Origin of the sequence: Hymenobacter sp. BRD67 (assembly GCF_013256425.1) — a bacterium.
GTDB lineage: Bacteria > Bacteroidota > Bacteroidia > Cytophagales > Hymenobacteraceae > Hymenobacter.
This window is the reverse complement of the sequence record NZ_CP053904.1, coordinates 917,527-975,197: the sequence shown is the minus strand read 5'-3', so window position 1 is coordinate 975,197 and position 57,671 is coordinate 917,527. Positions and strand designations below refer to the sequence as shown.

At 59.9% G+C, this 57,671-nt stretch carries 50 protein-coding genes, 2 tRNA genes and 6 pseudogenes (2 of these 58 only partly in view); 24 read left to right on the top strand and 34 right to left on the bottom strand.

The window, feature by feature from the left end; genetic code table 11:
- The 4 genes from GKZ67_RS04435 to GKZ67_RS04420 all read left to right on the top strand — a co-directional run.
- Window positions 1-2,687, top strand: partial view of a PAS domain S-box protein gene (locus tag GKZ67_RS04435; RefSeq protein WP_173241318.1) — the 3' portion only. 904 nt of this gene lie to the left of the window's left edge; the window shows 2,687 of its 3,591 coding nt (coding positions 905-3,591); its start codon lies beyond the left edge, outside the window; its stop codon occupies window positions 2,685-2,687.
- 83 nt (window positions 2,688-2,770) lie between these two features.
- On the top strand, window positions 2,771-3,157 hold the full coding sequence (locus GKZ67_RS04430) for a response regulator (RefSeq protein WP_173241317.1): 387 nt from the start codon (window positions 2,771-2,773) through the stop codon (window positions 3,155-3,157).
- 98 nt (window positions 3,158-3,255) lie between these two features.
- Window positions 3,256-4,023: an MBL fold metallo-hydrolase gene (locus GKZ67_RS04425; RefSeq protein WP_173241316.1), complete on the top strand. Its 768-nt coding sequence runs from the start codon at window positions 3,256-3,258 to the stop codon at window positions 4,021-4,023.
- A gap of 26 nt (window positions 4,024-4,049) precedes the next feature.
- Window positions 4,050-5,630 carry an NFACT RNA binding domain-containing protein gene (locus GKZ67_RS04420; protein WP_173241315.1) on the top strand — a complete coding sequence of 527 codons (1,581 nt, stop codon included), beginning with the start codon at window positions 4,050-4,052 and terminating at the stop codon, window positions 5,628-5,630.
- A 43-nt stretch (window positions 5,631-5,673) separates the two neighbouring features.
- On the opposite strand, the gene GKZ67_RS04415 is transcribed toward GKZ67_RS04420, so the two are convergent.
- Window positions 5,674-5,755: transfer RNA gene (locus GKZ67_RS04415), tRNA-Leu, on the bottom strand.
- Between the two features lie 214 nt (window positions 5,756-5,969).
- Between GKZ67_RS04415 and GKZ67_RS04410 the strand changes: the two genes are divergently transcribed.
- A complete protein-coding gene (locus tag GKZ67_RS04410; RefSeq protein WP_173241314.1) occupies window positions 5,970-6,437 on the top strand; it encodes a low affinity iron permease family protein in 468 nt (155 codons plus the stop codon).
- 92 nt (window positions 6,438-6,529) lie between these two features.
- On the opposite strand, the gene GKZ67_RS04405 is transcribed toward GKZ67_RS04410, so the two are convergent.
- The gene (locus GKZ67_RS04405; protein WP_173241313.1) at window positions 6,530-7,183 is read right to left on the bottom strand and encodes a Dps family protein; all 654 of its coding nucleotides are present in this window, start codon (window positions 7,181-7,183) and stop codon (window positions 6,530-6,532) included.
- A gap of 173 nt (window positions 7,184-7,356) precedes the next feature.
- Between GKZ67_RS04405 and GKZ67_RS04400 the strand changes: the two genes are divergently transcribed.
- Together GKZ67_RS04400 and GKZ67_RS04395 are read left to right on the top strand one after the other, a co-directional pair.
- Window positions 7,357-7,806: a hypothetical protein gene (locus tag GKZ67_RS04400; protein ID WP_173241312.1), complete on the top strand. Its 450-nt coding sequence runs from the start codon at window positions 7,357-7,359 to the stop codon at window positions 7,804-7,806.
- A 63-nt stretch (window positions 7,807-7,869) separates the two neighbouring features.
- Entirely contained in the window at window positions 7,870-8,361 is a 492-nt protein-coding gene (locus tag GKZ67_RS04395; protein WP_317172235.1) for an MOSC domain-containing protein, read from the top strand.
- Window positions 8,362-8,528: 167 nt separating this feature from the next.
- On the opposite strand, the gene GKZ67_RS04390 is transcribed toward GKZ67_RS04395, so the two are convergent.
- Complete coding sequence (locus tag GKZ67_RS04390; protein WP_173241311.1) at window positions 8,529-9,929, bottom strand: RtcB family protein; 1,401 nt, start codon at window positions 9,927-9,929, stop codon at window positions 8,529-8,531.
- A 1,131-nt stretch (window positions 9,930-11,060) separates the two neighbouring features.
- Between GKZ67_RS04390 and GKZ67_RS04385 the strand changes: the two genes are divergently transcribed.
- On the top strand, window positions 11,061-12,062 hold the full coding sequence (locus tag GKZ67_RS04385; RefSeq protein WP_173241310.1) for a J domain-containing protein: 1,002 nt from the start codon (window positions 11,061-11,063) through the stop codon (window positions 12,060-12,062).
- 126 nt (window positions 12,063-12,188) lie between these two features.
- Here GKZ67_RS04385 and GKZ67_RS04380 read toward each other — a convergent pair whose 3' ends face one another.
- From GKZ67_RS04380 to GKZ67_RS04360, 5 genes are all read right to left on the bottom strand, one after another.
- On the bottom strand, window positions 12,189-12,896 hold the full coding sequence (locus GKZ67_RS04380) for a PD-(D/E)XK nuclease-like domain-containing protein (protein WP_173241309.1): 708 nt from the start codon (window positions 12,894-12,896) through the stop codon (window positions 12,189-12,191).
- 158 nt (window positions 12,897-13,054) lie between these two features.
- Window positions 13,055-13,414, bottom strand: a complete 360-nt coding sequence (locus tag GKZ67_RS04375) for a hypothetical protein (protein ID WP_173241308.1) — start codon at window positions 13,412-13,414, stop codon at window positions 13,055-13,057.
- Between the two features lie 32 nt (window positions 13,415-13,446).
- A complete protein-coding gene (locus GKZ67_RS04370; protein WP_254245208.1) occupies window positions 13,447-14,448 on the bottom strand; it encodes a DUF4270 family protein in 1,002 nt (333 codons plus the stop codon).
- Complete coding sequence (locus tag GKZ67_RS04365; RefSeq protein WP_173241306.1) at window positions 14,432-15,535, bottom strand: Kelch repeat-containing protein; 1,104 nt, start codon at window positions 15,533-15,535, stop codon at window positions 14,432-14,434. The genes GKZ67_RS04370 and GKZ67_RS04365 overlap by 17 nt, the downstream gene beginning before the upstream one ends.
- 184 nt (window positions 15,536-15,719) lie before the next feature.
- Complete coding sequence (locus GKZ67_RS04360) at window positions 15,720-16,934, bottom strand: ABC transporter permease (protein ID WP_254245054.1); 1,215 nt, start codon at window positions 16,932-16,934, stop codon at window positions 15,720-15,722.
- A 207-nt stretch (window positions 16,935-17,141) separates the two neighbouring features.
- Here GKZ67_RS04360 and GKZ67_RS24990 point away from each other — a divergent pair.
- From GKZ67_RS24990 to GKZ67_RS04345, 5 genes and pseudogenes are all read left to right on the top strand, one after another.
- A pseudogene (locus GKZ67_RS24990) lies at window positions 17,142-17,701 on the top strand (exo-beta-N-acetylmuramidase NamZ domain-containing protein); the annotation flags it as partial.
- Window positions 17,677-17,847: pseudogene (locus GKZ67_RS23005) on the top strand (hypothetical protein); the annotation flags it as partial. The pseudogenes GKZ67_RS24990 and GKZ67_RS23005, both read left to right, overlap by 25 nt.
- 113 nt (window positions 17,848-17,960) lie before the next feature.
- Window positions 17,961-18,233: pseudogene (locus GKZ67_RS23000) on the top strand (DUF1343 domain-containing protein); the annotation flags it as partial.
- A gap of 19 nt (window positions 18,234-18,252) precedes the next feature.
- A pseudogene (gene fmt, locus GKZ67_RS04350) lies at window positions 18,253-19,186 on the top strand (methionyl-tRNA formyltransferase).
- A gap of 64 nt (window positions 19,187-19,250) precedes the next feature.
- Entirely contained in the window at window positions 19,251-19,748 is a 498-nt protein-coding gene (locus GKZ67_RS04345) for a dihydrofolate reductase (protein ID WP_173241305.1), read from the top strand.
- Here GKZ67_RS04345 and GKZ67_RS04340 read toward each other — a convergent pair.
- From GKZ67_RS04340 to GKZ67_RS04315, 6 genes are all read right to left on the bottom strand, one after another.
- Window positions 19,745-20,977, bottom strand: coding sequence for an acyltransferase family protein (locus tag GKZ67_RS04340; RefSeq protein WP_173241304.1), 1,233 nt, complete (start codon window positions 20,975-20,977; stop codon window positions 19,745-19,747). The two genes, GKZ67_RS04345 and GKZ67_RS04340, sit on opposite strands and share 4 nt — an antisense overlap.
- Window positions 20,978-21,124: 147 nt before the next feature.
- The gene (locus GKZ67_RS04335; RefSeq protein ID WP_173241303.1) at window positions 21,125-23,056 is read right to left on the bottom strand and encodes an interleukin-like EMT inducer domain-containing protein; all 1,932 of its coding nucleotides are present in this window, start codon (window positions 23,054-23,056) and stop codon (window positions 21,125-21,127) included.
- Window positions 22,963-23,376, bottom strand: coding sequence for a hypothetical protein (locus tag GKZ67_RS04330; RefSeq protein ID WP_173241302.1), 414 nt, complete (start codon window positions 23,374-23,376; stop codon window positions 22,963-22,965). Before GKZ67_RS04330 ends, GKZ67_RS04335 begins: the two co-directional genes overlap by 94 nt.
- A gap of 38 nt (window positions 23,377-23,414) precedes the next feature.
- Window positions 23,415-25,631 carry a C25 family cysteine peptidase gene (locus GKZ67_RS04325; RefSeq protein WP_173241301.1) on the bottom strand — a complete coding sequence of 739 codons (2,217 nt, stop codon included), beginning with the start codon at window positions 25,629-25,631 and terminating at the stop codon, window positions 23,415-23,417.
- 35 nt (window positions 25,632-25,666) lie between these two features.
- Complete coding sequence (locus GKZ67_RS04320; protein ID WP_173241300.1) at window positions 25,667-26,329, bottom strand: hypothetical protein; 663 nt, start codon at window positions 26,327-26,329, stop codon at window positions 25,667-25,669.
- A 23-nt stretch (window positions 26,330-26,352) separates the two neighbouring features.
- Complete coding sequence (locus GKZ67_RS04315) at window positions 26,353-27,489, bottom strand: PorV/PorQ family protein (protein ID WP_173241299.1); 1,137 nt, start codon at window positions 27,487-27,489, stop codon at window positions 26,353-26,355.
- Window positions 27,490-27,782: 293 nt separating this feature from the next.
- Here GKZ67_RS04315 and GKZ67_RS04310 point away from each other — a divergent pair, with 293 nt between their 5' ends.
- The 3 genes and pseudogenes from GKZ67_RS04310 (at window position 27,783) to GKZ67_RS24985 (ending at window position 30,869) form a co-directional block, all read left to right on the top strand.
- Window positions 27,783-28,121: a PadR family transcriptional regulator gene (locus tag GKZ67_RS04310; RefSeq protein WP_151087977.1), complete on the top strand. Its 339-nt coding sequence runs from the start codon at window positions 27,783-27,785 to the stop codon at window positions 28,119-28,121.
- 71 nt (window positions 28,122-28,192) lie between these two features.
- Complete coding sequence (locus GKZ67_RS04305; RefSeq protein WP_173241298.1) at window positions 28,193-30,295, top strand: PspC domain-containing protein; 2,103 nt, start codon at window positions 28,193-28,195, stop codon at window positions 30,293-30,295.
- Window positions 30,295-30,869: pseudogene (locus GKZ67_RS24985) on the top strand (head GIN domain-containing protein). Before GKZ67_RS04305 ends, GKZ67_RS24985 begins: the two are co-directional and overlap by 1 nt.
- Before the next feature lie 33 nt (window positions 30,870-30,902).
- Here the strand turns inward: GKZ67_RS24985 and GKZ67_RS04290 are convergent.
- The 5 genes and pseudogenes from GKZ67_RS04290 to gap all read right to left on the bottom strand — a co-directional run bounded on the left by GKZ67_RS04290 (window position 30,903) and on the right by gap (window position 34,248).
- A pseudogene (locus GKZ67_RS04290) lies at window positions 30,903-31,246 on the bottom strand (translation initiation factor).
- 102 nt (window positions 31,247-31,348) lie between these two features.
- Window positions 31,349-32,065, bottom strand: coding sequence for a DUF3050 domain-containing protein (locus tag GKZ67_RS04285; RefSeq protein ID WP_254245051.1), 717 nt, complete (start codon window positions 32,063-32,065; stop codon window positions 31,349-31,351).
- A 183-nt stretch (window positions 32,066-32,248) separates the two neighbouring features.
- A complete protein-coding gene (locus GKZ67_RS04280) occupies window positions 32,249-32,659 on the bottom strand; it encodes a diacylglycerol/lipid kinase family protein (RefSeq protein ID WP_173241296.1) in 411 nt (136 codons plus the stop codon).
- Complete coding sequence (locus GKZ67_RS04275) at window positions 32,656-33,123, bottom strand: diacylglycerol/lipid kinase family protein (protein ID WP_173241295.1); 468 nt, start codon at window positions 33,121-33,123, stop codon at window positions 32,656-32,658. Before GKZ67_RS04275 ends, GKZ67_RS04280 begins: the two co-directional genes overlap by 4 nt.
- A 117-nt stretch (window positions 33,124-33,240) precedes the next feature.
- On the bottom strand, window positions 33,241-34,248 hold the full coding sequence (gene gap / locus GKZ67_RS04270; RefSeq protein WP_173241294.1) for a type I glyceraldehyde-3-phosphate dehydrogenase: 1,008 nt from the start codon (window positions 34,246-34,248) through the stop codon (window positions 33,241-33,243).
- A gap of 254 nt (window positions 34,249-34,502) precedes the next feature.
- Between gap and GKZ67_RS04265 the strand changes: the two genes are divergently transcribed.
- Window positions 34,503-34,577, top strand: a tRNA-Glu gene (locus GKZ67_RS04265).
- Window positions 34,578-35,061: 484 nt separating this feature from the next.
- On the opposite strand, the gene GKZ67_RS04260 is transcribed toward GKZ67_RS04265, so the two are convergent.
- The 14 genes from GKZ67_RS04260 to GKZ67_RS04195 all read right to left on the bottom strand — a co-directional run bounded on the left by GKZ67_RS04260 (window position 35,062) and on the right by GKZ67_RS04195 (window position 47,466).
- The gene (locus tag GKZ67_RS04260; protein WP_173241293.1) at window positions 35,062-35,241 is read right to left on the bottom strand and encodes a hypothetical protein; all 180 of its coding nucleotides are present in this window, start codon (window positions 35,239-35,241) and stop codon (window positions 35,062-35,064) included.
- A gap of 285 nt (window positions 35,242-35,526) precedes the next feature.
- Window positions 35,527-36,759, bottom strand: coding sequence for a YCF48-related protein (locus GKZ67_RS04255; protein ID WP_173241292.1), 1,233 nt, complete (start codon window positions 36,757-36,759; stop codon window positions 35,527-35,529).
- Window positions 36,760-37,025: 266 nt separating this feature from the next.
- Complete coding sequence (locus GKZ67_RS04250) at window positions 37,026-38,054, bottom strand: WD40/YVTN/BNR-like repeat-containing protein (protein WP_173241291.1); 1,029 nt, start codon at window positions 38,052-38,054, stop codon at window positions 37,026-37,028.
- Window positions 38,055-38,357, bottom strand: coding sequence for a hypothetical protein (locus GKZ67_RS04245; protein ID WP_173241290.1), 303 nt, complete (start codon window positions 38,355-38,357; stop codon window positions 38,055-38,057). It lies immediately after the preceding gene.
- Window positions 38,358-38,361: 4 nt separating this feature from the next.
- On the bottom strand, window positions 38,362-38,859 hold the full coding sequence (locus GKZ67_RS04240; RefSeq protein WP_173241289.1) for a hypothetical protein: 498 nt from the start codon (window positions 38,857-38,859) through the stop codon (window positions 38,362-38,364).
- A gap of 380 nt (window positions 38,860-39,239) precedes the next feature.
- Entirely contained in the window at window positions 39,240-39,410 is a 171-nt protein-coding gene (locus tag GKZ67_RS04235) for a hypothetical protein (protein ID WP_173241288.1), read from the bottom strand.
- Window positions 39,411-39,733: 323 nt separating this feature from the next.
- Window positions 39,734-41,308: a hypothetical protein gene (locus tag GKZ67_RS04230; RefSeq protein ID WP_173241287.1), complete on the bottom strand. Its 1,575-nt coding sequence runs from the start codon at window positions 41,306-41,308 to the stop codon at window positions 39,734-39,736.
- Window positions 41,309-41,311: 3 nt separating this feature from the next.
- Entirely contained in the window at window positions 41,312-42,049 is a 738-nt protein-coding gene (locus GKZ67_RS04225; RefSeq protein WP_173241286.1) for a hypothetical protein, read from the bottom strand.
- Between the two features lie 181 nt (window positions 42,050-42,230).
- A complete protein-coding gene (locus GKZ67_RS04220; protein ID WP_173241285.1) occupies window positions 42,231-43,343 on the bottom strand; it encodes a hypothetical protein in 1,113 nt (370 codons plus the stop codon).
- Window positions 43,247-44,554, bottom strand: a complete 1,308-nt coding sequence (locus tag GKZ67_RS04215) for a hypothetical protein (RefSeq protein ID WP_173241284.1) — start codon at window positions 44,552-44,554, stop codon at window positions 43,247-43,249. Before GKZ67_RS04215 ends, GKZ67_RS04220 begins: the two co-directional genes overlap by 97 nt.
- Window positions 44,506-45,903 (bottom strand): hypothetical protein, encoded by a 1,398-nt coding sequence (locus GKZ67_RS04210; RefSeq protein ID WP_173241283.1) that lies wholly within the window; start codon window positions 45,901-45,903, stop codon window positions 44,506-44,508. The genes GKZ67_RS04215 and GKZ67_RS04210 overlap by 49 nt, the downstream gene beginning before the upstream one ends.
- 62 nt (window positions 45,904-45,965) lie before the next feature.
- Window positions 45,966-46,379, bottom strand: coding sequence for a T9SS type A sorting domain-containing protein (locus tag GKZ67_RS04205; protein WP_173241282.1), 414 nt, complete (start codon window positions 46,377-46,379; stop codon window positions 45,966-45,968).
- On the bottom strand, window positions 46,376-47,116 hold the full coding sequence (locus tag GKZ67_RS04200; RefSeq protein ID WP_173241281.1) for a hypothetical protein: 741 nt from the start codon (window positions 47,114-47,116) through the stop codon (window positions 46,376-46,378). The genes GKZ67_RS04205 and GKZ67_RS04200 overlap by 4 nt, the downstream gene beginning before the upstream one ends.
- Entirely contained in the window at window positions 47,116-47,466 is a 351-nt protein-coding gene (locus GKZ67_RS04195) for a hypothetical protein (RefSeq protein WP_173241280.1), read from the bottom strand. The genes GKZ67_RS04200 and GKZ67_RS04195 overlap by 1 nt, the downstream gene beginning before the upstream one ends.
- A 221-nt stretch (window positions 47,467-47,687) precedes the next feature.
- Between GKZ67_RS04195 and GKZ67_RS24980 the strand changes: the two genes are divergently transcribed.
- The 6 genes from GKZ67_RS24980 (at window position 47,688) to GKZ67_RS04165 (ending at window position 54,003) form a co-directional block, all read left to right on the top strand.
- Window positions 47,688-47,984, top strand: a complete 297-nt coding sequence (locus GKZ67_RS24980) for a transposase (protein ID WP_173246434.1) — start codon at window positions 47,688-47,690, stop codon at window positions 47,982-47,984.
- Window positions 47,981-48,274, top strand: coding sequence for a hypothetical protein (locus GKZ67_RS04185; protein ID WP_173241279.1), 294 nt, complete (start codon window positions 47,981-47,983; stop codon window positions 48,272-48,274). The genes GKZ67_RS24980 and GKZ67_RS04185 overlap by 4 nt, the downstream gene beginning before the upstream one ends.
- A gap of 411 nt (window positions 48,275-48,685) precedes the next feature.
- Entirely contained in the window at window positions 48,686-49,999 is a 1,314-nt protein-coding gene (locus GKZ67_RS04180) for a S41 family peptidase (RefSeq protein ID WP_173241278.1), read from the top strand.
- Window positions 50,000-50,001: 2 nt separating this feature from the next.
- Window positions 50,002-50,202 carry a hypothetical protein gene (locus tag GKZ67_RS04175; protein WP_173241277.1) on the top strand — a complete coding sequence of 67 codons (201 nt, stop codon included), beginning with the start codon at window positions 50,002-50,004 and terminating at the stop codon, window positions 50,200-50,202.
- A gap of 970 nt (window positions 50,203-51,172) precedes the next feature.
- Window positions 51,173-53,467, top strand: a complete 2,295-nt coding sequence (locus GKZ67_RS04170; RefSeq protein WP_173241276.1) for a PAS domain-containing sensor histidine kinase — start codon at window positions 51,173-51,175, stop codon at window positions 53,465-53,467.
- A 197-nt stretch (window positions 53,468-53,664) separates the two neighbouring features.
- Complete coding sequence (locus GKZ67_RS04165) at window positions 53,665-54,003, top strand: hypothetical protein (protein ID WP_173241275.1); 339 nt, start codon at window positions 53,665-53,667, stop codon at window positions 54,001-54,003.
- A 783-nt stretch (window positions 54,004-54,786) separates the two neighbouring features.
- On the opposite strand, the gene GKZ67_RS04160 is transcribed toward GKZ67_RS04165, so the two are convergent.
- Window positions 54,787-55,029: a hypothetical protein gene (locus GKZ67_RS04160; RefSeq protein WP_173241274.1), complete on the bottom strand. Its 243-nt coding sequence runs from the start codon at window positions 55,027-55,029 to the stop codon at window positions 54,787-54,789.
- Between the two features lie 528 nt (window positions 55,030-55,557).
- Here GKZ67_RS04160 and GKZ67_RS04155 point away from each other — a divergent pair.
- Window positions 55,558-57,671: the 5' portion of a TonB-dependent receptor domain-containing protein gene (locus GKZ67_RS04155; protein WP_410505041.1), read on the top strand. The gene runs 199 nt beyond the window's last position; the window shows 2,114 of its 2,313 coding nt (coding positions 1-2,114); it begins with the start codon at window positions 55,558-55,560; its stop codon lies off the right edge, out of view.

Genomic DNA, 57,671 nt, shown 5'->3' with positions numbered 1-57,671 from the left:
TTGCCTTATGCGATGATGCCCACACCGAGCTGCAGTTCGTGTATTACGTCGACCATCACTCGTATTTTGAGCAGGGCGACGGGCGGCCGTTCTCGATGGGCATTACGGAGTATGTGATTGAGCAGGGGCAGCCCATGTTCTTTACCCAGGCCGACCTGCTGCGCCTCATGCGCACCGGCGAGATGACGGCCTTTGGGCGGCTGCCGGCCGTGCTGCTGGCCTCGCCGCTAAGCGTGGGCGACCGGATTATCGGCGTACTAACCGTACAGGAATACGACCGCGCCGACCTCTACACGCCCGCCGACCTTGATATTCTGCATTTTATCTCGGGGCAGGTAGCGCTGGCTATTGACCGCAAGCGCCAGGAAGAGCACCTGGCCCGCCAAAATGCCCGCCTGAACGCCATATTTGAGAGTGGCAGTCGTATGATGTGGAATATCGACCGGCAGGGCTACCTGGTGTCGTTTAACCACAATTATGCGGCCTTTTACAAGCAGCACAATGGCACTGTGCCCATGCAGGGCCTCAACCTGATTGACAACGACGCCATTCAGGGCGACGAGCCCACCCGCGTGCTGTTCAGAGAGGGGTACCAGGCCGCCGCGCGGGGCGAGTCGCGCCATTTTGAAGTGCCCATCCCCATGCCCAAGGGCGCCGCTGTCTGGCTGAGCGTGGCGCTGTCGCCCATTTACCTGCCCGACGGCTCATTTGAAGAGATTACGGCCCAGGCGCAGGACATTACGGCCGATAAGAACTCGCAGCTCGTCCTGGCCGCCCAGGAAGAAAAATTCCGCTCCATCTTCGAGTCGTTCCAGGATATCTACTACCGCACTGACCGCGAAGGGCATTTTACTATTCTGAGCCCGTCGGTGCGCGAAGTAATGGGCTACAACCCAACCGATGTGCTGCGCGGCCGCATTGAGGATTTTTACTGGCAGCCCGACCAGCACCCGCTGCTGCTGCGGGCGCTGGCTACCAACAACGAGCTGCGCAACTTCGAAACCCAGCTGCGCCACCACGATGGCTACCCGGTAAGTGTGCTCATTAATGCCCGGCGCACGCCTTTCGGCACGGAAGGCATTGCCCGCGATATCACCGAAATCCGCCGTATTCAGGATGACCTGCGGCTGGCGAAGGAAGAAGCAGAGGCCGCCTCAGCCGCCAAAACGCAGTTTCTGGCGAATATGAGCCACGAGCTGCGCACGCCCATGAACGGCATTATCGGCATGATTGACCTGCTGAGCCAGACGCCGCTCAATGCTGAGCAGGCCGACTATGTCGATACGCTGGGCACCAGCTCGGAGGCCCTGCTGACTATTCTGAACGATATTCTGGATTTGTCGAAAATTCAGGCGGGTAAGATGCGCCTCCAGGAAGCGCCGCTGGCACTGGCACCGATGCTCGACCGCCTGAGTGCCCTGTTTTCGTACCGGGCCAGCCAGAAGAATATCCGGTTTACTTACCTGCTCACGCCCGATATGCCGGCTTTTGTCGTCACCGACGAAACCCGCTTGCTTCAGATTCTGGCCAACCTGGTGGCCAATGCCATCAAGTTTACGCCCCAGGGCACAGTAACGGTGGTGGGGTCGGTGGTGCGTACCGAGGGCGAGTTCTGCACGCTGCGCTTTGCGGTGCAGGACTCGGGTATTGGCATTTCGCCCAACGATGCGGCCCGACTCTTTACCAGCTTCACCCAGCTCGACACCACTCCCAGCAAGGCCTATGGCGGCACGGGCCTGGGGCTGGCTATCAGCAAGGAGCTGGCCGAGCTGCTGGGAGGCACTATCGGGGTGCTTTCAAATACCGGCGAAGGCAGTATTTTCTGGTTTACTATCCGCTGCCAGATATCGGCTATGGCTCCGGTGCCCGAGCCGGCGCCGGAGCTACCCGCTATTGCGGAGCCTGGTGCCAGCCAGCGGCCTCATATTCTGCTGGTTGATGACAATGCCATTAACCAGAAGGTAGCCGCCCGCCTGTTGGCTAAGCTGCACTGCGAGGTTGATGTAGCCAGCGATGGCTACGAAGCCATTGCCCGCGCCACGGCCCCCGGAGCGACCTATCAGCTTATTTTGATGGATATTCAGATGCCGGGCCTCGATGGCATTGCCGCTACCCGCGCTATAAAGGCCCAATTGGGCGAGAGCAGCCCGCCCATTGTGGCCATGACGGCCTACTCGATGGCCGATGATGCGGCCCGCTTTGTACAAGCCGGCCTCGACGACTACCTGGCCAAGCCCGTCAAACACCAGCAGCTGGCCCAGACGCTGGCGCGCTGGACTTCGGCCACCGTTTCCCCGGCTGCGCCGGCGGCCCCGCCGGTCGTCGCTTCGATTATCGACCCTGAAGTGCTCAGCCAACTGCACCAGCTTGGCGGGGAAGGATTTGCCGCCGAGCTGTATGCTGAGTTTGTAACTGAAACTACTGCGCTGCTGACCGAGGCCGATGCCCGCTGGCAGGCGCTCGACCTGCAGGGCCTGCACCCGCTGCTGCACCAGCTGAAAGGCACCGCCGGCACCCTCGGGCTCACCAGTCTGGCCGCCCAGGCCCTGCTGCTGGAGCAGACAATTAAGCGCCACGAAACCCGTAGCCTAACGGAAGGACTAGCAAAGCTTAACCAGCTTTTTCAACATTTTGTGACTCATTACCCCGCCGTGCTTACCGCTAAGGCTTCTACCTCAATCAGGTAATTACTGGCTCTAATTATTTTATCACTTATTATTGCTTGCGTCCAACTATCTTTTTCCCTCCTCTCTACCTTTTCTTCTTTCAAATGGCTCCTGACCCTCAACCGAAAACTATCCTGATTGCCGAAGACAGCTCGGTTATTATCAGCCTTACCCGTAAAATTCTGGAGCAGCAGAAGTATCGCGTGGTACTGGCCAAGAATGGTGGCGAAGTGCTACGCCAACTGGAAAATAATGCTATCGATGGAGTATTAATGGATATTAATATACCAATAAAAAACGGCATAGAATGCACCCACGAAATTCGCAGCCATGCTGACCCCCATATCCAGGGGCTACCCATTATCGCCATTACGGGCAATGCCAATAACTATTCCCTTGAGCAGTTTCGGGAAGCGGGCATAACCGACTACCTTCCCAAGCCGCTCGACTTTGATGCCCTTGTTCGTATGGTGCGGCAATACATCGGCTAGCTGGCTGCCAGCCGCCGGTGGCGCCTGGCGGTTAGCTTTGTGCCTTTCTTCGCCGCCGAAAAGCTGGTGGCCGGCGGCTACCCGACACTTATCGCAGCATGAGACTAACCTTTCTGGGAACGGGCACCTCGTCGGGGGTGCCGATGATTGGCTGTTCCTGCCCCGTCTGCCGCTCGCTCGACTACCGCGACCAGCGCCTGCGCGTGGCGGCACACCTGACCGTGGAAGGCCGCAGCCTGGTCATCGATACCGGGCCTGACTTCCGGCAGCAAATGCTGCGGGCGCACATCAGCCACCTCGACGGTATTCTGTACACGCACGAGCACAAGGACCACACCGCCGGCCTCGATGATGTGCGGGCGTTCAATTTTCGGCAACAGCAGGAAATGCCCCTCTTCGCCGAGGCGCGGGTACTTGAGCAGCTCAAGCGCGAGTTTGCCTACGTGTTTGCCGAGCATAAGTACCCCGGCGTGCCGCAGGTGAGCCTGCACCCAATTACCGACGACCAGCAGCCATTTGACGTATTGGGGCTGGCCGTGCAGCCGCTGCGGGCCCTACACCACAAGCTGCCGGTGCTAGGCTTCCGGCTGGGCGGCCTGGCGTATCTCACCGATGCCAACCACCTGCCCGCCAGCACCCTGGAGCAGCTGCGCGGGGCCGACACCATCGTGCTCAATGCCCTGCGCCACGAGCCGCACATCTCGCACTTCACGCTCGGCGAGGCCGTGGCTATTCTGGAAGAGCTGAAGCCACGCCGGGCCTATCTTACCCATATCAGCCACCAGCTGGGCCGCCACCGCGAAGTAGAAGCCACCCTGCCACCGTGGGTGCGCCTGGCCTACGATGGGCTGCAAGTGGAGGTATAAGCAATTTCGGCGCTGCTGCTTACCTTATGCATACCAACTACTACTTCCTGCGGCAGCTAGCCCCGGCCCTCACCGAGCGGCTGCGTGGCTGCCGCGTGGCCAGCTGCTTTTCTCAGGAAAAAGATGAGCTGGTACTTGGCCTGCTAAGCGAAGCCGGTACCGAGTACTGGCTGAAGGCGCAGCTCGGGGCCGGCTTCCCCGCCCTGGCCCTACCCGAAGCCTTCCACCGCGCCCGCCAGAATTCGGTCGATTTGCTGCCCGAGCTGCTAGGCCGCACCGTGGCCAGCGTTGAGGCCTGGCCGCAGGACCGGGTACTACAAGTCAACTTTGAAGAAGAGGCGGCCACGCTGGTTTTCAAGCTCTACGGGCCACGCCCGAACGCTATATTCCGAGCCGGTCCGACAGCAACGCCGCAGCTGTTTCATCAGCGCTATGCCACCGATGCCGAGTTGCGGCCCGCTGCCCCCAGTAGCAGCGCAGGCTTGCTGGCTGGCAATGCGATGGGCAAGCTGCCACCGGCCCTGGCCGACCTGCCGGCTCGTTTTCTGCGCGAGCTGCGCGGCTACGAAGCGGCGCCGCCCGAGCGAAAACTGCGGCTGGCCGCCGAATTGCTGGCCGAGCTGGAAAATCCGGCGGCCTATTATTTTATCTACCTCGATGGCCGCACGCGCCTGAGCCTGGTGCCGCTGGGCGAAATCCTGGAAACGCTGCCCGGCCCCGACCCGGTGGCTGCCCTGCGGCGCTTTATCCCGCTGGCGCTGGCCCGCCGCGCGCTCGAAGCCGAGCGCCGGCAGCTGCGGCAGCTGCTTACGCGCCGGGCCGAGGAAGCCGGCACCAGCGCCCACCTGGCCAGCCTGCGGTTGCGGGCGCTGGCCCACGAGGCCGGTTATCGCCATCGTGCCGACCTTATTATGGCCAACCTGCACGCCATTGCGCCGGGTGCCGCCCAGCTCGAGGCCATTGACTTTTATACTAATGAGGCAGTGGTAGTCAAGCTAAAGCCCCTCGAAAAGCCCCAGCGGACGGCCGAAAACCTTTACCGCAAAGCCAAGAACCAGCAAATCGAAGAGCGGCAGCTGCAAGCCCGCATCAGCAGCCGCGAGGCCGAGGCGATGCAGGCCCTGGAGCTGCTCGAAGAGCTGGACGCCCGGCCGGCCCTGCACGAGCTGCGCAACCTGCGGGCCTGGCGCAAGCTACACGCCCTCGACCCGGCTCCAGCGGCTGGCAAGGCCGGAGCCGAGCTACCGTTCAAGGTGTTTGAGTATATGCAATTTACCATATTAGTAGGTCGCAATGCGCAGAATAACGACCTGCTTACCCAGAAATATGCCCATAAAGACGACCTGTGGCTGCACGCTAAGGACGTGAGCGGCTCTCACGTTGTTATCCGGCATCGGTCGGGCCAGGCTATACCGGAGCCGGTAATAGCGCGCGCCGCGCAGCTGGCCGGCTGGTACTCGCGCCGCCAGCACGACTCACTGTGCCCGGTTACGGTAACTCCCAAAAAATTTGTGCGCAAGCCCAAAGGTGCTTTGCCCGGCCAGGTGCTGGTAGAGCGCGAGCGGGTGATATTGGTAGTCCCCGGCAACCCTTTTGAAAATAACTAGGCATAAAAAAGCCCGCTTGGCAGCGGGCTTTTTTACTATTGCGTGCGCGCGGGGAGATTCGAACTCCCACACCCGAAGGCACCACCCCCTCAAGATGGCGTGTCTACCAGTTTCACCACGTGCGCAAAAAGCAATCGGCAACTTTGTAGTTGGCTCAGGGCCGGCTTCGCTGAGGCGGCGAAGCGGGTGCAAATGTACTACGCCCGCTTGCTTTTGCAAATTACCCCGAGCATTTTATGCCCAGAAATGTGTGGGCTCAGGGACTACTCATGGCTTTATTGCTTACTTGGCAGGATATTAGCTCCTGCTTGCAGCTTACATTTTTTTCTACTATTTCGAATGGCCGGCTCTCCCCAGGTTGCGAACAGGACTTCTTTCTTCGGCCGTTTTGCGGAACAAACTACCCGGTACTCGGGCACTACTACCGTGTTTGTGAGCGCCGTCGGTATTGTGCTGGTGTGGGCGCTGTCGGGGCCGCTTTTTCACTATTCCGAAACCTGGCAGCTGGTGATTAATACCGGCACTACCATCATCACCTTTCTGATGGTGTTTCTGATTCAGCGAGCGCAAAATAAAGACTCGCTGGTATTGCACCTTAAGCTAAACGAGCTGCTGGCCGCTACCAAAGGGGCCAGCAACCGCCTTATCAATGCCCAGGACTTTTCGGAAGAAGAAATCCGGCTTATCCACCAGTTTTATTGCCTGCTGGCCGACAAAGCCAAGGCCGACAACGACTTGGGTGAAACGCACTCGGTGGAAGAAGCCGAGGATAACCACCATGAAAAACTAGCCGCTCACCGGCAATAGCGCCAGCACCTTACCAACAAGCGGGGCCCAGTCATAAACAATAGTATATATTATTTATGACTGGGCCCCGCTTGTTGGTACTCTTTTTCTTTTTACTCGGCCCGCGTGAGCGGCGACTCCACAATGTGCTCCGACACGAACCATACCTGTAGCTCGTTGGTACGCATCACGTTGCTCACAATCAGGTCGTTGGTGCCGTCGTCGCCGGCATCATCGGCTTTTTTAGCATAGTCGTGGCAGTTCTTCAGAATAATCTGGTGGGCTTCCAGCAGGCGCGACACCTGCACGGGAGCCTCCTCACGGTCGCGTGGCGGGCGCGGAATGCTGGTAGTTTCAGCTACGTCGGCAGCCATTGCCACGGCTACGCCACCCAGAATCTGGATACGTTCGGCAATCGTATCGACCAGTTCGGCCTGCTCCTCGTAGTGCTTATCGTAGAGCAGGTGCAGCTGGTAGAACGTAGGGCCTACTACCTGCCAATGGTGCTTTTTATACAAGTCGCGCAGCGAGATAGTATCGGCCAGCAGTTGGTTGAGCATGTTTACACTGGCCAGGCGCACCTCGTCGGTGAGGCCGATGGGCAGGCGCTGGCTCACCGTGCCAAAGCGCTGCGTAGGCGAGGGTGCCTTCAGCTGCTGGTTGAGCAGGGGCTGAATGTTGACGGCAGGGTTGGACTGAGGCTGGCCGGCACCCTTAAGATTAGTGACGCCTTTAGCAGCGGCTTTTGCTGGGGCTTTCGTAGCCATAAGGTAAAACTAAAAAGTTTACGAATTCAGAACCGGGGTGGGAATCGTGACCCGGCATATTCTACCAGTCAGTACGCAAGGGCTGCCCTGGGGTTGGTGCTTGTACCTTTAACCTTTAAACACTAGCCGGGGCTAATGCCTGGGCTTTCCCTCTGTTTTATGAACCAGGCACATTGGCACCTGCTTTTCAATCACGCCCCGATTTTTGGAGCTTTGGGGGCTTGCTGCTGCTGCTGGCGGGCTTAGGCTGGCGGCAGGATGCCGTATTGCGGGCTGGTCTTTGGGCGCTGGTGCTGGCAGTGGCGGCCGGCTTGCCTGCGCAGCTAACGGGGCCAGGCGCCGCCCAGGTAATCAAAGACATGCCCCGCGTGAGCCAGGCCCTGATTCAGCACCACGCCCAGGCGGCCCGCCTGGGCTACTGGGTGCTGGCTGCTACCAGCACGCTGGCGCTGCTGGCGCTGCTTCAGCTTCAGCAGCAGGCTAGCCGGGCCCGGCAGCTGGTGTGGCTTACGGCGCTGGGCGCTACGCTTAGCCTGGGGCTGCTGGCGCGGGCCGGCAACCTGGGCGGCCAGATTAGCCACCCCGAAATACGCGAGGGCTTTGGCACGCCCGATGAGCTGTAGCCCACGCTAAAGAACAGCTCCTAATCCCTCCCGCTCTCACGCCCACACATTACTTTTTACCCAATGGCTTTTCCCTTTTTTGGCGATGATAAATCGACGGTTGCACGGCTGCTGGCTACGCTGCCCCAGCAGGGGCGGCTCGAATGGATAGGGCTACGCCCGGCCCGCCGCGCCGCGCTGGAGGCGGTAGCCGAGGCCGAGGTAATTACCGACCGGCACCTGGCGGGCGACCACGCCAGCCCGAAGGCGGGCGGCAAGCGGCAGATTACTCTTATTCAGCACGAGCACCTGGCGGCCGTAGCGGGCTTTCTGGGCTTGCCCGGCCCGCTAGCGCCCGGCCGACTCCGCCGAAATCTCGTTATCAGCGGTCTTAACCTGCTCGCCCTCAAAGGCCGGCAGCTTCAGCTCGGCAACGAGGTTATTCTTGATATTACCGGCGAATGCCATCCCTGCTCGCGCATGGAGGAAGAGCTGGGGCGGGCGGCTACAACGCGATGCGCGGCCACGGCGGCCTCACGGCGCACATTGCGCAGGGGGCCGCTTGCAGGTAGGTGATGCGGTGCTTGTGCTGCCGGCCGCCGAGCCGGGTGCTGCCAGCCCAGACAATAAAAAACCCGCAGCCAAAGGCAGCGGGCTTTCCTGAGCTATGAAAACACGGCTCTGGCGAGCCTATACTTCTTACGAAATGGTTCCCCGAACCGGATTTAGCGCGCTCATCTTTTTTATGCGCCATCCATGCGCACAATCTTTGGGGTAAAGGAGCCGAGCACCTCCACCAGCTCGCGCTGGCTGGCCATTACGGTGTGAATATCCTTGTAAGCCTGCGGCGCTTCGTCGAGGCCGCCCCCAATCAGCTCGATGCCATGAGCAGCCAGGTACTTGCGCACCGCGCCTTCGCTCAGCTCAGCCTTGGCCCGGGTGCGCGATAGCAGCCGGCCCGCCCCGTGCGAAGCCGACGCCAAAGACGCCGCGTGGCCTAATCCCCGCACAATGAAGCCGGGGGCCGTCATGGAGCCGGGGATGATACCGAGCACGCCCGCGCCGGCCGGCGTGGCGCCCTTGCGGTGCGTAATAACATCCCAGCCATCGGCCAGCTGCTCTTTCCAGGCAAAGTTGTGGTGGTTTTCAACCTTAGCCAATGGCTTCTCACCCAATGCCTTAGCCAGCCGCCGGTGAATCTGCTCGTGGCAAGCCGAGGCGTACTTACCGGCCAGGGTCATCGCGGCCCAGTATTCCTGCCCGGCCTCGGTGTCGAGCCCCAGCCAGGCGAGGTGCTGCGCCTCGGCGGGTAGCTGGCATCCGTCTTTAGCCAGGCGCGTGTAGTGCTCGGCCACGGCCGCGCCCAGCCCACGCGAGCCGGAGTGCGAAAGTATGCCCAGGTACTGCCCCACCGGCAAGCCCATTTCATTGGATGGGTCGGTAATTTCAACCAGCCCAAACTCTACGAAGTGGTTGCCCGAGCCCGAGGTGCCTAGCTGCTCGGCCGCTTTATCCAGTTTGTTTTTCAGAAACGGTACGGCCCGGAACTCATCGCTGCTGAGCACCGCGTGGTCGAGGCGCTGGCCCCGCTCCCAGCCGCGGCCACTGCCAAAGCGGGTGTTATCGAGTAGCACCTTACGCAGCTCCTGGGTGCGCTGGCTCAGGTACTTAGCCGGCAAATCGAACACCGACAAGGCCATCCGGCAGCCAATGTCAACCCCCACGGCGTAGGGAATAACGGCGTTGTCGGTGGCCAGCACCCCGCCAATGGGCAGCCCATAGCCGTGGTGGGCATCGGGCATCAGCGCTCCGGCTACCGTAACCGGCAGTTTCATAGCCGTTTCCATTTGCTGAATGGCGCCGGCGTCGATATGCGCGGCCCCAAAAATAGCGTACTCCTTGCGTGCAACCAGTTCGATGTGGCGGCTGGGCGGGGGCAGCAGGGCCCCGGCCACCTGGCTCCAGGCCAGGTCGGTTAAGTAGGCGGTCGGGTTAGCCAGGATGGCGGCCAGTAGCGCCAACTGCCCGGTTTGCGGAAGCCGCTTAAATTCTTTGCGCTGCAATTGTGCCAGCGCCAACCCGATGGCGCGGCCCTCGGGAAAACCGAGCTGCCGCAAGTCGTTGCCTCGTAAGACAGAAGCCATGTTCGTAAATTCAGAAGTTAAAAATTTATATAGAAAAATTATCTCCGAATCGGCAGAGCGGGCTTATTTTTCGCCTGTTTGTCTCCGGCAATTCATTTAGCTGAAACTACCGGCGCCCCCCGGCGCGCGTCGGGCCAACATGCGACGTGACAGGTGGAAGGAGCGCGCACCTACGGCAGCCAGTCAAAACCAGTCAAGAGAAAGCCTGGGCAACAAGCGGTCGGCGGCATCTCCAAAGCCGAAGCTTCGCAACGGGACTAGAACCCAACCTGCTTAGCGGCAGGCCTCAACCAGAACGAAGTAGCGCCAGCCTACGGCACCTGGCTAGCAGAAGCGCAGGGTTGAGTTGGAACGGGCCGCCGAAGTAGCAAGCCTCCGGAGGGTAGCCATTCCGGCCAGTAGCTGCCAGTAACGTGCCGGCCCGGCGCTACTGCAAAAATTAAAATTGAAACGCATGAAAATTGGCAGTAGAAGTGAGGAATACGCAAAAGAATTAATTACTCTTTCAATACTTGTATTAAAAATGGCGCACGCTTCCACGCAAATAAAAATTACGTTTTATTTGAAGCATAAAAGCCAAAAAACCATTTAAGGGCTAATCTTTTTCCATTGCGTACTTATAACTGGCGATTACCAGCGCTTATAACCCAATGAAAAAGCACGACTATCTCGTTTCAGCTTCGCCAGGCCATACTGCGGCCAGGAAAGCTCGGGCAGGTAGCCGGGACGGACCGGAAGCATGAGGAGAAATGCTAACTAGCTGTAAAACGGCTAATAACAAAAAACCCGAGCTTCAAGGGCTCGGGCGGCGATGGTTTTAGCGAGAGCTAAAATCAGGCAAACGTACCGAGCTGAGGCAGCCTTTCTGGCTGCTTCTTATCCAAACTGCGGAGGCTTATCAGGTGGCGGTACATGGGAGGGCTGCTTTAGTTTGACAAAGGTGTGGCATTTATTTTAATTGCGCAAGTATTCAGCAAAAAATTAATTATTTTTTTTCTGACAGCCATTTTGTTTTGCTGATATACTGGCAATAGCTGCTCCATTGCAATTTATTTGAAACAGGCATAGCTGGGCAGCACGCAAATGAAAACAAAGTACCACCCTCGCTAAAACTGTTATTTTTGCTATTACGTGTCCGATTCCTCTGCTCTTCGCCGCCAGCTTTTACCCGACCATGCTGCCCCGCAGGGGGTGACTTCGGTAGCTCAGCAGGCCTTTCGCCTAGCCATTGAGGCCATAAATGCGCTACGCGAGCAGTTGCGGGTGCTACTGGCCTCGCAGGCTGCTGCCCGCCAAACGTACTGGCAGCAGGTAGGGCCAGTGGCCGTAGCGGCGGTGGCGGCCCGGCGGAGCTTATATACGCCGCTGGAAGTAGCCCTTACCAGCGGCTATCTCACGCGCGCCGAAGAAGTGCAGGTAACGGAACTATTGGTACACAATGCGTTAAGCTTACAGGAACGATTTGGAGAAGATGAAGCTGAGCTGCTGGCCCGCTACGCTCCGGCCCCTGTCCCACCCTCCCAGCCACCGCTCCCTACCGTGTCGGCCGCCCCACCCGAGCTGCCCCACGAGCAGGCGGCAGCCCTGGCCCGCGCCCGCCGTCAGCAGCGTGCCCGCGTCAAGGCTGAGGAGCAGCTAAAAACCCGTGCGAATGAAAGCCACGACCTGCTACAGAATACCAAAGCGGCTTATCGGCAGCTGGCCCGCCTGCACCATCCAGACCGTACCGTTCGGGCCGATGCTGACACCCAGCAAGCCCAAACTGAGCTAATGCAACGAATTACGGCAGCTTATGCCGCTGCCGACCTGGCCGCGCTGCTTGCCTTACTGGCCGAGTCGGAGGCAGTTGGGGAGCCCGGTACGGAAGCAACAGTGCTGCTGGAGCGCTATACGGCCGCCCTTAATCAGCAGCAAAGCCAACTGGCTCAGGCATTGGCCACCGCCCAGCGGCCAGTAGAAAACGCGCCGTGGAGCGGCACCGAAAAGCAGCAGCGCACTCGCCTGCGCCAGCTAAAGCGCAACCTACGCGCCGAAACCGACTACCTGCACCTACTGGTGCGGCAGCTCCACGAGCCAGCAGCTTTGCGGCAGCTACTGCGCGAACTATCGGCCAGGCGGCAAAATATACTATAATAATATATTTATTTATTTATTTATATATTATATTATTGACAAGCCTCTTATCTGGTACTCCTCCCTTTGGACAGGGGCAGGGGTGAGCGCGGCTACACCATGTACCGAGCCTGAAGGCTGCGCTAGCTACAAACCCAGTGCCGTCACGGCTGCCTGCACTGCCTCAGCACGGTAGGCAGGGGCCGTACCGGGAGCGCGCAGCAGCTGCAGCAGGTGCTTATACTTGCGGCGTCCTTCGGCCAGCATAGCGGGAGGTACTTCGAGGGGAAATACGCCAAAAGGCTCTACTTTCTGCACGCCTACCAATAAAAATCGCTCGGCCTGCAGGGCATCGGTGTAAAAGGCAGCCTGCCGGTCGTAGTCGTAGGCTGAGCATTGCCACCGAAAGTGTTCGGCATCGCGCGCCATTGTGGTTTTAAAATCTACTACAGTATAAGGCAGGCCGGGCTGGTCGAGCACCAGGTCGGCGCGCAGCTTGCAAAGCGTACCGGTTTCGGGCTCACTGAACACGGCACTGCGCTCAGTTACGCCATTTTCGAGCAGGCGGCGCAGCTCCGTATTCAGCTTGACCCCCTCTACCAGCCACCAGACGAGCGTATCGTTGAGGCCCGGCTGGCCAGCCTGATACTCAGCAGGCTCCAGCAGGGCCGTATGAAATGCAGTGCCAAAGCTCAGTGCGCCCGAGCCAGAATCGAGTCGCGGCGGGCGGCCATCAAGAGCATCGCGCAGGCGCGAGAGGTCGGAGTTAGCAATGGCAGGTAAGGCGCGGTAGTCGTCGTACGACACGCGCAGCAGGTCGGGGCGGGCAGCGGAAGGGGAAAGTTGTTCAGACACGTTCCTTTAACAGGAAGTAGGTAGGAGTTAGTTGTCTTTTTTTGACGGGCGCTTATTAACTTCTGGTTATCAGCCTGCTCAAAAAATATTGCCGGCTGGCCGGGCTACGCCGATACGTAGCCCGGCCAGCCGGCAATCGCAGCTAACTGCGGTAAGCTTTACTTCACGGTTATAAAGTAGAGCTGAAGCTGAAGCTTGCTATCTTTATTCTGAGCGCTCCCCAGCACTACGCGGTCGGGCAGCGCAGAGGTGACCGACCCCAGCAACAGGCCGTTATTAGGTACCGCGCGGTTAAGGACTTGCTGCACATAAGTAGCTATCGACCATTGGTAATAGCCCTGCTGCAAGCCGGTGAGCGAAGAAATGCCTGATGTGTACGGCACGTTTGCCAGGTAAGTAGCCTGCACGCGGTTACTGGCATCGGCAACGGTAACAATAAGCGGGGGCGGAGCGGGCACAAAGGGCGACTGCAGAACGCTAAAGGCCGGCACCGGCGCAATTAGCTGCGCGCTGGTCACGGTAATATTAGCCCCGTACTGCTGAATGTCGGTCAGATACGGGAAATCGAGCCGGGTTTGTAAGCCCAGCGCCCTTCAACGAAGGTTTGCTGCCCGGTACGCGCGGCGGCAACTGCCTGCAGCGACATTTGCGGGAAATTACTGCTGCTGGTGGCGCCAGCCGTACTGCGGTCGGCTGTTACCTGGTAAAAGTGGCGGTTGCCGGCTGCAAACGAGAAAAAGGTGCTAAGCACCGTCGTAGGGTCGGTAGGCAGGTGATAGTAGAGTGTCATACCCGCACCATTCGAGGTAGCACTCAGTCGGATGATAGTGGCGTCGTCGGTAGGTGCTGGCGTGAGCGCAATACCCGGCAGGTAGCTATCCAACGCATCCTGCGTACTTAGCTGGCCACGCTGGCCAGCGGCGAGCAGCTGGCGCCCCAGGTTATTGTCGAGATGCAGGCGCAGCGAAGTCAGCATAGGCCGGGCACGAGCAATCGGCGCTACATTCTTATGCTGGATAGTATCGTAGTTGAGCAGCGTGGGGCTGTAAGTCGGCGGGGGCGTAAGGCGGGGCGAGGCAAACGACACCTTTGTCGCCGAAATGGCATTGTTGGGGTCGGTAAGCCGATGCACCTCTACCAGCGACTGCGTTTTGGTTGTGTCGCCATACCGGTAATTGTCGAGGGTAAGTACCAGCGTCAGCGAGTCGTACACCGCGGTAGGGTCCGGGATAAAGGAACTCGTTAATCCCAGGCGCACAAAGCTCTTGGCCGTGATGGCACCCAGTTGCGGGTCGGTATAGCGGCCCACGAGTAGCGAGTTCGTATTAGAAGTAACCACCGAGTCGCGCAGCACGGTAGAGCTCCGGATAGTGAGCGTATCCACGAGGTAGGCCCCCGTGTTGCTATTGGCGGTAGGCAGGCCCACCCCAATGTTGCTCACATCTTGCGAGCAGCCGGTAGCCAGCAGCCCCAGGGCCAGCAACAGCACCCAGGGCCACTGGTACCAGCGCCTTGGCTGGCACGAGCCAGCACTACTACTGCTGCGCTGCACTTGGGTCAAACTGCCAGAAATCATCAAAGCGCGAGCTACCCGAGGCACCGGTGCCTACGTAGCCGTAATTGCCAATACTAAACGACACAGCCGAGTTGCGACCTGCCCCACCACCCGTAGTATAGAAAAAGGGGTTGGTTGCCGTCCAGGTATCCATGGTGGGGTCGTAGGCGTAGCAGTCGGTTTTAACAGCGCTGTTGCTGCCGACCGTTACGTAGCCGAGGTTCCCAATCACGAAAGAAGATGCATAGGCCCGCGCCACGGCGCTATAGTCATACGAATCGGTTGAGGTGCTGATATTGGCCAGGTAGCGCTTCTGCGTCCAGGTGCCGCCACCCGCCGGGTTATAAGCCCAGAAATCGGTGTTGTACTGGTTGTTGTTGGTACCCGTACCAACGTACATCTGGCCATTGATGGTGAAGGCCAGGGCACCCATGCGCTTGTTGCCGGGGAAGCCATTAGTTAGCGGAGTCCAGGTGTTGGCTTTCGGGTCGTACTGATAAAAGTCTTTCTGGTAGTTGCCATCGTAGCCGCAGCCCACGTAGCCAATATCATTTACGCTGGCAGCTACCGCACTATAGCGGCCTACCCCGTTGGGCATTGGAAAGTCGGCTACGCGCTTCCAGCTACCCGTAGTAGTTACAGTGTTGGTACCGGTAGTAGTAGTGGTATTAACGGTGGGGTCAAACTGCCAGAAGTCGCTCAGGTAGTTGGCATTAACGTTAGTATTTGTGCCATCGTAGCCGGTACCGACATAGCCTTTGCCAGCGGCAGAAAAAGCTACAGCATTGTAGCGGGCGGTAGCGGGCAGCGGCGTCACCTGCGTCCAGCTACCGGTTGCCGGGTTGAAGGCATAGAAGTCATTGTAGCGCTTGCTATTGGTATCGATACCCGTGCCAACGTAGGCGATGTTATTGATAACGAAGCTGACGGCATTGCTGCGGCCCGTGCCTGCAAAAGTGCTACTGGGAGTCCAGTTGCCCAGGACAGTAGTGGTATCGGGATTGTTGCAGCTGCTCAGGCCGAGGCTGCCAGCTACCAGCATCAGGGCCAGCAAACGGCCGGCTAGCCGAGGAAAGTTTTTCATGAAAAAAGGAAAGTTGTTATACCCAAGAGAGCGTACGGAGCACTAAACAGGTTGCACCCGGTTTTTATTTTTGAACAGCCCAATTGGCCCCGCTAAATTACACCTTGTTCGCTTAACGCGCCGGGTTTTGTCGCTCAACGCCGATTTTTTGCCGCGTAGTTCCTCAACTTGAGGCTACATCCGGCTAATCAAACCGGATGGCAACCATGGGCTTAATGCGGGCAATCATATAAGTAGGAATCAGCACCGATAGCACGGAAGCAACCAGCGTGGCGGCATTGAGCAGTACCATTACGGCGGGGCTCCAGGCAATGGGCACCCGGTCCATATAATAATTTTCGGGGTCAAGCGGAATGATGCGGAAATAATATTGCAAGGCACAGAAGCCGAGCGCGATAACGTTGCCGATAACCAGTCCCCTAAGCGTGATTGAGATGCCGCGAAAGAAAAACATGCCCCGAATCTGGTTGTCGGTGGCGCCTACCGCTTTCAGGATACCAATCATATTGGTGCGCTCCAGAATCATTATAAATATAGTGGCAACCATATTAAAGGTAGCCACAAAGATTATCAGAATAAGAAAAATAATTACGTTGCGATTCAGCAGCTGAAGCCAGTCGAAGAGCTGGGCATACTGGTCGGTCGTTTTTTCGATGCGTATCTCGTAGGGCAGCTGCTCGTAAAACTGGTCGAAGGTGCGGTCGAGCTGCGCAAAGTCGCGCAGGCGCACCTCCAGGCCACCCACGAGCGAGTCGGGCCAGGCATTGAGCTCCTGAATCTGGCGCAGGTCGCCGAGCACGTACACCTCATCAAACTCATCGAGGCCGGTCTGGTAGATACCCGATACCCGGAACTTGCGCACCCGCGGCGGCTGCTGAATAAAATAGAACAGGGCCGGACTGCCGACTTTAAGGCGCAGCTTATCAGCTATTTTCTGCGAGATAACAATGTCGTTGCTGGCGGCCGAGTCGGCGTAGTGAATAAAACTGCCGGCCACCATATTGGCCCGCATGGCGCTGGGGCCGTGGGTTTCCGACACCCCTTTCAGCACTACGCCCAGCACCTCGTCGGTGGTTTTGATAATGGCCGTTTTGCGGGCAAATGCCTGCACGGAGGCTACCTGCGGGTAGCGGGCCAGCTGGCGGCGCAGCTCGGGCTCCGTGATAGGCGCTACCTCCAGCGAGTTGTTGGTATCGTAGCGCGAGAGCTGCAGATGCGCGCCAAACGAGAAGATTTTATTCTGAATCTGCTCCCGAAAGCCGTGCAGAATTGAAAACGACACAATCATCACGGCGATGCCGAGGGCAATGCTGACCGTAGCGATGCGCGTGACGGAGTGGGTAAAGGAGCCGGAGTCGGCCCCGTCCATGCGGCGCGATATGTAGCGGGCGATATTCACGAGTGGGCGTAAAGCTACGTCCTCGCCAGGGGTTGCGAGCGGCTAGCAGCGCGCTTCTTACGCAGCAAGGTACTTTTGGGCTATGATAAAGTGGATTTTAGTAGCGGCCGGCCTGGCAGCAGGCTGCGGAGCTGGCGCAGGCCCGGCCGTAGACCACGGCGCGCTGAGGCGACCAACACCAGGCGCAAAGCAGGCCCGCCCCTGCTGATGGGGGCTGCCCAGCTAAGCCAGTACCTGCCGGCTCTGCAAGGCAAGCGGGTAGGACTGGTAGTTAACCAAACCTCGCGCATTGGCGCTACTTATCTGGTTGATACGCTCAAGGCCCTGCACGTTAACCTGACCGCCATTTTTGCGCCCGAGCACGGCTTTCGGGAGAAGCCGCCGATGGGGCCACCATCACCGACGGGCGCGATGCCCGCACGGGTGTACCGGTGCGCTCGGTGTACGGCAAAACCAAGAAGCCAACTCCCGAGATGCTGGCCGATGTAGACGTGCTTATTTTTGATATTCAGGACGTTGGCACGCGGTTTTACACGTTTATCAGCACCTTGCACTACATAATGGAAGCCGCCGCCGAGCAAGACAAAACCGTTATTGTCCTCGACCGGCCTAACCCCAACGGCCGGGTAGTTGATGGCCCGGTGCTGGAGCCCAAGCACCGCTCCTTTGTGGGGCTCGACCCGCTGCCCATCTGCCACGGCCTCACGGTGGGTGAGCTGGCCCGCATGCTGAACGGCGAAAAATGGCTGGCTGGCGGCCGGCAGTGCCGCCTGCAGGTGGTGCCCGTGGCGGGCGGCTATACCCACGCCACGCCCTACGTGCTGCCCGTGCCCCCTCTCCCAACCTACCTACTGCGCGGGCGGTGGCCCTGTACCCCAGCGTGTGCCTGCTGGAAGGCACCAACGTGAGCGTAGGTCGGGGTACCGACCGGCCTTTTGAGGTTATGGGGCTCCTACGCAGCCAACTTCGCGGCCGTATAAGTTTACGCCCCACCCCAATGCGGGCTCGCCCACCCCGCCGCTCAATGGCCAGCTTTGCTACGGCCTCGACCTGCACCAGCCGGCCGCGCACGAGCCGGCCCAGTTTTTTACGGTGCGCTACCTGCTCGACTTTTACCGCCAGAGCACCGATAAGGCGCATTTTTTTACCAAATACTTTGAGCAGCTGGCTGGCACCGACTCTTTGCGGGCACAGGTGATAGCCGGCCGCCCGGAGGCCAGCATCCGGGCCAGCTGGGAGCCGCAGCTGGGGCAGTTTAAGCAGCTGCGCAAGAAGTACCTGCTTTATTCTGATAAATAATATTTATACTATATATAAAATGCCAGTTCCTTTGCGCATCGTTTTTATGGGTACGCCCGATTTTGCCGTGCCCACCCTCGAAACCCTGCTCACCCTGCCCGAGGCGCAGGTGGTGGCCGTCATCACGGGGCCCGACCGGCCGGCCGGCCGTGGGCGGCAGCTGCAGGCATCGGCGGTAAAGCAGGCGGCGCTGGCGCACGGCTTGCCGGTACTGCAGCCTACCAACCTGAAGGACCCCGCTTTTCAGGCTGAGCTCAAGCGTTACGCGGCCGACCTGCAAGTGGTAGTAGCCTTCCGAATGCTGCCCGAAGCGGTGTGGAGCATGCCCCGGCTGGGCTCGGTCAACATTCATGCTTCGCTGCTGCCGCAATACCGGGGCGCGGCCCCATCAACTGGGCCCTGATGCACGGCGACGAGGAAACGGGCGTCAGCAGCTTTTTTCTGCGCCATGAGATTGATACCGGCGACCTTATCTTGCAGGACAAGGTCCTTATCGACCCGGCCGACAACTTTGGCACCCTGTACGACAAGCTGAAGGTGACTGGCGCGGCGCTGGCCGGCCGCACCGTGGCAGCCATCGCAGCAGGCCGGGCGCCCAGCACACCCCAGCCCCCTACCCCCAACCTGCGCCCTGCGCCCAAGCTGAGCAAGGAAACCGGCCGGCTCGATTTTACCCGCCCCGCCGCTGAGCTGGTAAATCAGGTGCGTGGCCTGGCCCCCGCGCCCGCTGCCTATACCCAGCTGCCCGATGGCCGGGCCTGAAGATATATCGCGCAGAGGCTATACCTGGCCCACCGGCGCCGGCCGGAACCTGGACGACCGATGGCCGCCACTACCTGCGCGTAGCCACCTCCAGCGGCTGGCTCAGCCTGCTCGAAGTGCAGCTTGAAGGCAAAAAGCGCCTGGGCGTGGAAGAATTTCTGCGTGGCACCAAGCTGGAGTTTGGTTCGTAAGCAGGGCATCGCGTCGGGGCCATGCCCGAGACGCTTACTCATTATTCAGTATTCGTAATTTTTTATGGTTTCGCTCATCGTAGCCGCCGCCGAAAACGGCGTAATCGGCCGGCAGGGCCAGTTGCCCTGGCAATTGCCCGCCGACCTCCGGCACTTCAAGGCCCTGACAATGGGCCATCCCATCGTGCTGGGTCGCCGTACCTTCGAAAGCATTGGGCGGGCGCTGCCGGGCCGCACCAATATTGTAGTAACGAGCCAGTCGGCCTGGCCGGCCCCGGCCGGCGTGCTGCTGGCCCACTCGCTGCCCGAGGCGCTGGAGCTGGCCGCTGCGCAGCCCGGCGGCGAAGAAGTATGCGTGATTGGCGGAGGCGAAATCTATCGCCTGGCCCTGCCTGCGGCCGATGTCGTACACCTTACCGAGGTCCATACCTCCATTCCCGATGGCGATGCCTTTTTCTCGCCGCTCTCTCCGACCGAGTGGCGCGAGGAAACCCGGGAGCGCCACGACCCCGACGATAAGCACGCCGTGGCTTACAGCTTCGTGACGCTACGCCGCCGCTAATACTCTGCCCGGCTCGCTGGCCCGGGTACGGCAGTGGGTGCTGCGGCAGAAGCCAGCTTGGCTCCTACCCAGCGCCCAAGCCAGCGGGCCGCCGCGTGGCTGGGCCTGTCGACCCACTGGTAAAAAAGCTCGGCGCTGCCAGCCAGTACCAGCCCCGACGATACCAGCATCAGCCCGAAGCTGGCATGATAGGAAAAAAACCCGCGCAGCCACAAGAACAACCACGCCGACACTGTCCCAAGCACCAGAAAATGGGTCAGATACAGGGCAAAGGCCCGCCGGCCTACCCGGCGCAGCCAGGGTGCCATCGTGAGCTGGCGCAGCCGGCCCGAGAGCAGCACGGCCGCCAGCAGCGCTGCTGCACCAAGCGTGTGGTAGATATCGACCGTGCGGCCCGCCCCCACGCCAGGTAGTGCCAGCCACACGTAGGCCGCGTGCATGGGCGCGGCGTAGTACACCTGGGGGTGGCTGGTAGTAAAAAAAGCCACCAGCAGTAAGCCCGCAATCAGCCCGCGGCGCGGCCGGGCAGCCAGCCGGGCCACCCACCCCTGCCGGTAAATATCGAAAAGCCCCAGCCCCAGCAGAAAACCCACGTAGTAAAAGTCGAGTCGGCTTAGGGTAATGCCCAGCGCCAGCGCAGCATACAGGGCCAGCCGCCACGAAAGCCCACCGGCGAAAGCCAGCAGGCCCAGCACCAGCAGTGAGCCAAACCACTCCACCATCATTGTCCACAGCACGGGGTTATAGAGGGCCTCACCCTGCACCATTACCCCAAACAGCATGTCGCAGGCCCACTGCGCCGGCGCCGGCACAACGCGCCAGAAAGAGCCAAACCAAGCCGCCCCGGTAGCGGCGGCGGCTTGCTCATTGTAGAAGCCATGAACCCGCAGCAAAGCATAGCCCATTGCCACGCTGATTGCTACCGGAAGCCCCAGGCGCACGTAGCGCCGCACCAGCTGCGCCAGCAGCGTGCGCCACCCCCGCGGCGCATGGGCTGTCGAAGCCGCCAGCACCAGCCCGCTTAGCACAAAGAAGAAGCACACCCGAAAATTGAGCAGCACATGCACCGGGGAGCCGGCAAACCAGGTTTCCCACCTGCCCGGCAGGTGCGCCGTGTTGGCCATACCCGTCATGCTGGTGGGGTAAAAAGCGGCCGAATAGTGGTGAGCAATAACGACCAGTGCCGCGAACCCGCGCAGGCCATCCAGAAACTCAAGCCGTCCCGGCATTGGGGAAGCTCTTTTTTCGGAAACACGCCACTGGCTAGCAGGCATACAGGCTATTCGATTTATGTTAGCAAACCTCCTCTCCTTTGCAGGAAAGGAGGTTTATTGTCGGGGTGAGCAGCCAGCCCTGCGCGGTTTCACACGCCAGTTTTAGCGCAGCAGCACGAGCTTGCCCCAGTCGTTTTTAAAGGCCTGGTCGCCGGCCGTGCTGAACTTCTTATACTCGCCGGTAGGGTCGTCGATAGACACCCGGTAGAGGTAGGTGCCGTTGGCCAGGCGGTCACCGTACTGGTCGGTGCCGTCCCAGGCATAGTCGGTTACGTTATTGCCGATGTGCAGCGAACCCAGCTCACTCATAAAAATCTCGCGCACCACGCGGCCCGTGAGGGTCATAATCTGGATTTTCATGTTGCGGGGCAGCTCATTTCCCGTCAGCGTAAACACAAATTTCGCCTTGCTCGTCACCGGATTCGGGTACGGAAACACGTTGGAAATCATGGAGGCACCTATTACCTGAAACCTTACCTGGTAATCCTGGGTGCCAGCGGCTGAGTTCGACGCGTTGCGCCCTTGTACCCGAAGCGTGTACAAGCCATCGTCGAGGGGCTTGCTCAAGCCGGGCCGATACTCCAGCTTAGCCAGGCTGCCCGACGAGACATCGACGCTGAACTGCACCGAAGCCCCATTCACATCGACTGGCACGGCGGTTTGGCCGTCCTTCTGCAAAAACAACGTAAAGGCCGAGGCATCCTTGATGAGCCGCAGCTTATCGGCATCCTTCAGCTGAATGTCGATGACCGGGCGCGACGATACCAGCTCGCCATCCAGAATATGACGGCCATCAAAGGCGACATCGAGGGTGGGCGGCACGCTGTTATCGCGCACTGTAAAGGCATTCAGTCGCAGCTCGTTATTAAAGTAATAGAGTTCCGGCTGCAGCTGAGGATTGACGAATATATGCGGAATAAGGTGGCCGAACACGCCGGTTACGTCCATCGTCACATTCACCGTGGCCGTGTCGTAAGGGGCCGGTACATGCGGAAAGGGAATAAGCTTTTTGGTGCTGGCCACGGGCAGGCCGGTGGTCGCATTCAGAAGCTCCACCTGGAGCTGGAGCGGATTGGCAAACGCATCCGACGACACGTTGTCGAACCTCACGGGGAAGTTGAGCTTGCCCGTGGCGGCCTGGTTGCGCAGGGTGGTAGAGTCGTACTTGATAGCGGCCACCAGGTCGCGGCGCACGACTCCTTCGGGCACGCCTTTGTAAGTAATAAGCCACTGCCTGAGCTGCGGCGGCACCCGGTTTACCGAATCGCGCAGCGATAGCTGCAGCTGCATATACGGATAAGTGGTAGCCGAATAGCCTGTGAGGTCCAGGTTTTTCGTCTTCACGTTGGCATTGAGCACCGTGGCTTTGTTGCTGGCATCAATGCCCACCAGCTGCAAGGTGTAGTGGGCCGTCGGCGTCACCGGCTTTATCACGTTAAACAGCGTTTGCCACTGCTGGGCCGGGCCGATGAGCGTGCTCGTAATTGTCCCCGACTGGCCAGGCGTGGTAAGCTGCGTCGTAAACTCCACGCCTTGGCTGTAGGCCGGCAGCGGCTGAGTGCGGTCGGGGCCCGCCTCCTGAATTAGTCGGCCGCCGCTGGCCCGCTTTTGGGCTACCAGGGCCCAGGGGTCGCCATTTTTGAGCTGGGTTATCAGCTTGCTGCCGAGTAAGGTGCTAAACGAGCTGCCCAGGATGGGCAGCAGGCTGGCGTACCGCAGTCGGTTAATGCTGATAATAGCCACGTAGGCACCATCGGGAACATTGCTCAGGAAGGTTTTAAGCTGATTCTGGCGGACTGCGCTGTTATTAAGGTTATCGAGCGTATCGCCATTCACTGCAAAATGATAGAAGAGCTGATTTGGCAGGCCGCAGGTCAGGTAAGGGCCACCCTGGGTAATGTTGAGGCGCTGCAGCGAATGCTCGTCGAGCACGGCTATTATCAGGTTGGGTGATTGGATGGCACAGTCAATACCCGGAGGCTGCAGCGGGTCGGTGATGATACCGTAGCCACTTTTGATATTGAAGGTGGGCACGCCCGATACGGCCCCCCGCCTACTGTACTCAACGTTAGCTGCTGCTGCTGCGTGGGAAAAGTCCACTGGTTGCCAGGCGTCGCAACGGCTACGCCCTGCAGCTGGTCGCGGTTAAACTGTCCGTTGTGGCTCTGCGACCAGCCATCGGCCACGGCCTTGGTTATCACCCGGAAAGAGCTCACTTTCCAGTTGCCATCTTCCTGAGGGCCAGGCGTAGTAAAGCGCGCACGCCAATACCACACCACCGAGTCGCGGCCGGCCGCGGGCTTCAGCTCATCAGCCCCGGTGGGCGTCCAGCTGGCTACTACGGCTGCCTGCACATTCAGCTTGCTTCTCAGGCCCTTGCTATCGAAGGTAGCTACCGAGTCGACCTGAAAGTCGTAGCCCCGCGTGGTACCCGCCAGGTCGCTGCTTTGGGCAACCAGGCGGGGGTGGTAGTTGGCACAATGGCAAACTCGGTGGGCGTCAGCAGCGTTACGCCGCCTTCCAGAAAGGTATAAATAAGCGAAGCCGAGTTGTTGTTTTCATTAAGCTCAGCTACTTTATTCTGGTAATCGAGCTCAACCAAAAACTTGTTGTCGCCAAATACATTGCCCGAGTTGGGAATAGTAATGGTATAGGTGGTATCGCGCTGCCAGGCCTGGCGCACGGTTGCAAAAAAAGTATCGGGCTTGCGGCCATTTTGAGCCGAGTAGGTGCGGGTAACGCGTATCTCGATGGGGTCGAAGGTGATGCGCCCAGGGTTACTCACTGAAACTATCAGCTGGAAGCTGCTGGCCGTGGCGGCCACCGGGTTGGGCGAGATGGTAATGCCATTGGCAATAAAGTCGGGCGCGGCGGGCGCGTAGAGGCGCAGGGCCGGGTCGCCCTGCCAGAGCGTGGCCAGCAGGTCGACGGCACCGGCGGGGTTTTGCAAAAAGGGGGATAAATTTTGCAGCTGACGCACGACTTCCGCCCGCACTTCGGCGACGGGCCGCCCAAACCAGGTGGGATTATTAAAGAGCAGCTCGTGCAGCTTCTGCTGCGCGGGGTGCAGCAGGTAGGCAAATGATAAGTCGGTTTGCGACAGCAGGCCCACGGCTCCTTTACTGGGGGCCAGCATCCAGTCGTTGCCAAAGGTGCTGGCCACTACAAAGCACTGCCCTACCTCACAGCCATCGTACATCATTACCGGGTAGCGGCCGGCATTGTGGTAGTTGCTGACCGGGTCGTTGATGTTGCCGATGTTGAGGTCAACCGAGTTGATGGAGCCGTGCCCGAAGTACGAGATAAGCGACAGGCCATTATTAACCTGGTCGGATATATTAATACTAGTAGGGAGAATACCTGATTTCTGGTAGGTAGTAACCGTGCCGCCAAACAGAGGCCGCTGAATCTGCTGCTTATAGATATTAAGGTACCCGGCAAACTCGGCAAAGTCGCTCGCATTCGCGCCGCCTACCAGATGCACGACATTCTTGCGCCAGTCCTCAGGCCCCAGGGCCTCGTGTTCTTTCAGCTTATTCAGATACGCCATCACATCCTGCGGAGTGGTGGCCGCCACGCGCCCGGTAGGCAGGCGTGGCACATAATTGTCGTGCTGCCAGTCGCTGGATAAAATGTTATCGGAAGACGCGCGCGATGAGGTCGGCACCAGGTCCTGCCCCAAATCGCCTAGTATGCGCGTAGTGCTGGCAGTAAAAGCCCCCAGCGTGGTAGTCGGAATGGGGTCGCCGGGGTTATCGGCGCGCGTGTCTGGCGCCAGCGCCTTGCCCAGCAGCAGCAGGTACTGCGTTCGGGTGGGGCTGTTGGCCGCCAGCCAGAGGGCAAAGTGACGCAGGCCCATAAGTGAGCGCTCGCCGTAGTGAAACTGGTCGTAGAGCAGCGGGGCCGTTACCATCAGCGTATCGTAGCCGCCGCCCGCGGCCGAGGCCCGGTAGTTGGCATACGCACGTGCCGCATTGGGCTCGCTGCCCGCCGCCTTCATCAGCTTGGGGTGGGTGATAATGATGAAATTGGGTTTGGCCGGATTTATAGTACGAAAGTGTACCGGCTGCGGGGCAGGCGGCACCAGCGGCTGCGCCCCGTCGGCCAGCAGCAGCTGGCGTGTGCTTGCCGCCGTAGCATCCGGAAACACAAAGCGACGGGCCGTGCTACCCAGCGTTTGGGCGGCAGTAGGCGCAATGCGCTGCACGTTCCAGGGGTCCTGAATATCGTAGCCGTTTACCGTGGCCGGAATATTATCAATCTCATAGGTAGCCGGCCCTCCCAAAAGTGAATCGTTTTGAAACCACAGGCTGCGGCGGTCGCTAAACCAGCGGTTTTCCTGCGGGGCCGTCAGGCGCAGGTAGCCGTAGCGAAAGGCATCGTACACCGGCCCCGTCCCCTGATTAAGCACACTGCCGTTTATCTGAACAACTCCCGCGCTGCTGATATCGCTGCGCTGCAGCGTGTAGCGGGCCCGGGCAGCGCTGAAATTCGGGTAACTCAGTATTGATAAGGACCGAACAGTAGTCGTACCTGGTTGCAGCACGCCCAGGCTGGTGGTATGGTAGCCATTGGCATGGCTGGGCACGCTGGCCCCCGCTACCAGCACTTCGGCGGTAGGCAGCGGCGAGGCCGGGTCGGTTACTACTGCTCGCAGCAGGCTGTCGTTTTTGGCAGTGGTGTTGCCGTAGTACCCAAAAAACCCCTCTCCCCTTTCCAGCCACGGCAGGCAGGTATTGTAATCGGTATTGGGGCCTCCATGTAGCTATCATAATAGACGGTGCGCACCGCCTGAATGCGCCAGGCATGCGGCGCGCCACCTGCTACCACCGGCTGAGCCATGCGCTTGCCCAAGCGGGCATTGCTCCAGGTCAGGAAGTAGGTGGCCGTATCGGTAAAGAAGCTATAGAATGGATGGGCCTGGTCGCTGGGTTTCTTATATAAGGCACTGTCCAGCCGCCCGTCGTTGCGCTGGCCATAAAATTCCAGGTACGTGCTATTATCCAGCGTAGCCGAATTGCCACCCTGGTAAACCGCTACCTCCTTGCCCCGCCGCCACAGCTGAAGCTGCGTGGGGGCCACGCCACCCAGGCCGCTGAGCTTGCTCAGGTAAGCGTAGTCGAGACGATAAAGCCCGTTGCGCCATACCTTAAACTTGTAGTAAGGCTGGCCCTGCACTATCCACTCGTTGCCGTAGCGGGCAGACTGCGCATGCGCCGCCTGCCCGCCCAGCACGGCCAACAGCAGCAGGCAAACGCGCAGGGCCCGAAGCATGTACTGCCCGGCAGCTGCGTATGTTTTTTTCATAATATATTAATTTTATAATATATTTAATTTATCATCGGCATGCCCGTGGCGCGGCTGCCCAGGCCGTAGCCCAGGCTCACGATGAGCGAGTTGGTTTGGGAGGTAGAGCCCTGGTTTTCGACAGCCAGGCGCGACAAAGCCAAGTCGATGCGCAAGCCATTGATGGCTACGCCGGCGCCCAGGCTGTACTGCCCCTTCCACTGCTGCTGCAGGTCGAAGTTCTGGATTTTCTGATAGTTGCCGGCCCCACCCCGCAGAAATACCAGGCTGCGGTAGCCTACCTCAACCCCCACGCGCGGGTCAACGCTCACGGGCTTGGCCGAAATAAGCGTGTTGCGCTGGCCGTCGGTGGTGGCTTCGAGGTCGGCGGCAACCAGGGCCGTAAACTGGGCCGGCAGCTTAAACTGCCGCCCCGCCCCCAGCACCAGGCGCGGCAGCGTCAGCTCGGTGCTGTTGGTCGGAATAGCCTCACCTGGTATCGCATTGGCCTTAAACTTATCGGCATCAATGCTCCAGGCGTTGAAAGTGGTGGTGATATCGCGGGCCATCAGGCCCAGGCGCCAGCCCTTGTGGTTGTACTGCAAGCCCACATCTACCCCAAAGCCGTAGGCATTGGCAAAGCTGCCCACGTTGCGGTAGATGAGCTTGCCGCTGCCGCCCACGCTCAGGCCCTCGGGCCCCAGCTTGCGGGCATAGGAAAGCAAGAGCGCGTAGTCGGCCACCGAGAAATACGTAATCTTGTCGTATTGAATATACCCGTACTCGTTGATGAGCGCCCGGGTATCGGCGATGTTATCGACGCCTGAGCGCAGCAGGGTTACCCCAATGGCGCTTTTATCGTCGAGCGGCATGGCGAATGCCGCATAGTCATTTTTTACTACCCCCGAAAACAGCTCTGAGTGCATCAGCACGCCGTCGTACCTGGCCGTGACAGCAGTGAGGCCGGCGGGGTTCCAGTAGCCGGCAGTGGCATCGGTAGCCAGGCTCACCTGCACTTTGCCCATGCCCAGCGAGCGGGCACCGGCGCCCAGGTTAAGAAATTCATCGCTGTACTTGGGGGCGCTGGTTTGGGCCATAGCCGGCGCGGCAGCCAACCCTAGCCATACACTCAGCCCTAGTACAGCCACCCCCAGGCGGCAATTGGCGAAAAGTTGGAGCATAGAAAAATAAAACCCGATAAATAGTCGGTGCGGCAACGCAAGTTACTGCCGGATAGTGCGTAGTAGCCACCCCTACCTAAGGAACTCACGTCCAGATGACTGATTTTCGGGAAGTTATCCCGGCGGCCCTTAGCTGCCAGGGGGCTGAATAGCCAAAAGGCAATCCGCGCTTGCTTAGCAGATGGATTTTTTTGCAAAAAGCAACAAAAAAATTTTACGCCAAGTATTATGCAATACAAAGTACCTGTCGTACATTTGTACAGTTCCTCACCTACTACTAGCCCATACCGCCCATGAAACTAGAGAACACCCAGGTGCAGATGCGCAAAGGCATCCTCGAATTCTGCATTCTGGAGATTATTGGCCGCGGGGAGGCCTACGCCAGCGACATGCTGGAGGAGCTGACCCAGGCCCGCATGATAGTGGTAGAAGGCACCCTCTACCCGCTGCTCACGCGCCTCAAGAATGCTGCGCTGCTCGACTATGTCTGGAAGGAGTCAACTTCCGGTCCGCCCCGCAAATACTACACGCTTACGGAAGCCGGCCGCCAGTTTCTGGAAGAGCTGCGCCAGACGTGGGAAGAGATGGCCCTCTCGGTGGGCATTATCCGCCAGCCCCGTCGGACTACCTAACCCCTGCTTTTTCAGCTATCCTTTCTTTCTCCGAATTCAACCTGCCGCGCTTCGCGCCTGCGGCCCTTCCCATGAAAAAGAACATCAGCATCAACTTGCAGGGTATCATCTTTCATATTGAAGATGATGGCTTCGAGGTACTTAGCCGCTACCTTCAGGAGGTAAAGGCGCACTTCGCCAGCTACCAGGGCCACGAAGAAATCGTGGCCGATATTGAGGGCCGCATTGCCGAGCTGTTTTCGGCGCGCCTCTCGGTTAATAAGCAGGTTATCACCCTGCAAGACGTGGAGGAAATGACCGCCAAGATGGGCCGGGTGAGCGACTTCCAGACCGCGTCCGACGAGGATGAGGACACTTACGCCGAGCCGGCCGCGGCCGCCGGTACTGGCGCCGGCCGCGCTTTTGCCGGTGGCCCTGCCCCTACCCCGGCCGATACCGAGCCGCGCCGCCTCTACCGCGACCTGGCCCACCGCAAGATTGCGGGCGTGTGCGCCGGGCTGGCCCAGTACTTCCGGGTGAATCCGCTGCTGGTGCGCCTCATTTTCCTGGCTTTGGTGTTGCTGCCCAACGTGTTTGGAGTATACGACCACATTCCCGGCACCGGCATATTTCGCCACCGCTTCGACTTTGGCGGCCTGGCCCTCATCGCCTACGTGGTGCTGTGGATAGCCCTGCCCAAGCGCGACGACGCGCCCGAGCCTATTGATACGCTGGATTTTGGCGGTAAGCTCACCGGCCGCAAGCTCTTCCGCGATGTCGACAATGGCAAGGTCGGCGGGGTATCGGCCGGGCTGGCCGCTTACTTCCAGACCGACGTGGTGCTGGTGCGGGTGCTCTTTCTGATTGGCTTGTTTCTGGGCGGCTCAACGTTTATTATCTACTTGATACTCTGGGCCGTGGTGCCCGAAGCCCGTACCGTATCGGAGAAGATGCAGATGCGCGGCGACGCCGTCACGCTCTCGGGTATCGACAATAACCTGCGCTCCAACGCTTTTGATGGCGAGGTTCCTCCAACCCCTAACCGTCCGCTGGGTACTTACCTCGAAACGGCGGCCCGGGGTGCCCGGCCGGCCGTGAGCTTCTTGGGCACACTCATTCGCTGGGCAGTGGGGTTACTGCTGATTTTTTGGGGTGGCAGCTGGCTATTCAGTGTGCTCATGATGCTGGGTGCCGCCCTGAGCATTATTCCCTTCACGGCCGTAGAGCACACCAGCAACGGCTTTATGTTTGATGACAGCTTTGGGGCGCTGGTGCGCAACCTGCCGCCCTGGGGCGCGATAGCCGGAGCGCTGCTGCTGGGCATCCCGGGCCTGGGATTGCTGCTGCTGGGGCTGCGCTTGCTGCTGCGCCGGCCAGTATTGGGCCGCTCGGCGAGTGGAGTATTACTGGGCCTGTGGCTGCTGGGCGTGGTAGGCTCGACGGCCGCCGGCTTGCAGGTAGCCCGCGATTTTCAGGCCAAGGACACTTACACCACTACCGTGCGCCTACAACCCATCGCTAGCCCCGGCATCGTGCTGGATTCGCGCAACGTGGAAGACCATTTTCAGTGGGTTAACCTGAACCTAGCCCCGGCCGACAGCGGTGTGGCACCTTTCGTAGAAGAAGAATTCCGCGCCCGGGGCCGCACCGAGGCAGCTGCCCGCCTCACGGCTCAGCAGACGATTAACTACAACATCAGCCAGCGCGATTCGACCATCCTTTTCGACCAGGGCACTACGCTGAAAAGCAGTGCTCCCTTCCGCGACCAGAAGCTGACCCTGACCCTGCACCTGCCTCTGGACAAAATCTACCGCCTCACGCCGCTCTTTATCGAACACCTTGATGATAATGACTTTACCAGCGGCCACCGCCCGAGCCGCGACCGTGCTTACCGCGCCCGCTTCACCCGCGAGGGTAAGTTTGCCTGCCTCGACTGCCCGGCCTCGGCCGACAACAATGACGACGACAATGGCGACAGCCAGGACAGCGACAACGATGAAGTGGTGAACCTGGGTGTGAACGGCAGCAAAATGCAGGTGCGCGTGAACACCGACGGCGATAACCCAACGGTGCACATCCACACGGAGGCAGCCAAATTCAGCACCGAGCCTGCCTCGTACGGCAATGGCCGCAAGACCATGAATACCCCCGGCGATTTTACGGAAGTAGAAGTACACGGGCCCTGCGCCTGGTAGTGCGCCAGGGCGACAGCTATAAAGTAGAAGCCGCCGGCCGCATCGAAGACCTCGACAAGCTGCGCCTCGACACCAACGGCGACCGCCTGGTAGTGCGCCAGCGCGGCGACAACTCCCTGCTTTCGGGCTTTAGCTTCAGCAGTCATCCTATGCTTGTTACCGTCACGATGCCGCACCTGGAGCGCCTCAACCTGAGCGGGGCGTGCCAGTCAGATATCAGCGGCTTTCATGACAACAGCCTGCGCCTCGAAGCCAGCGGCGCCTCTACCAGCCGCCTCAACGTGACTGTACCTCGCCTCGAGCTGGACCTGTCGGGGCCTGCTCGGCCGACCTGAGCGGCCGGGCCGACGAGCTGCGCATCGACGGCTCGGGCGTGTGCCAGATTGAGGCGCTGACGCTGCAAACCAGCCGCGCCAACGTGGAGCTGGCCGGCATGTCACATGCCAGAATTAAAGCCACCGAAGAGCTAAAAGTAGACCTCAGCGGCAGCAGCAGCGTGCGCTATGCCGGCCAGCCCAGCCGCATCGAGAAAGACCTCAGCGGCAGTAGCTCGCTCGAAGAGGTGCGGAACTAGTCATTTGATATTATATTTTTAATATTAAATATTTCATCCTCCTGCCTGCTTGGCCTTGTAGCCTTCCTTAAGTAGAATTTCCAGCACTTTGGCGCGAAAATCACCCTGAATGACGATTTCCCCTTCTTTGGCGCTGCCCCCACGCCGCACTTGGTTTTGAGCAGCTTGCCTAACGTCTGCAAATCTTCCTCGCGCCCCGCAAAGCCCGTGACGAGCGTTACCTGCTTGCCCCCACGCTGCTTTTTATCAAGCTGCACGCGCAGCTGCTGCTGCTGAGGTGGCAAGGTGGTAGCCTCGGCCGGCTCGTCAGATTGGTAAGAGAAGGCGGGATTGGTTGAGTAAACCACTCCCTGGCGGCGCGACTGGTCTTTTTTCATGTAGGCAAAGGTCGGGATGCCGGGCTTTCCCGGCCACTGGCTCCAATAAGAAAGGACGCTAGCACCTGGCTAGCGTCCTTTCTTATTGTGGGTTATAACTTCCTAAACGGCGACTTTCTCCTTAGCCAATGCAGCGGCAATACCAGCCCACAGGGCCACGCGGGCGTCCATACTCTGTCGGGCAGCCTCGGTGGCCTGCTGCCAGCGGGCGGGGTCGATGCCGCAGAGGTCGCGCACCATCTGGTGAGCGAGCGGCGCGTGGTGGTCCTCATCGAGTTCGATGTGGCGGTTGAGGTAGTAGGTAAGCGTGTCGAGCTGGCCCGGAAAGCGCCGCCCCAGGTCAGCAATCAGGCTTCGAAACATATCCGGAATTACATCCTCGCGGCCAAAGGTAAAAGCCGCTGCCACCGCATGGGGTTGCCCGCTGGCAATAATGTCAAACGTCTGTTTCACAAATGCTTGCACGCTGGCCGGCGCCTGAGCTGCGACCAGCGCGGCGGGTAAGCTGGCTCCTTCGGCCAGAGCAGCCAGCAGTCGATTTATCGAGGCAGTATCGGCCCCGCACTCCTGCATGGCCCGCAGGTACAGCTCAAAGTGGCTGGTCGGCCGCCCCTCGGGGTCCACATCGGTTTCCTCTTCCAGCACAATCTCGTTGATAAGGCGGCGCGTAGCCGGATTACCTTTCGGCACCCAGGGCAGCGTGGTACAGGTGAGGTCGCGCTGCAACGCTTTGAGCAGTGACATAAAATCCCATACCGCATATACATGATGCTCCATGAACAGGCGCAGGTCGGCCAGCGTCTCAATACGACGGTACACGGGTGCTCCACCATCCGCTGACGGGCAGGTTGCAGCTGAGCTTGCAATTGCTGAATAAAATCCTGTGGCATTTCGGCTTAATATAGATAAAATTATATGTTTTTTCACCTGGCGTTGCCGGGCACTTTGCACCACCAGCGACTACTGCTACTTGCTACGTAGCCTGGCCGGGTAGTGGATTGCCTACACGGCTACCTCCAGCGCCAGCGGCAGCACTACCAGCTCAAAGTCGGTGGCATGGCCGAGGTAATCGCCATCGGCGTGGTAGCCGATGGGAGCAGCGGCTCGCACCGTGGCGTGGCTGGTGTGGCGATAGGCCGCTCCGCCGGTGCGAGGCAGCGTGCCCAGAGCCATGCCAATTATTACCTGTATAGCCCGCCAGGGAGGCAGCACATCAATCAGGCACATATCGAGCAGGCCATCCCGGAGGTCGGCCTGCGGCGCGATGTAGGCATTATTACCATACTGCGAGGCGTTGGCGAAGGCCAGCACGTAGCAATCGGTAGCCAGCGTCTGGCCATTGGTTTCGACCTGCACGGGCACGGGCCGGAAGTGGCCATACTCACGAAACGTCACGCGCAGATATGTGCTCACCCCCTGGTACCAGCCTGCGCAAAATGCTGGCTCACGTGCGCGTCAAAGCCCAGGCCCGCCGTACAGAAAAACGGGTGCCCATTTATAGTACCGACATCTATGCGGCTGAAGCGGGGCTGGCGCAGCCGGCGCAGGGCAGCCGGCAAGCCCAGCGGCACCCGCAGGTGACGGGCCAGGCCGTTGCCCGAGCCGCGGGGCACAATGCCCAAAGCCGTGCCCCTCTGGCCGAGCAGGCCCTGCCCTACTTCGTTCACCGTGCCATCGCCGCCCACGGCCACCACGATTCGGCAGCCTGCCTGCGCGGCTTCGCGGGCCAGCTGCGTGGCATGGCCCGGCCCTTGGGTGGGCCAGAGCAGGTAATCGCTGCCCGCCCGGCCCCCAAAGTAGCGGGCCAGCAGCATCGGAAAGTCGGCCTGCCGACCGGTACCCGCCACCGGATTAAAAATAAAGCAAATCTGCGGCATAAGCGCGCGCTGCCTCTCGGCGGCAACATTTCTCAGGAAAAAACAAAAAGGCCTGCCTAGCAGGCAGGCCTCTTCAAACTATACCTGGCCAACAACCGCTGGCCGGGTAGCAACTGGTTAGCCCACCATTTTCTCACCCAGCTTCTGAATGAGGTCGGCGGTGCGGGTCGAATAGCCGGTTTCGTTGTCGTACCAGCCCACTACCTTAGCCAGCGTACCGTTGTTGGAAGTCAGCTCCGAGTCGAAGATGCACGAGTGCTTATTGCCTACGATGTCGATGCTCACCAGGGGGTCGGTGCTATATTCGATAATACCTTTCATGGGGCCTTCAGCGGCCTTTTTGATAGCGGCATTAATTTCTTCCTTCGAGGCCTCCTTTTTCAGAATCACCGTCAGGTCGGTCGTCGAGCCATCTGGAATAGGCACCCGCATGGCAATACCATCGAGCTTGCCTTTCAGCTGGGGCAGCACCAGGCCCACGGCCTTGGCGGCGCCGGTGCTGGTAGGGATAATGCTGTAGGCGGCGGCCCGAGCGCGGCGCAGGTCTTTATGAGGCGCATCCTGCAGATTCTGGTCCGAGGTATAAGCGTGCACCGTGGTAATATAGCCCTTTTCAATGCCAAAGGCATCGTCGAGCACCTTAGCCATCGGGGCCAGGCAGTTGGTGGTGCAGCTGGCATTCGAGATAATAGTCTCGTTGCCGGTCAGGGTATCTTCGTTTACGCCCAGCACCACGGTCGGAATGTTGCCGGTAGCAGGTGCCGAAATAACTACTTTCTTAGCGCCGGCCGTGATATGCTGGCCCGCGCCGGCCTCGTCTACGAAGCGGCCCGTGCTTTCGAGCACGATATCAACACCCATTTCCTTCCAGGGAAGTAGCTTGGGGTCGCGCTCAGCCAATGCGGCAATGTGCTGGCCGTTTACGGTCAGGCTATGCTCATCGTAGGCTACGGTGCCATCGAAGCGCCCATGCACCGAGTCGTACTTGAGCAAATGGGCCAGCGTTTTGTTGTCAGTCAGGTCGTTGATGGCCACAATCTCCACATTGTCGCGCCCGAGTAGCGACTTGAAGGTGAGGCGACCAATCCGGCCGAAGCCGTTAATGGCGACTTTAATTTTTGCCATAATATTGGAAAAAATAGGAAGAGTGGCGGGCCACTGCCGCAGCCCAGTTGATAACGCGCTACGAAGGTACGGTTGTCGGCGGCTTTGCCCGTTTCCAAACCTGACGCGAATTGTCAGCAATAACACAATGGATACGCCTGCTGTTTTTTTTCAACTGAAAATCAGCGCCCTCTTCCTTGCTAACCACTTTTTTTACACCGCAGATTTGGTTCGCAACCAAGTCCCCGTATCTTTGCACCATCAAAACGAACAACGGTCCGTTCGTCTAGGGGTTAGGACAGTAGATTTTCATTCTACCAACAGGGGTTCGATTCCCCTACGGACTACCAACTATGCCCTTCCTGGTATCAGGAAGGGCATTTTGCTTTCTCGGGGACCCGTGAGGGGACCCTCGGTCCAGATTCAACGGCCGAGTGAACAGTTTGAGGTGTTGTCGGGTTGGGTTGAAGGGAATAGAAGACGGGTTCGGAAGGACGCTACGCACTACTGTGCTAACGATGAACAGAGTACCTGCGCAAGGAATGCTCGGAATAGCGCAAGAACAGCTCACGGCATTCTAGCAATGAAAGCTCCCCACATTTACTTCAACCCATCTTTCAGTCGGAATAGCTTAGCAGCTCCAATGCGACAGCTCACAATCACTGACAACATCGGGTTTCAATCCGTCTTTTAGTCGGAAAAGATTAGCAGCGGCTGCGAAGTCATGCCTTGGAAAGTGGGACCGTTGTTTCTATTCGTCTTTTAGTCGGAATAGCTCAGAAGCATCGAATGCCCCCACTACCGCGACCTTGTACTTCAATTTCAATCCGTCTTTCACTCGGAATAGCTCATGAACTGGGCGGCCTGAATCCATTTCTTGGGTTCGATGCGCAGGCCGGTGTAGACTTTGATTTTGGTACCGCCCACCGCCACGCGGGCGCTCAGGGGCGTAGCGCGGTCCAGGTAGGGCTGCTTGAGGAAGAAGGTAATACTGGCCACTGAAAAGGAAAGCAAGTAGGTAAAAAGGAGAAAATTAGTAAAACACGCGACTAATTTATCTCATTTACAAACGACTGCCTTCCAATTACTTACTACTTATACAGCCTGCCTATAAACGATTTTCATGGCCCTTTTAGGGACCGCACCTGCGGGCGTTTTTCATGTGCGGAAAACACCCCAAAGGCTGCGTAAACGGGACCTTACCGAGGACCTTGCAGTAGGGAAAGCCCCTGCTTTTCCTACTGCAAGGTGGGTTAATTTTCTGCAAAGCCCTCCTTGCTTGCAACTCCCTGACCGGCGCTATTGCAGGTGGACAACCCGTTGCGTTTGGGGCGCTTGGTTTTCGAAGGTTACTTCCACCACGTATACGCCGGCGCTGAGCTGCTCCGGCACCCGCAGCGGCCAGGTCTCGGCGCGCTTGCCCGCCGGCAGGAGCTGCTCGGTTAGCGTGCGGCCGGTCAGGTCCAGCAGCTTAAGGCGCGCGGCCTGTTCCCCGGGGAGCGACACGTTCAGCGCCTCGGTAAAGCGAGTAGGATAAGCCGCCCAGCTTTTCCCGGCCGCGGGGCTGCGGCCGGCCAGCACGACGGCCCCGCGCTGGAGCACTGTGCCGCCCCCACCCGACACCCAGGTAGTGGAGCCGTCGGCCGTGGCACTAATGTCGGTAAGGGTTTCGTAGGTGTGGCTCGCTTCGGGCTGCCAGCTCTTGCCCCCATCGGTAGTAAGCAGCAGCGTACCCAAATCCCCCACGATGAAGCCCGTCGTGGCCGTGAGAAAGCGCACGGCGGCAAGGTCAGCGGCCGTGTTTACGGGCATGGCCGTCCAGGTGAGGCCCCCATCGGTGGTACGCAGGGCCGTGCCGGCGTCGCCCACCAGGTAGCCCTGCTTAGGGGTGACGAACCAGACCCCCGTCAGGCGGGCCGTGGTCGTGGTGTTGAGCGCCTGCCAGTTCGTGAAGTTCGGGCCAGCTGCTTTGCGTAGCGTGCCCTTGCTGCCGGCCAGGTAAGTGACGGTTTCATCCGGCGAATCGGCGGCGAACAAATCGTTGCTCGTGCCACTAGAGGCCGTGGTCCAGGTAAAGCCCCGGTCGTGGGTCAGGGCCAGGGCCCCGCCGTTGCCCACGGCAAAGCCGGTGGCGAGCTGGCGTAGGTTGAGCTTGTTGTAGTCGCCTACCCCGTCCGGGCCGCTCAGGTATTCGTAAAGCCCTGCCTTGTCCCGTATCCCATGATAGATAATGGCCGGTGAGGCGGTGGAAGGCAACTGCTCAATTAACACCATCAGGTCACTGGTCGTGGCCACGATGGAGAGCATGTTGTTATGGGGCTTGAAATTGTAAAAGTTCGGGATGGAAGTCCACGTCTTGCCCCCGTCCTGGGTCCTGTAAAGGATGGAGTTGGCCCCGCAGGCCCAGCCGTTGGCGGCATCGAAGAAGCTGATGGCGCTTAGCGACTCCCCGCCCGGCCCGATATTGGTCCACTGGGCAAAGGCGTGGGTGGTGAGCAGACAGGCGCAGAGCGTGGTAAAGAGTCGTGTCATAAAGCGCGGAAGGCTATTGAAGTGAGTAGGGCGGCGGCACCCGGGCGCGGCATTTACGGCAGTCGAACGAGTCGGTGGCTTACCGGCGGCTGCCCGGGTAGCCCGAGCCGCAGCGTGTACACGCCCGGCGCTAAGGTAGCGGGTAGCGAAAGGGCCATTGTGCCGCGCTGGTGGTGCCCAGCTCCACTACCTGGTGGACCACCGTACGACCCAGCTCATCCAGCAGCGACACCTCGCCGGTCAGGGGCTGGTCAGGGCCGGGCCGGTCAGCGTGAGCGTGGTGGTAAACGGATTCGGATAGGCCTGCCACTGCACCCCCGGCGCCGGGCCGCGGCTGGCCAGCGGCAGGACCGCCCCGCGCCGAAGCACCGTGCCGTTGCCGCCCACGACCCACGTGTTGAGCCCGTCATCGGTGGCGCTGATGGCCGTGAGCGTTTCGAAGGTGTGACTGGCTTCGGGCTGCCAGCTCTTGCCCCGTCCGTGGTGAGCAGCAAGGTGCCCAAATCGCCCACGATGAAGCCGGTGTTGGCATCCAGAAAGCGGACGGCGTTCAGGTTAACGGTTGTCTGAACCGGCATCGGGGTCCAGCTCGCGCCCCCGTCCGTGGTGCGCCGGGCCGTGCCCCCGTCCCCGACCACGTAGCCCTGGTTCACGTCGACAAACCAGACGCCGGTGAGCCGGGCAAAGGTGCCACTGTTGAGGGCCTTGGAAACGGGCTCAAACCGGGAGCCTTTGCGCAGCGTGCCCTTGCTGCCGACCAGGTAGTAGGTGATGCCATCCGGGGAGTCGCCGGCCCACAAGTCGTTCAGGGTCCCGCTGGGTACCTGGTCCCAGCCAAAGCCCCCGTCCCGACTGTAGCGGAACGCCCCACCCGCTCCGACCAGTAAGCCGAGCTTATAAGTATGGAAGCTCATCTGCGCAAACTCGCTGGTGGCACTGCTGCGGTCGAAGGCTGGCTTGAAGCTGTAGCCGTTGGTTTGCGAATAAAAAATCTGGGTGGGCAGCAGCGAATCCGGCTGCTGGGCCAGCACGAGCACGTCGTACTGGTTGAGGACGGCAACGGAGACGAGCAGGCTGCGCGGGCCCGTGGTTTGGAAGCCGGGCTGGATGCTGGGCCACGTCGCACCTCCATCCCGGGTGTGGAAGAGCGCTCCTTTGGCCCCGCAGACCCAGCCGTTGGTCGCGGAACTAAAGCATACCCCGGACAGCGCCTCCCCGCCGGGACCGATGTTTGTCCATTGAGCATAGACTAAACACGAATTTAATATAAAAGCTATACTTAAAAGGTATTTCATTTAATTTCCCACTAAAATGCAATATCCGTCTGGATTTTGAGAATTAATTTTCACTAAAACAGAATCATTAATATTAAATGTCCGCTTGCTAGTACGGAATGAGTTTTCATAAATTTTAGTATTATAAATAAGTTTTATATCATATGTATAGGTTCCCTTTGCATAAGAACTCCCACACACTAAACTTTTAACTGTAACACCATATTTTTGTAAGTTAGCCATCCCAACAGTATTTTGATATATGCAAATACAAGTTAATGCAATGAAAAGCATTGATATTAACCACATAAGCTTATTTTTCATATAACTAGTGTTTTTCAGCATTGTATGGCACGAATATACCGCCAGCATTACCCCAGTCATTACCCGCCGCATTTATTAAGGTACTTTTCATGAATTCGGTTGCGGCGCCCTCACCAAATACTGCCTTCGCTCCTTCAGTTCCCATTAGTTTACCACCAACATAATAGGCTGCTGTCTCGCCTACCGCTTTACCGACAGCCTTGTTGCGTCCAACTACCGATAGTATGGGTTCGTCAGAGTTGTAATTGCCAGGTTTAAAGTCTACTGCTCCCTCAAGAGCAGGATTGCCATTTAGCAAGGCATCAACCCCTGCATCCCAATAGTCTATATCCCGCCAATTACGACTTGCAAGGTATTGACCGCCTACACTCGCCAAGAATTTTAGGCCTCTAGCATTTGTGGTAAGTGTTACAAATCCTACAGTAGCATTAGCCTCAACAGCTACAGGTGCAGCTGACCTGCTCCTGTACGCTACCCTAATGGATGAGCCAGTGGTTGACACACTAATACAATTAAGGGGCACCTTATGGACGCACCGTTTTCAGGCTTCCTCAACCCCCCGCCATGCGCCAGAAACGTACTTGCGGCGGGCTTTCTAAGCCAGCACGTCGGCGAGGTAGTTTCTGAGCTACTCTGTTACCGTACTCTGCGACCCTATTTAACTAGCCTGACCAGCAAAACGACCTTTTCGCGGACTGGCGCTGCAAGTAGTAGGAGCTTACTTTTGGTTAGGCTTTGTAGCCATAAGGCATGGAAAATACCGACTCTACGTGGATTGAGCACGTGCTGAATCCCAAAACCATCACGAGTATTTACCCCGCCTAAGCACCTTCCTTATCCGGCGTGCGCTTGCATGAGCTTTCCATCCTTTGCGGAGGCGACCTACAATGCCGGCTCCGGTTTGATTTGCGGGATTTCCCAGCCGATGCGCCACCCAAATGGCTGCAACGGGAGTGCAACACCGTGCAGTTGGCCCTGAACCTGACTCAGGTCACTATCGAGCAGTGCGTCATTCCAAGCGGAAACGGCATTGGCGATTTGAGCATTGTTCACGATGGCATTTGCTTTCGTATCGCGTTCAGTACTCAGGCACAGGGAGTCGTTTTTCGAGCACAGACGACGTGGATTAATATCGACAGCATCTCGGCCTACCTAAACGGATACGCTGATTAAAAACCCTCCTTTTGCTGAACGCCTGCCAGTTGGCCGGCACCAGGTGCCAGCAGGACGCTGCCGGGCCAGGGAGTTTGAGAAACTCGTCTACGATTGAAAGTTTAGGAAATACGCCGAAGGGACGTGTTTCCTAAACGCCAGAGACTCCAACAAACGCTCGAATATTGGCGGGGTATAACTTTGTCTGCCTTCGCTATACTATCTCAGCCGTTGCGCCCAAGTATGCTACCCAACCGCATCGCGTGGCCAAGGCGGCCACTGCGGTGGCCCGGCACCTCAGGGCGCGAAAGTAGTGAAGGTGAACGGAAAGTCGGCCGACGCGCCGGCGAGGGTAAACGTGCGGACGGTGATAAAGCCTGCCCCCCGGTAAAGGTGGCCAGGCCAGGGGTCGCCCCATAGACGGACACCGTCACTGGGTTGCCGTCGAAGTTGACATTGCTCAGGCCGCTGCTGGCTGGGAAGGTAATGGTGTAGACCCCTGAGCCGGTGCCTGACACCGTGTAGTTGCCCGAAGTGGAAACGATTACAGGGCCTATGCCTACCTGCCCGTAGGCCACGGCCAGCATGTTGTGGGTGGTGGTGGGTGTGAGCACCTGGCCCGGCGAGGCGGCGACACCCACGCTCAGGGCGCCGCCCACATTAGCGTTGCCCTTCACGTCGAGCGGCTGGCTGGGGCTGCTGGTGCCAATGCCTACGTTGCCGGTGTTATACTCCACCAGCAGCCGGGTGTTGCCACCGGTGGCGTCGCGCACCACAAAGTCATAGTACTCGCCGGTCACGTCGTTTAGGTTGCCGGTGTTCACCTGCACGCCCAGTTCCCACTGCCGGGCCACACCGCCATTGCCGGCGCCCAGACGCAGCAGTGCCGGGCGGGGCGAGTTCAGCGAGCCAATGTCGAGCGAGCGGGCTGGGGCCGTGGTATTGATGCCGATGCTGCCGCCGTTGGGGTTGAGTAGCAGCGGGTAGCTCGTGCCCAGGCCGCCGCTGTTGGTGCTTTGAAACCAGGCGCCGTTACCGCCGTTGCCGCCCAGGTCCAGCACCATCCCGGAGCCATCGGCAAACCGGGCGAAGTGGCCGGTGCTCTGCACCGAGCCGGAGGTGGCCGGAAAGTTCGAGCTCACGTTGCGCACGTCGAGCCGGGTCACGGGCGCGGTGGTACCGATGCCCAGGCGGGTGCCGAGGTAGCCGCTATTGTTCAGGTTAAAGCCGCCGCTTTGGGTGGTAGCGGGTTGGTTCTGCACGTAGTCGCCGGGGGTAGGCAGCGCCGTCGTGCCGATGGTGCCGTCCGGGGCCACGGTCACGCTGCGCGGGCCGTTGAGCACGAACGCCTGCAGGTCGTTAGCGGGGCTGCCGTTGGCGGCCAGCAGCAGGTTGGGGCCCAGCGCCAGGTTGTTATCGCTGGCGTCGAGGGCAACCGTACCGCGTACGGCGCTGGCCCCGCTCACGTCGATGACCTGCAAGGCGTTGCTGCCCCGGCAGGCCACGTAGGCCAGGCTACCGCTCAGGGCCACGCTCACTGGGGTGGTTCCAGTGGTGTAGGTGTGGCGCAGGGTGGGCACCCCGGCCGCGCTCAGGGAGTAGGTCAGCAGCTGGTTGGTGGGAATGCTGAGCAGGCACAACGTGGTGGTGGTCATGGCCACGGGCCCGTCGTAGCCGCCGTTGTAGGCCGGGCAGCCGGTACTGCCCACCACGGCGGGCGCGGCAGGGTTGCTCACGTCGAGCACGGCCACGCCGCCGTACTGGCTGCTCACGGCGGCCAGCGTGCCGGCCGCTGCCACAGCCTACGGGGTGTAGCAGCCCGTGTTGCCGGTGCCTAGCAGCATGGCCGAAGCCGGCGCCGACACGTCGTACACGTAGAAATACCCGTTGCTGGCGCCCCGGTCGTACACGGCATAGAGGCTGGTGCCGGTCATGGCAATACCGCCGTTATAGGCCGAGAGGGCCGCCGGGGGCGTGAGGGTGTTCACCAGGGTAGGTGCGCCGCTGCCCAAGGTGTAGAGCTTGGTGAGACCAATGCCGTTAGTTTGGGTGTCGTTGCAGAGCACGGCGGCCGTGCTGCCGCTGATGGCCACTTCTACCCCGTTGGTGATGCCGCTGGCCGTGCCGCGCAGCACCGGGGCAGCGGGGTTACTCATGTCGTACAAGCTCAGGGTGCCGGTGCCGCGGTTCAATACTACGGCCAGGGTGCCGCTCACGGCCACCAGGGGGTTGTTCAGGCTGGCAGTAGTGCTGGCCGGGGCGGGGGTGAGCGGCCCGGTGGCGGCCCCTGTGGCGGGATAGAGCGTAGCAGCCGGGCTGAGGTTGCCGGCCGCGTCCACTTGCAGCAGACGCGTGTCGGTGCCGCTCAGCCCGCGCACGCGCAGGTTGCCGTTCACGTCGAGCGGCTGGGTGGGGGCCGTGGTACCAATGCCCACGTTCTGGGCCTGGGTGGCGAAAGGAAAGGCCAGCAGCAGTGCGCAGGCCCAGCGGGGAAGAAGTTTGTCATAAATAACCAAGCTAAACGTACGCCCGTCGTCCACCGGGACCCGGGAAAAAGATAAAGGCCGCCACCGACCCACAGCGGCTGCTGCAGGTCAGTGGCCTAGTACCCAAAAAGCCCCCAACCAAGCGGCCGGGTCTTTCGCTTTTAAGCAAATACAGGCAGGCCTGCGGGCAGGGTGCCCGGTGGGTGGCTGGGCCGGGTGCCGGAAAAAGCAGTCCTTAGTTCTTGGTAAGGACAACCCAGTCGCTGCCGTTCGACTGAACGGTGATGCGGGAGTTGGTGGCCAGCGTCGTGAGGTAGGCACCGGGCACGTCGTCGTAGATGCCGGGAGAAAGACCGCCCGTATTACCGGTCACGGCCAGATTCAGGGTACCACTGCCAACCGAGCAGATGATGACGTAAAGGCGGCCCGGGCAGGTACTGGGCTGGGGCAGGGTGATGGTGTTGCACCCCCCAATGCGGCGCACTGTGTAGTGGGTATTGTTCAAGGTCAGGTTGGCACTGGCGGTTAGAAAGGGCAGGCTGAGGGCCCCGCCCACGGTGGCGCTGCCGGCCGTGAGCAAGCCGCCCACGGTGCCCGCGCCGCTGATGTTGAAGTTGCTGCTGGCCTGCGCGCCAGTGCCGTTCTGGATGTAGCTGCCGCTTCCTGAGGCTACCGCGTAGTCGGTGCCGGCCGTGGCGGCCGACACGTTGCCCGCGCCGTCGGCTTTGAGCAGGCCGCTCACCGCGCCCGCGCCGCCTTTGGTGGCCGGCACCACGGTGGCGTAAGAAGTGGCGTTGCCCAAGCTGGTGATAGCCCCGGTCAGGTTGGCGTTGGTCGTCACGGTGCCTGCCGTCAGGCCGGAAGCCGTGCCGGTGGCATTGGTGGCCACCAGGACCGAGGGCGTACCCAGGGCCGGGGTCACCAAGGTCGGGGTCACCAAGGTCGGCGAGTTGCTGAGCACGTTGCTGCCCGAACCCGTGGACGTGGTAACGCCCGTGCCTCCGTTGGCCACGGCTACGACGCCCGTCACGTTGCTGGCCGTGCCCGACGTGTTCTGGTTCAGGGTGGGGAAGTTGGTCAGGGCCGCCGCGCTGCCGTTAGGGGCCAGGTAATCGGTGGCGGCCGTGGCGGCCGACACGTTGCCCGCGCCGTCTGCTTTGAGCAGGCCGCTCACGGTGCCTGCGCCGCCTTTGGTGGCCGGCACCACGTTGTTGTAGGTGGTGGCCGCGCCGGTGCTGGTCACGTCGCCCGTCAGGTTGGTGGCCGTGGCGGCCGTGGCCTGGGTGGTGCCGTCGGGAAACTTGAAGCCGCCGCTGGTACTGTACACCGTGCCGGCAACTTCCAGCATCTGGGTGGGGTACTCGTGCCGATGCCGACGCTGGCGGCGTTGCCGAGGATGACCGTGTTGCTCTGGGTCAGGGTGACGTTGGCGCCCAGGGCCGTGGCGTTGGTGAGCGCCCCGCTGCCGCTGGCCGGGCCGCTGTTGAAGCCCAGCACCGTGTTGTTGCTGCCCGTCGTGTTGTAGTAGCCGCTCTGGTAGCCGCTGAATAGGTTCTGGGTGCCTATTGTATTGCTGAAGCCGGCCTGGTAGCCAATGAACTGGTTGCCATAGCCTGTGGTATTAGCTTGGCCGCTCTGAAAGCCGCTGAACAGGTTCTGGCTGCCCGTGGTGTTGCTAAAGCCACTCAGGAAGCCGTTGAACTGGTTGTTGTTGCCCGTCGTGTTGGCCTGGCCTGCCTGGTAACCAATGAACTGGTTCTGGACGCCCGTCGTATTGGCGAACCCGCTCTGGCTGCCGTTGAACTGGTTTTGCCGGCCCGTCGTGTTGCTGTAGCCGCTCTGGTAGCCGCTGAACTGATTGCCGTTGCCCGTCGTGTTATTATAGCCGCTCTGGTAGCCGTTGAACTGGTTCTGAGTGCCCGTCGTGTTGCGGTAGCCGCTGTAGTAGCCGTTGAACTGGTTGTTGTTGCCCGTCGTGTTGAAGAAGCCGCTGTTGTAGCCGCTGAACTGGTTCTGAGTGCCCGTCGTGTTGCTGGCGCCGCTCTGGTAGCCGCTGAACTGGTTGTTGTTGCCCGTCGTGTTGTTGTAGCCGCTCTGGAAGCCGATGAACAGGTTGTTGCTGCCCGTCGTGTTGTTGTAGCCGCTGTAGAAGCCGCTGAACTGGTTCTGAGTGCCCGTCGTGTTGAAGTAGCCGCTCTGGCTGCCGTTGAACTGGTTGTAGCTGCCCGTCGTGTTGCTGTAGCCGCTCTGCAAGCCGCTGAACTGGTTGCTGCCGCCCGTCGTATTGCGGTTGCCGCTGAAGAAGCCGCTGAACTGGTTGTAGCTGCCTATCGTGTTGCTGGCGCCGCTCAGGTAGCCGCTGAACTGGTTGAAGTTGCCCGTCGTGTTGGCCTGGCCGCTCTGGTAGCCGAGGTACACGTTGTTGCCGGTGGTGTTCTGGCCCAGGTTCAGGCCGCCGTCGGCCCGGATGCCCACGCCCACGGCCGTGCCGATGTCGGCCCCAGTGCCGGTCAGGGCCGTGGTGACGATGGCGTTGGTGGTGCGGGTGGTGCCGGCCACGTCCAAGGCCTGGGTGGGGCAGTGGTGCCGATGCCCACGTTGCCGTTGGTGTTGAGCACCAGGCCGGGCGCGGCCGTACTGGTGCCCCCGGCAAACAGGTTTAGCTGCCCGCTCGATACACCCAAGCCGTAGAAATTGTCGCCCGCTGCGCTGTTGAACACGGCCAGCTTCTTGGTAGCGGCGGCGGTGGGCGTTGCGCCGTAGGTGGGGCCCAGGTCCAGCAGGTTATTGGGCGTGGCGGTGCCGATGCCCACGCTGGCGCCGTTACCCAGCACCACGGTGTTGCTCTGGGTCAGGGTGACGTTGGCGCCCAGGGCCGTGGCGTTGGTGAGCGCCCCGCTGCCGCTAGCCGGGCCGCTGTTGAAGCCCAGCACCGTATTGTTGCTGCCCGTCGTGTTGTACTGGCCGCTCTGGTAACCGCTGAACACGTTGTTGTTGCCCGCCGTGTTGCCATAGCCGCTGGCGAAGCCGCTGAACTGGTTGGCGCTGCCGGTGGTGTTGCTGTAGCCGCTCCGGTAGCCGGTGAACTGGTTGCTGTTGCCCGTGGTGTTGCGGAAGCCGCTCTCGTAGCCCATGAAAAGGTTCTGGCTGCCCGTGCTGGTGTTGTAGCCGCTGTTGTTGCCGCTGAATTGGTTCTGGGTGCCGGTGGTGTTGTTGTAGCCACTATTGTAGCCGCTGAACTGGTTGTTGGCACCGGTGCTGTTGCTGAAGCCACTTTGGTAGCCATTGAACTGGTTGTTGTTGCCCGTCGTGTTCAAATAGCCGCTGTAAGCACCGCTGAACAGGTTGTTGCTGCCCGTCGTGTTGCGCGGGCCGCTCTGGTAGCCGCTGAACTGGTTGCCCGTGCCGGTCGTGTTGGCCTGGCCGCTCTGGTAGCCGAGGTACACGTTGTTGCCGGTGGTGTTCTGGCCCAGGTTCAGGCCGCCGTCGGCGCGGATGCCCACGCCTACTGCCGCACCGATGTCGGCCCCGCTGCCGGTCAGGGCGTTGCCTTGCAGGTTTAGGGCCTGGGTGGCGGTGTGGTTGCCCAGGTTGTCGCCGGCACCGCCCACCACGTTGAGTTGTTGCCAGGCCGGGGCGCCCGGCGTGCCGGCGTTGTAGTAGAAGCCGGCCGGGGCGTCGGTCTGAAACACGAGCAGGCCGGTGGCCGGGCTGGCGATGGCCGTGCGTTGGGCGCTGGTCAGGCGCGGCAGCAGCGCGCCCTTAGCTGAGGAAACAATGTCCAGCGCAGCTGAAGCGTCGGGAGCGGTAGTACCCACACCCACGCTCTGCGCATGACCGGAAAAATGGCCGAGGGTAATGAGTGTCAGTGCTAGCAGGCACTGTTTAATAGAGAAAAGGTGCTTCATGCAACGAAATGACAGAACTTTGTCAAGGGTAAAACTTCTAAAAAAAGAAAACGGGCGACCCCCTACTCCACCACGCAACGGGTCGTGAAGCTGGCCGTCGCCGTGGTATAACGCAGCAGGTAGGCGCCGGCGGCCAAGCCTGGCAGCGGCACTTCACCTAGGGCGCGTCCATCGACGGGCAGCGTCAGCACCTGCCGGCCTAGCACATCGAGTACCCGCAGGGTAGCCGGCCCACTGGGGCCGGTGTAGAGGTAGGTGGCCGCCTGCCCACTGGCTACGTGGGTGGGGTACACCACGAAGCCTTCGGCCTGGGCCGTCAGGGCCACCGTGCGCACTACTGAGTAGCTCAGCGTACCATTCAGGTCGGTCTGGCGCAGGCGGTAGTACAGCAGCGGGGCGCCGGCCGGCAGTTGGGTGTCGAGCAGACTGTAGTCGTGCGGCGTGGTGCTGGTACCGGCCCCGGCCACCGTGCTCACCGCCCGAAGGCTCGTCCATCCAGGCTGCGCTCCACCGTGAAACCCTCATTATTGAGCTCGGTAGCCGTGTGCCAGGCCAAGCGCACGGTGGCCGGCCCCTGCGCCCGGGCTGTGAAATCGGTGAGCGTGACGGGCAGCGGATTAGCCGCGTTGCTCACCGTGAAGCGGTTGAGTAGCGTCGGGCTGCTGGTGAGGCTGCGGCTGCTGGCCCCGGCGGTGGGCCCTACGGCAACCCAGGCCTGGCCGGCGCTGGGTTGCTGCCACATCCGGGCTTGCGTAAAGTCGGTGATGCCATTGTCGTTGTCGGCCAGCCAGCTCAGCGTCAGCTGCACCGGTGCGCTGGGCTGGCTGGTGGGGGCCACCGTGTAAATGCGGTCAATCCCTTTATACGAACTGTTGTTCAGGTTCTGGCCGTAGCTCACATCGGCCGTGGTAAGGCCCGCCGTGCGGGTGATGGCCACCGTGCCCAGGTTGTTGGTGGTGGGGTTGAGCACGGCCCCGTGGCCGAAGTCGACGGTTGCCCCGCTTACAGCGTTGCGCGTGACTTGCAGCGCCCCGAGCACGTAGCGCCCCGTGGTTTCGCCACTCACGTTGGCGGCATTGGGCAGCCGCAGGGTATTGACCACAGCTCCGTTCTTGGTGTTGACGAGGCCATTGGTCAGGGTCAGCAAATTAAGCACCGTCAAATCGCCGCCCAGCAGCAGGGTATTGGCCCCGGCCGTGGGCTTATTGACCACTACCTGGTAGAGACTGGCCCCGCCGGGGTCAGCAACTGATTGGCCACCCCGCTGAAGGTGACGGCACTAGTGCCGGGCAGCAACGTGCCTGTATTGGCCAGGTCACCCCGCACTTCCAAAGTGCCGGTACTTAGGTCGAGCGTGCCAGGGTTGGTGAGGGAGCCGTCCACACGCAGCGTACCGGTGTTGGTGAGGGTGCCAGCGGCCTGGTTGAGCAAGCCCCCGGAGCCCACGTAAAGAGTGGCGCCCGGCTGCACCGTTACCGTAGCGCCGGCGTTGGTTAAATCCTGCGCCTGTAGGGAACCCGCCAGCAGGCAGGCTGCCCCCAGGTAGGAGTAGCGTTGCATCATATAATCTAGAAGAAATAAAATAAAAGCAAGCCATGACTTACCTCCCTACAAAGAACGTCACTAAATTAGCACAACCGTTATGCCCAATTATGTTATTTTATTTCTTTTGCTTATATTCCTTCGTAGCGGCCTCCCGGAGGCATACTAACCCAGCACCATGGTTTCCTACAAGGAGTTGAGGTGGTCTAGCTAAAACGGACAGCGAGAAGTCTTAACTTCCGCTGCCCACGACTGAAAAATCGGAATCCGGAGGGAGCCCCTCTACCCGCAAGACATACACGCCGGCTTTTAAGACCGAGGGCGTCCGTCAAGTAGCGGCCGGTGACGTGGCCCGTACCCAGGGCATTTCGCCCGCCCTGCTGGGGCGCTGGCAGCGGCCGTGCCCAGCAGCGCGGAGCGCGACGAAATCAAGCAGCTCCGGGCCGCGCTCAAACGCGTGGAAATGGAGCGCGATATTTAAAAAAGTCGTGACCAGCAACCGCTTGAGGCGCGGTATCTCCCAGCCGCCCCACCCATGAGCCGTTACGCCTTCATCGCGGCCTGTACCGAGCCCTGGCCCGTGCAGCAGCTTTGCCGGGTGCTGGCCGTGAGCTCCGCCGGATACTACCAGCGGCGGCAACGGCCGGCCATCGCACCTGCGCCGTGGCAGATGGCGGCGCAAGCCGCCTTTTCGCGCCACGCCCGGCGCTACAGGACCAGGCCGCCGCTTTCCTTAGTGCACTCTCCGTTTTTACTGGACCACTTCAGGCTGTTTTTGCTCAACCACCTCAGATTCGACAGGTTACAAATTCCCTATGACAAACCTTAATTAAGCAAGTTGCCATCTAGAGCAGTGTCCAAGTCAGTGTACACCACTCGTTCTGGCGTTCGCCTCTTTCCCGGCCCCCTTTCCGAAAATAGCGGGTAGCCGGACCCGCAGGGCGTATACGCAACCCTGAAATCTGCGCTAATTTCAACCGCTGGAGTAGGGGTTGCTACCTGTCCGGCTACCTGTCGCGTGCCCTTGGCGGAAAGTAGACGGCTCAAATCATAGATTAGGACGGTTCAAATCATACGTTGGGCTAGCTAGGCGCCTGCTGGGGAGCACCTTTGCTCCGCTATCGCCGGCAGCAGCTTGCGTCCTGACCAATCAGTCGCCTGGACTACCTGCCCGTAGCCTCTTATGCAGCAGAATTGGAATACTTCGCGGATGGGGTGGCTACTACTCCTTCTTTACCTGGTGCGTGCGCAAACCGGCCTGGCCCAGGCAGTGGTGCGCCCACCGCTCCTGCCCGTGGCCCAGATGCAGCAGGATGTAGCCGTGTTGCAGGCCAGTCTGACGGCCCTGCACCCCGGCCTGTACCGCTACAACTCCTACCAGCAGGTCGAACAGTACTTTCAGCAACTCCGCCGCCAGGTCAGCCAGCCGCTGCCGCTTAGCGCCTTCTACCTCCGCCTCTCGCAGTTCACGGCCAAGCTCCATTGCGGGCACACCTACCCGAATCCGTTTAATCTGTCGCCGGAACTACGCAGCCAGCTGTTCAGCGACCACTTGCTCCCGGTTTACTTTCGCGTGTGCGCAGGGCACTGGGTCGTTACGCACAATCTTTCTGCCAGTCCACAGCTGCGGACTGGTGATGAAATCGTGGCTATCAACGGCATCCCCGTGCGGCGGATTACCGACAGCTTGCTGACCGTGAGCCGGGCCGACGGGCGGCACGGCACGGCCAAGCTACTCGACAACCTGAACCTGACCCCCACCTCCGGGGCTACGTATGCGCTGTTTGACCAGTACTTTTCTCTCTTCTTTCCGGCCAGTCAGGCCGATTTTACCCTGACTGTTCAGCCCAGCGGGAGGCCCGCTTTCCAGCTGCCGGTGGCCGCGCAAGCGAAGGACGAGCGGCAGCGCGCCTTTACGCAGCGCTTCGGGCCGCTGCCCACCCGGCGGGCCACGTGGCAGTACCGGCTGCTCGACGCGCAGACCGCCTACCTAAAAATTGGCGACCTAGCTATCTGGGGCTGGGGCTTCGATGCCCGGCGCTACCTGGACAGCGTGTTTACCGACCTGGAGCAGCGACGGTGCGAGCGGCTCGTGGTGGATATTCGGGGCTGCGAGGGCGGCGATGACGCGACCCGCAATGTGCTATTGAGCTACCTGATGCCCCATGCCTTCGGCTGCGAGAATCCAACGCGCCGGCTGTTGCGCGCCCTGAGCGTACCCGACAGCCTGCTGCCCTACCTGCACACCTGGGACCCCTCCTTCAAAGAGCCCAAGCCGGCCAGCCTCTACCAACTCACCGCCGAAGGGCTGTACGAAAAGCGAAGCGAAGCGACCAGCCCCTGCCAGCCCCAAGCCTTGGCCACCAAGCGGTTTAAGGGGCATTTTGCGCTGCTCATTGATGCCGCTAACAGCTCGACCACCTTCACCCTGGCCGAGTGGGTGCAGCAGGCCCGGGCCGGCGTGCTGGTGGGGCAACCTACCGGGGGCACGAAGCAGGGGCTAAACGGGGGCAGTTTTTCTTTCTACGCCTGCCCGGCAGCGGGCTGGAAGTAGACGTGCCGCTACTCTACCAGGCGCCGACCACTGCGCAGCCCGACCAGGGCGTGCGGCCCGACCACGAGATACGCTGCCACCGGCAGGCGATTGCGGACGGGACCGACGAGGTGCTCCAGTATGCGGTGCAGGCCCTCGCCCCTGCACCGGCCGCCAAAACCGACGCAGTGAACGCCCAGATGGGAGCGGGCTTTCGCCGATGACCCAACCTGTCCGGTTAGGGCAAGCGGCTTTTTAAGGAAGTAGGCTCCTTGAGACGCGCTTTTCAGCGGCTTAAGAGGCGCGGTAGCTATCCAGTTTTAGTAGACTATCTCAGTACTTGCCTCAGTGAATTATCCAGCCGGGGACCCGTGAGGGGACCCAGTAGTCCTTTCAGGTAGTCAAACATATCTTCAAATAGATATCGAACTCTTCAGGCCATATTTCCGAGCTATTTTCTCGATACTCCTACCCTATCCTAGATACATCTAGACCCTAATTTCTGCCCCCTACGTACTACACTAAGGCCCTCAGAAATTGTGTCCTTTTCTTTGTCTATCAACTAGTTACGCGGTTTTTAGATTCAAAATATTTGGTAGATTTGATAGAAAGCCACTGCCTCACTAGAAATAATCTCATTTCGGGTCTGAGCAGGTACAATTAGTAATCTTGTACCTGTTAGCCTTGCGTAACTACGCATTCAGGAGTTGCAGCTACTACAAGGCTGCAAAAGTGGCTCATAGAAGCCGGGTAAGCTTAAACGAACGCAATACGGGTAGTATGATTTAGTGTGATTAAATAGCCAATAGGCTGGAGGCTCTTATATGAGATTTAATACATATTTATTATTAAATATGTATTAAATCTTTACATTCTGCGGCAGATGAATGATGTGCTGGTGCGCCTGCAGGAGGAAGCAACGGCTGCCGACAATCGCCTCGCGCGACGATATGGCAGCCCTGGTTGGCATGGCGCCCGAGTAGCTGAGTCGCACCCTCAGCGAGTTACGGCAGAGTAGCTTTATTAAGCTGCTGCCCAACACTATCCGGGTGGTGCAGCTCGACAAGCTACGGCAAGCGGCCTGGTAAGCGGGCCGCCTGCCGTAGCCCACACAGTAGGCCGGCGCTAGAATTCGGAAAGGCAACCGGCGCAGCAAAGTCCTTACTTTTGACTACGCTTTTCCGTGTTGCCTGTATGACTGCTACGGTTCCCCTCGCCGATTTATTTACGGCAGAAGACTGGTTTACTTTACTCGAGGTGTCGCTGACAGGCATTCACCTGGTACGCCCCCTCTATGAGCCAACTGGGGCCGTCATCGTGGACTTTGCCTTAGAGTACCTGAATCCGGCGGCCCAGCGCATGGCAGGCCTGGCCGAGCAGCCGGGCGGCACGCTGCTGGGCCACTTCCCGCACACGCTGGCGCAGGGAATTTTCTCCTACTACCAGCGCGTGTTCGAAACAGGCGAGCAACTTACCTACGAAGCCAACTACCAGGCCGACGGGCTGGATAACTATTTCAAGCTCAGCGCCCGCCGCAGCGGCGAGCGCCTAGTGGTCAGCTTCACCGATACCAGCGACCAAGACCGCAGCGTCGTGGAAGAAGCTCTTCGCCAAAGCCAGGCCGCCGAGCGCCTGGACCTTTTTTATATCTTCGAGCAAGCCCCTGTGCTCGTTGCCCTGCTGCGATCCCCTAGCCACCGCTTCGAATATGTCAACCCCGCCTACCAGGCACTATTTCCTGGTCGCCAGCTAGTGGGCCTGGAAGTGGCGAAGGCAGTGCCCGAGATGCCTGCTCAAGGATTTAGCGCCCTACTGGACAACGTGTACCAGACCGGCGAAACTTACACGGGCCAGGAGATGCCCTTCACCGCCCAGCCCCCGCCTGGGCAGCCGCCACGCACCATTTACTACAATTTCACCTACCAGGCCTACCGCGAGCATGGCCAGATTGTGGGCATCTGCATTTTTGCCTTCGACGTCACCGAGCAGGTGCGCGCCCGGCGCGTGGTAGAAGAAAGCGAGCAGCAGGTGCGCGCCCTGGTGGAAAGCGCGCCCTTTCCCATTGGGGTGTACGTGGGGCCCGAATTGCACATCCGACTGGCCAACGAAGCCATGCTGACCGCCTGTGGTAAAGGTCCCCATATCATCGGCCAGCGCTATGCCGATGTGTTGCCCGAGTTGGCTACCCAGGCGGTGTTCGAGCAGTTGTACCAAGTGCTGCACACCGGCGAGCCCCTGCACCTGCGCAACCAGCAGCTGGAGGTAGTCTTCGAGGGAGTTCCGCAGACGTTTTTCTTCAATTACAGCTTTACCCCGCTGCGCGACACTCAGGGCGCGGTGTATGGCGTCCTGAACACGGCCGCCGACGTCACCGACCTGGCCCTGGCTCGTCAGGGGCTCGAATCTTACGCCGCGCAGCTGCGGGAAAGCGAGACGCGCTTCCGTACTATGGCCGACGCCGCTCCCAACATGGTATGGGCCGTGCATCCGGATTCGTCCATTCGCTATATCAACCGGGCCTTTCTCGACTTTGTCGGTCTGCGCGACGAGCAGGCCTACCTCGCCACCGGCTGGCTACCCTACCTCCACCCGGACGAACTTGACCTCACTCAGCACACTCTGAATCAGGCCATTGCGCAGCGCACTCCCTATGTACTAGAGCACCGTATGCTCCGCCACGACGGCCATTATCGCTGGCTGCTGGCTCAGGGCGCTCCGAGCTACCTGGCTAACGGGGAACTGTTTGGCTACGTGGGGTCGGCTATCGACATCACCGAGCTTAAAGAAGTGAATGACCAGCTCCGGCGAACTAACGTGGACCTGGACACCTTCGTCTATACCGCCTCCCACGACCTGAAAGCGCCGATTACTAACATCGAGGGCATCCTGCTAGCCTTGCGCGATACCCTGCCGCCCGCCGTGCTCTTGGATGAGGTAGTAGCCCACCTGCTGGAACTGCTCGATGATACTGTAGGCCGCTTCCAGTTCACCATTGCCCAGCTCACCGATATTTCCCGGCTGCAGCTCGCGCCCGCCGAGCCCGCCGAGCCTGTTAACCTGGCTACGGTGGTCGACCATATCCGCTTGGACCTGGCGCCCGCCCTGGCAGCCGCCGATACGCAGCTTACAGTCGCGGTGGACAGCGATATAGTCGTCTCTTTTTCGCCCGCCAACCTGCGCAGCGTCGTCTATAATCTGCTTAGTAACGCCGTTAAGTACCGCGCCCTGGACCGCGCCTCGCAAGTGCAGCTGTGGGCCGAGCAGCAGGATTCTGCGGTCGTGCTCGTGGTGCAGGACAATGGCCTGGGTATAAGCGAGCTGCAGCAACGCCAGCTCTTCGGCCTGTTTCAGCGCCTGCACACCCACGTCGAGGGAACGGGCGTGGGCCTCTACATCACAAAGCGCCTCGTCGAGAATGCCGGTGGTACCATTCAGGTGCAGAGTCAACCCAACGTGGGAACCACCTTCCGTGTTACATTCCCTGTCTGATACCCTCCTCTCAAACTACGTAAGCCTAAAAAGCAGGGCGGGTCTTATGCCACCGATTCACTTCGAGTCGTAAGTATTCGTTGGCCACCACGATGGCAGCGCGAGTGCTTTGGCGTACATTTCTGCGAGGCACGGGTCGACCCGGAGTTGAGTACGGTGCGGGTCAGCCGCTGGGTGAGCGTATCGCGGCCAGTAGTTTGCTCAAACCTAAAGACGCTCACTACCAGGTTATTAGCATCGAAGCCGCGCTGATAAATACAACGAACCGCGATGAGCAGTTTGCCCACTACACCAATGTCAGCTTAACCTACTACCACGTGCCTGCCAATGCTGACATCCTCGAAATAACGGTGGAGTTCATCGACGAGCACGATGCCTACGTCAACGCGATGGACGTGAAGGGCACCTACAAGATATTCATTGTGAGCACGATGGCAGTTGTGGCCAATGTAGTGTACCACGTCACGGGTAAGGAACTGCACTCACTGCCCATGACGCCGTTCAAAGTGCGGGAGGCAATGAGCCAGCCAGGCTAGAAGTGAGAAGTCCACAATTTGACCAAGTAAAGCCATCTATGGCATTACTGCATAGGTATTGCTGCATAATACCAACTTGTTGCGCATAAATAGTAAAAGTGCTCACGAAATAGTTTCCACGCTGCCAGCGTAACCTTAGGCCGCACAATTACGCCTGCGCAAACGGCTTCTTGTAGTGCTTCCGTAGCACCTGTTCAATGTCGTCAAGGTTGAGTAAATCTTGCCGTTAAAGTAGCGCCAGCGCAGCATGCCGTTTCTGCACTAATTCAGATTCGTGCGAGGACAGTCGGCAAGCGCCTCAAAGCCGTTTATCGTAAATTCGCGAATCGTGTATTATGCTTAAAAACAAGGAATGAGACCACAAGATGTAGCGTTACTGCTGCGTGTAACTCTACCAGCAGCAGAACTGTTCTCAGGTAAGGAACTCGCACCTACACTGCATTTGAGCGCGGCAGAGGTTTAAGATGCACTTCAACGGTGCCGCGACAGCCGTCTACTGCAAGGTGGCCCGCTCCTACGGCAAGTGCAGTGACGTGCGCTGCTAGAGTTTCTACTGCATGGGTTGCCCTACATATTTCCAATACTGAGGTGGTCTAACTAGGCCGCACAGAATTGGGACGTAGTTTGAAAATGGTTTCGAAGTGGTTGGGACGCAAACGAGCGCGGTTGCTGCGCACGCAAGCCAGCGGTGGCTAACACCCACCGGGCCAGCGGCCTACTTGGTAGCTCTGCGCGCGTAGCTCGGCCCGCAGAAGACGGGTGCCGTAGCGAGTAGAATGCCCGTTAAACTCCGCGCGGACAGCTGCTTGCCGGGTCGGCTGGGTGAAAATGCGCCAAAGCATTTGGGAGACCAAGGCTTTTTAACATATCAAGCTCCTGCTCCGCCCGTTTGAGTTGGGCACGTAGCTGGTGCACTTCAGGGTCGCGGGCCACTTCCAGGCTGCTCACTTCAGCCACGAGTTTCGTTTCTTGCCAGCGATAGAGCAGCTTGGGGCTGATGCCTAACTGCTGAGCGGCCGCCTGCATACTGCGGTTCGGAGGCTAAGCGCAACGCCCCGGCCTTGAAGGCATTATCGTATTCACGGCGTTAATAGGGCATCTGCTTGCTCTTTTCTGTGCTCCTGACTTAGGAAAATACGACCTGCTTGTGTGCACCTAACCTAGACTACCTCAAGCCTCCGTGGTCTGGTAGTGGAGACGCTAGATGGTTGCCTCTTTGAGGGTGCAGTTTAGGTGCTCCACTTGGTCGTCCAGGGGTGCCGGTTTGGTCAGACGAGGCTCCACGCCGAAGGCCCGGCAGAAGCGGGCAAAACTGTATCCGCCCGCAAACCACTCTTCGAAGGCAAACCTATAGAGTAGAGTCAGAAACAGCTGCCCCTCATCATTAGACGGTAAATGTTATGCTAAAGCGTCTCAATCATTACCTACATATGGCATAACTATTTCCTTAATATTATTCGTTCAACAAATTGATTACCATTTCTTTAATTTGCTTTTTCCCAGGCTAATCAGCTAGCAATCGCAGGTAGTTTTGCAGCGTCATTTTTCCTGCTGATGCTGCAAGTCTACCGTTTCCATACTGCTCTTTTTCTCTTTTTATTGGGCGTGATGACGCGGCCAGCCGCCGCCCAAAGCGCCGGAGGCTCAGCCACCCTGCGCGGCACGGTAACAGATGCCGCTACAGGAGAAGTGCTGATTGGCGCTACGGTGGTGGTACCCGCTACCGGGCAGGGTGTAGCGACGGGGCTCAACGGCACATTTCAGTTACGAAGCTTGGCACCGGGCGTTGTGCTAGTGCAGGCCCGCAGCCTGGGCTTCGAGCCACAAACATTGTCCGTAACCCTGCTGCCGGGTGCTGCGCAGACGTTGGATTTCCGACTGGCAGTCAGCGGCCAGGAGCTCAAGGCAGTAACCGTGACCGGCCAGGCCGACCGCGAGTCGGACGCCAGCGTGCGGCGCTCGGAGCAGCGGGCCGATAACGTGCTGAATATTATTTCGGCCAAGGCTATTGAGCTATCACCCGATATTCAGGTGGGCAACGTGGTGCAGCGGGCCTCCGGAGTGTCCATCGTGCGCAACTCGGGTGGCGACGGGCAGTACGCCATTATCCGGGGCATCGACCCGCGCTACAACTACACGCTGGTAAACGGGGTGAAGATTCCGAGTCCCGACCCCAAAAACCGCTACGCGCCACTCGACATTTTCCCAGCCGAGCTGCTGGAGCGACTGGAAGTAGTGAAAGCCCTGACGCCCAACATGGAAGGCGACGCCATCGGCGGGGCGCTGAACCTGGTGATGAAGTCGGCCCCCGACCACCTGGTGGTAGCGGCCACGGCGGCCGGCGGCTACAGCGACCTGTTTGCCCAGCGGCCCTACGCGGGCTTCAGCAGTAGCGGGCTGGCGCAGCAGTCGCCGGGCGAAACGCACCCGGCCGGCTACGTGGCCCAGCCCAGCGATTTCTCAAATAAGTCTTTGAACTACAGCAGCCTGAAGGCGCCGGTCAACTCACTGTTTGGCCTGACGCTGGGCAACCGCACCCGCGACGGCAAGCTGGGTTTGCTGGTGGCGGGCAGCCTGCAAAACACTTACCGGGGCTCCGACCGCCTGTACTACCACCCGCTGGGCGGCCCCAAGCCCGAGCCGCTGCCCAATACGTTTACGTTTGACGAGATACAGCGCATCGAGTTTTCGACCCTGCAAAACCGCCTGGGCTTGCACGCCAAGCTCGATTATGCGCCCAATGCGCGTAACCGCATCGGGCTGTACTCGCTCTGGACGCGCCTCGACGACGCCCAGCACCGCCACCTGGTGTCGAACGACCTGGGCACGGGCGGCGACGTGCCCACCACCGAGCGCTCACGGTTTCAGCGCCAGCAGCTGTGGGCCGAAACCTTGCAGGGCGACCACGACCTGGGCGCGCGGCTGCACTTCAACTGGTCGGCCGTGTATGGCCGGGCCACCTACGCCACGCCCGACCTGACAACCATCGGCACGGTGCGGGCCACGGCGGCGAACACCCAGCAGGGCACGTTTGTGCAGTCTAACGGCCACCTCTGGCAGCGCAGCCTCGACCAGGACCTGGCCGGCTACGCCAACCTGAGCTACCACGCCACCGAAACTTTTGACCTAGCCGTGGGTGGGCTGCTGCGCAATAAGGACCGCAGCAATTTTTACGACTATTACGACCTGACGGCCGCTACTACTGGCACGGGCACCAACAACCGCCAGCCGCTCACGACCTACGACCAGGCCCAGTTTGTATTTGCCAGCGGCTATGATGGCCAGCCCAAAACCACCGATGGCAACAACTATACCGCCAACGAGCGCATTGCGGCGGGCTACGCCCAGGGCAAGCTGCTGCTGGTCGAGCACCTGCAAGTGCTGGGGGGTGTGCGGGTGGAGAACACCAACCAGCGCTACGACTCGCAGGCGCCGCCCACGGTGGTAGGCCGCAGCGGCACCATCAGCTACCTCGACGTGCTGCCGAGCCTGCACTTCAAATACCTGCTGAGCGAGCACCAGAACCTGCGGCTGTCGTACTTCAAGAGTATCAGCCGGCCGGCGTTGTTCGAGCTGGTGCCGGCGTCGTCGAGCTACAACGGCGACGTGGACATCTCGCAAATCGGCAACCCGCTGCTCAAGCACACCCAGGCCCACAACCTGGATTT

Coding starts and splice junctions, on each gene's coding strand:
- GKZ67_RS04405 (WP_173241313.1), bottom strand. CDS start 7,183: ATGGCTACGAAAGCCCCAGCAAAAGCCGCTGCTAAAGGCGTCACTAAT.
- GKZ67_RS04420 (WP_173241315.1), top strand. CDS start 4,050: ATGCATACCAACTACTACTTCCTGCGGCAGCTAGCCCCGGCCCTCACC.
- GKZ67_RS04210 (WP_173241283.1), bottom strand. CDS start 45,903: ATGAAGCACCTTTTCTCTATTAAACAGTGCCTGCTAGCACTGACACTC.
- GKZ67_RS04340 (WP_173241304.1), bottom strand. CDS start 20,977: ATGCCGGGACGGCTTGAGTTTCTGGATGGCCTGCGCGGGTTCGCGGCA.
- GKZ67_RS04305 (WP_173241298.1), top strand. CDS start 28,193: ATGAAAAAGAACATCAGCATCAACTTGCAGGGTATCATCTTTCATATT.
- GKZ67_RS04425 (WP_173241316.1), top strand. CDS start 3,256: ATGAGACTAACCTTTCTGGGAACGGGCACCTCGTCGGGGGTGCCGATG.
- GKZ67_RS04250 (WP_173241291.1), bottom strand. CDS start 38,054: ATGAAATACCTTTTAAGTATAGCTTTTATATTAAATTCGTGTTTAGTC.
- GKZ67_RS04220 (WP_173241285.1), bottom strand. CDS start 43,343: ATGCTGGAAGTTGCCGGCACGGTGTACAGTACCAGCGGCGGCTTCAAG.
- GKZ67_RS04160 (WP_173241274.1), bottom strand. CDS start 55,029: ATGCAGGCGGCCGCTCAGCAGTTAGGCATCAGCCCCAAGCTGCTCTAT.
- GKZ67_RS04245 (WP_173241290.1), bottom strand. CDS start 38,357: ATGAAAAATAAGCTTATGTGGTTAATATCAATGCTTTTCATTGCATTA.
- GKZ67_RS04430 (WP_173241317.1), top strand. CDS start 2,771: ATGGCTCCTGACCCTCAACCGAAAACTATCCTGATTGCCGAAGACAGC.
- GKZ67_RS04365 (WP_173241306.1), bottom strand. CDS start 15,535: ATGAAAAACTTTCCTCGGCTAGCCGGCCGTTTGCTGGCCCTGATGCTG.
- GKZ67_RS04195 (WP_173241280.1), bottom strand. CDS start 47,466: ATGATGCAACGCTACTCCTACCTGGGGGCAGCCTGCCTGCTGGCGGGT.
- GKZ67_RS04315 (WP_173241299.1), bottom strand. CDS start 27,489: ATGCTCCAACTTTTCGCCAATTGCCGCCTGGGGGTGGCTGTACTAGGG.
- gap (WP_173241294.1), bottom strand. CDS start 34,248: ATGGCAAAAATTAAAGTCGCCATTAACGGCTTCGGCCGGATTGGTCGC.
- GKZ67_RS04310 (WP_151087977.1), top strand. CDS start 27,783: ATGAAACTAGAGAACACCCAGGTGCAGATGCGCAAAGGCATCCTCGAA.
- GKZ67_RS04390 (WP_173241311.1), bottom strand. CDS start 9,929: ATGGCTTCTGTCTTACGAGGCAACGACTTGCGGCAGCTCGGTTTTCCC.
- GKZ67_RS04345 (WP_173241305.1), top strand. CDS start 19,251: ATGGTTTCGCTCATCGTAGCCGCCGCCGAAAACGGCGTAATCGGCCGG.
- GKZ67_RS04185 (WP_173241279.1), top strand. CDS start 47,981: ATGAGCCGTTACGCCTTCATCGCGGCCTGTACCGAGCCCTGGCCCGTG.
- GKZ67_RS04395 (WP_317172235.1), top strand. CDS start 7,870: ATGGCTTTTCCCTTTTTTGGCGATGATAAATCGACGGTTGCACGGCTG.
- GKZ67_RS04170 (WP_173241276.1), top strand. CDS start 51,173: ATGACTGCTACGGTTCCCCTCGCCGATTTATTTACGGCAGAAGACTGG.
- GKZ67_RS04410 (WP_173241314.1), top strand. CDS start 5,970: ATGGCCGGCTCTCCCCAGGTTGCGAACAGGACTTCTTTCTTCGGCCGT.
- GKZ67_RS04255 (WP_173241292.1), bottom strand. CDS start 36,759: ATGACACGACTCTTTACCACGCTCTGCGCCTGTCTGCTCACCACCCAC.
- GKZ67_RS04320 (WP_173241300.1), bottom strand. CDS start 26,329: ATGAAAAAAACATACGCAGCTGCCGGGCAGTACATGCTTCGGGCCCTG.
- GKZ67_RS04275 (WP_173241295.1), bottom strand. CDS start 33,123: ATGCCGCAGATTTGCTTTATTTTTAATCCGGTGGCGGGTACCGGTCGG.